Here is a 57,273-nt window from a genome sequence, read left to right on the forward strand (position 1 = left end):
TGGTGACTTCGGCTTGTGGCTGGAAGAGAGGAATCGTTTTATCTAGCCACAATTGGAAATCTTGCTGCGAAGGCAGCCCTTCTTCATTTTCGACTGCCAGTTGCAGATCAAGTTCAATCGCCATGATTATTCCTTAGTGGAAGCAACTTGTGCATTCAGTTCAGCTTTTGCTGCTTCTAGTAACTTCGCATCGCGTTCTTCACGACGACGCTTCTCGAACTCTTTACGCTCTTTCTGGTCTTGTGCTTCCCACTTCTCATACGCGTTAACGATACGAGCAACCACTGGGTGACGTACAACGTCGTCTGCTAAAAAGAAGTTAAAGCTGATGTCGTCGACTTCGCTTAGTACTTCAATAGCATGACGAAGACCTGATTTTGCACCACGAGGTAAGTCGATTTGCGTGACGTCACCAGTGATAACTGCGCGAGAGTTAAAACCAATACGTGTTAGGAACATCTTCATCTGCTCAACCGTGGTGTTCTGACTCTCATCAAGAATGATGAAAGCGTCGTTTAGAGTACGACCACGCATGTAAGCAAGAGGGGCTACCTCAATCACGTTACGTTCAATCAGCTTCTCTACGCGCTCAAAGCCCAACATTTCAAATAGGGCATCGTATAGCGGACGTAGGTATGGGTCGACTTTCTGGCTTAAGTCACCAGGTAGGAAGCCCAGTTTCTCACCGGCTTCAACCGCAGGGCGCGTCAATAGAATACGACGGATCTCTTGGCGCTCTAGTGCATCAACTGCTGCTGCAACAGCAAGATAAGTTTTACCTGTACCAGCTGGGCCAATACCAAAAGAAATATCATGCGTGACCATATTAACCAAGTACTGTGCTTGGTTTGGCGTACGTGGTTTGATCACACCTTTCTTGGTTTTGACGAAGACTTCTTTACCATGCTCGATATTAGACTCAGTATTCTGCTCAAGAACACCAGACTCTTTAATTGCTAGATGGATCTGTTCAGGCTCAATGTCTGGGATCTCACCTCGTACAGGCGCGGTATCAACATACAGAGTTTTCAGGATATCCAGCGCAGCTGATGCGGTATGAGGTTTACCGACAATTGTAAAATGGTCACTACGGTGGTTAATTTCAACGCCTAGACGACGTTCTAAATGCTTGATGTTGTCATCGAATGGACCGCACAGGCTAGCAAGTCGGCGGTTGTCGGAAGGTTCTAGGTTAATTTCTAGAGTTACGATTTTATTACTCAATGTTGCCTCTCATTTTTTGCCACTTAGTGAGAGCCTGATAACGACCAGGCTCTCCATGGCTATTTATACGAGCTTATGGCGTAAAAGTAGCTACACCCAGCTCATCTTCGCGACGTGTTTTCGCCATCATCTGCGTTGGGGAAATCACACTACGAAGATCCATGTCTTTTTCAGTACGTACTAGCTCACCACGCAGTGAGTTCGCAAATACGTCTACGATCTTCACATCAACGAACTGACCAATTAGGTCTGCACTACCTTCAAAGTTTACTACACGGTTGTTTTCTGTACGAGCGCGCAGTTCCATTAGGTTTTTCTTCGAAGGACCTTCAACTAGAACACGTTGTTCTGTGCCAAGCATTAAGCGAGAGTAACGCATCGCTTGAGCATTGATAGTTTGCTGTAGTTCGTAAAGGCGCTCTTTCTTCACTTGTTCTGATACATCACAAGGGTAATCCGCTGCTGGCGTACCTGGACGTGGAGAGAAGATGAAGCTGAAGCTCATGTCAAAGTCTACATCTTTGATTAGCTTCATGGTGTCTTGGAAGTCTTTGTCTGTCTCACCAGGGAAACCAACAATAAAGTCTGAACTGATTTGAATATCAGGACGAGCTTTACGCAGTTTACGGATGATCGACTTGTACTCGATAGCGGTGTGAGGGCGTTTCATCATAGTTAGGATACGGTCACTACCACTTTGCACAGGTAAGTGCAGGAAGCTCACAAGCTCTGGCGTATCTTCGTAAACCGCGATGATGTCGTCAGTGAATTCTAGCGGGTGGCTCGTTGTGAAACGAATACGGTCGATACCATCGATAGACGCAACCAAACGAAGCAGTTCTGCAAATGAACAGATTTCACCGTCGTGTGTTGGACCGCGGTACGCGTTTACGTTTTGACCCAGTAGGTTTACTTCACGTACGCCTTGTTCAGCAAGCTGTGCGATTTCGAACAGCACATCATCCATTGGACGGCTTACTTCTTCACCACGAGTGTACGGTACGACACAGTAAGTACAGTACTTCGAGCAGCCTTCCATAATAGAAACGAATGCTGTCGCGCCTTCCGCACGAGGCTCTGGTAGGCGGTCGAACTTTTCGATCTCTGGGAACGAAATGTCCATAACTGGTGCGTCATCCGACTGAGATTGTTTGATCATCTCAGGTAGGCGGTGCAGAGTTTGTGGGCCAAAAATAACGTCGACGTATGGTGCACGTTCACGAATATGGTCACCTTCTTGCGTTGCTACACAACCACCTACACCGATAACTACGCCAGGCTTTTTATCTTTTAGTGTTTTCCAGCGACCAAGCTGGTGGAAAACTTTCTCTTGCGCTTTTTCACGGATCGAACAGGTGTTAAGTAGAAGTACGTCTGCTTCCTCTGGCTCTTCCGTCAGCTCGTAGCCGTTTGCAGCATTAAGCAGGTCGGCCATTTTTGATGAATCGTATTCGTTCATCTGGCAGCCCCAGGTTTTAATTAGCAGTTTCTTACTCATCTCACTTTCGCTCGTTCAGTTGTACTTAAATTGGAGAGCTATTGCTCAAATTATAGCCGCCATCACGGCGGTAAGCGGCGTATTGTACTGCTTTAAAAAGCACCTGACTAGTGATCTGGCTAATTCTCTGCAAAGCCTGATGAAATCTAGTTTTTCGCCCTATGCAGAACAAGGTTTTTTGTTAAACAATTTTGTAAAAATAGCCATGGAAAGTACAATAAAAAACGCCAATTAATCAGCACGATGAAGAGTAAAAAATGAACAAGTATGACATCGCCGTGATCGGTGGCGGTATGGTTGGGGCAGCCGTCGCTGTTGGATTTGCCAAGCAGGGCAGAAGCGTTGTCTTGGTTGAAGGTGCAAAACCCAAAGCTTTTGATGCCGCTCAGGTGATGGATATTCGCGTATCTGCGATTTCGCACCAGTCGGTGGAGTTACTTGATTCACTCGGCGCATGGTCAGAAATTAAAAGTATGCGAGTTTGCCCTTATCGGCGTTTAGAAACTTGGGAGCACCCGGAGTGCCGTACTCGTTTTCACTCTGATGAACTGTCATTGGAGCAGCTAGGTTATATCGTTGAAAACCGCCTAATCCAATTAGGTCTTTGGCAAGTCTTCTCTCAGTATGACAATCTAACCGTGATGTGTCCCGAGCGATTAAAAGACATTGAGTTTGCAGATGTAAACCTTGTGACACTAGAAAGTGGGGTGCAGTTTGAAGCTAACTGGGTAATTGGTGCTGATGGTGCAAACTCTAAAGTTCGTCAATTGGCTGGAATTGGTGTGACTGCGTGGGATTACCGACAACACTGCATGTTGATTAACGTGAAAACAGAATTGCCACAGCAAGATATCACTTGGCAACAATTTACTCCTTCAGGCCCGCGTTCATTTTTACCTTTGTGCTCTTTGACTAATGAAGACGGTCAAGAAGTAGGCCAAGGTTCGTTGGTTTGGTATGACTCGCCAAAACGCATTAAACAACTGTGTGCGATGGGTAAGCCTCAACTAAGGGAAGAAATCTTACGTCATTTCCCGGCTGAATTGGGCGATATTGAAGTTTTACAGTTTGGCTCATTTCCACTCACTCGTCGTCATGCGCAAAGCTACTCAAGCAAAAATTGCGTATTAGTGGGTGACTCTGCTCATACGATCAATCCGCTTGCAGGGCAAGGGGTAAACTTAGGCTTCAAAGATGTAGACGTTCTCCTTTCGGTAACAGAACACAAAGAACAGCTGGAAGATGCCTTACTCGCGAAATACGAACGTGCACGTCGACCTGACAACTTACTCATGCAGACTGGCATGGACTTTTTCTATAAAAGTTTTAGCAACGATCTTGGGCCATTGAAGTTTGTACGTAATGCTGCATTGAAGTTTGCTGAAAACTCAGGACCGATCAAGGCTCAAGTACTGAAATACGCTTTAGGTATGTAGTAAGTTACTCAATCCACAGATAGAAAAAAAGCGAGCCATGAGCTCGCTTTTTTAATTCGGCAAATCTAATGATTTCCCGAGTCCAGAACCAAAAAAAGAAAAAACCCAGCAAAATCATGCTGGGTTTTCCTATAATGGTGCGGAAGGAGAGACTTGAACTCTCACACCTTGCGGCGCCAGAACCTAAATCTGGTGCGTCTACCAATTCCGCCACTTCCGCAACTTATTCAGTAGTTATCAAGGTAATTGGTAAAACCTCAACAACGTTGTGTAATGGCAGGGCTACCTGGATTCGAACCAGGGAATGGCGGCATCAAAAGCCGCTGCCTTACCGCTTGGCGATAGCCCTACAGTGTAAATAGCCAAAGACTACTTAACCTCTCTTATCGAGAGGAAGAGTGGTGCGGAAGGAGAGACTTGAACTCTCACACCTTACGGCGCCAGAACCTAAATCTGGTGCGTCTACCAATTCCGCCACTTCCGCGTACTCTGATAGTGTAGATTAATTTAAGATGGTGCGGAAGGAGAGACTTGAACTCTCACACCTTGCGGCGCCAGAACCTAAATCTGGTGCGTCTACCAATTCCGCCACTTCCGCATCTTAAATCTACGTGACTGATAGCTTATGCTAGCAATCCAATCAATGGTGGCTACGACGGGATTCGAACCTGTGACCCCATCATTATGAGTGATGTGCTCTAACCAGCTGAGCTACGTAGCCATTTTAAAACTTCGACCAAGAATGGTGCGGAAGGAGAGACTTGAACTCTCACACCTTGCGGCGCCAGAACCTAAATCTGGTGCGTCTACCAATTCCGCCACTTCCGCAACTTGATCTGTAGATATCAAGATAATTGGTAAAATCTCAATATCGTTGTATATGGCAGGGCTACCTGGATTCGAACCAGGGAATGGCGGCATCAAAAGCCGCTGCCTTACCGCTTGGCGATAGCCCTACATTGCTCTAATAAAAGAGACTTAAATAATGGTGCGGAAGGAGAGACTTGAACTCTCACACCTTGCGGCGCCAGAACCTAAATCTGGTGCGTCTACCAATTCCGCCACTTCCGCAACTTATTCTGTAGTTATCAAGGTAATTGGTAAAAACCTAAATAACGTTGTTTATGGTGGCTACGACGGGATTCGAACCTGTGACCCCATCATTATGAGTGATGTGCTCTAACCAGCTGAGCTACGTAGCCATTTTAAACTTTTGATCAAGAATGGTGCGGAAGGAGAGACTTGAACTCTCACACCTTGCGGCGCCAGAACCTAAATCTGGTGCGTCTACCAATTCCGCCACTTCCGCAACTTGATCTGTAGATATCAAGATAATTGGTAAAATCTCAATATCATTGTATATGGCAGGGCTACCTGGATTCGAACCAGGGAATGGCGGCATCAAAAGCCGCTGCCTTACCGCTTGGCGATAGCCCTACATTGCTCTAATAAAAGAGACTTAAATAATGGTGCGGAAGGAGAGACTTGAACTCTCACACCTTGCGGCGCCAGAACCTAAATCTGGTGCGTCTACCAATTCCGCCACTTCCGCAACTTATTCTGTAGATATTAAGATAATTGGTAAAATCTCAATATCATTGTATGTGGCAGGGCTACCTGGATTCGAACCAGGGAATGGCGGCATCAAAAGCCGCTGCCTTACCGCTTGGCGATAGCCCTACATTGCTCTAATAAAAGAGACTTAAATAATGGTGCGGAAGGAGAGACTTGAACTCTCACACCTTGCGGCGCCAGAACCTAAATCTGGTGCGTCTACCAATTCCGCCACTTCCGCAACTTATTCTGTAGATATTAAGATAATTGGTAAAATCTCAATATCATTGTATGTGGCAGGGCTACCTGGATTCGAACCAGGGAATGGCGGCATCAAAAGCCGCTGCCTTACCGCTTGGCGATAGCCCTACATTGCTCTAATAAAAGAGACTTAAATAATGGTGCGGAAGGAGAGACTTGAACTCTCACACCTTGCGGCGCCAGAACCTAAATCTGGTGCGTCTACCAATTCCGCCACTTCCGCAACTTATTCTGTAGTTATCAAGGTAATTGGTAAAAACCTAAATAACGTTATTCATGGTGGCTACGACGGGATTCGAACCTGTGACCCCATCATTATGAGTGATGTGCTCTAACCAGCTGAGCTACGTAGCCATCTTTTGGAGCGAGACAATATAAACCTTCAAGCTCTCAGTGACAACCCCTTTTATAAAGGAATCTCACTTGAATAATGGCAGGTCTACCTGGATTCGAACCAGGGAATGGCGGCATCAAAAGCCGCTGCCTTACCGCTTGGCGATAGACCTGCAGGCAATAGTCACAATGACTATTTAAAATATGGTGCGGAAGGAGAGACTTGAACTCTCACACCTTGCGGCGCCAGAACCTAAATCTGGTGCGTCTACCAATTCCGCCACTTCCGCATCTATTCCTAATTGCTCTGATAAAAAGAACACTTAGGAATGGTGGCTACGACGGGATTCGAACCTGTGACCCCATCATTATGAGTGATGTGCTCTAACCAGCTGAGCTACGTAGCCAAAACCATATTTTTTGCTCTCAACGCTTTGTTGCCTTGTCGTTGGGAACGGCGCGCATTATGCGAAGTTGAGTGAGATCCGTCAACAGTTTTTTTTAATAAATTTCGGAAAAAACCTCGTTCGCTTCCTTTTTAAACAAAGAGGCGTGTTTATGATCTAAAACTGGAAATAAATTAGCTCGCAGTTAGGTAATTTATTTTTGCTCATTTACTTAAGGTATTAAAAAAGCCAGCTGAGCAGCTGGCTTTTAGTGTAAATGAAGTGTTTAAAATTCATTCATTTAATTAAACATTGAAGCGGAAGTGTACAACATCACCATCTTTTACGATGTAGTCTTTACCTTCTAGACGCCATTTACCTGCGTCTTTTGCGCCATTTTCACCATTGAATTGGATGAAATCGTCGTAACCGACTACTTCTGCACGAATAAAGCCTTTTTCGAAGTCAGTGTGGATCTTACCTGCCGCCTGAGGCGCAGTTGCACCAACAGGGATTGTCCACGCACGTACTTCTTTAACACCTGCCGTGAAGTAGGTGTGTAGAGTTAGTAGCTCGTAACCAGAGCGAATTACACGGTTCAGTCCCGGTTCTTCGATCCCCATATCCGCTAGGAATTCTTCGCGATCTTCATCTTCTAGTTCAGATAGTTCAGATTCGATAGCTGCACATACAGGTACAACGACGTTGTTTTCTTTTTCTGCGAACTCGCGAACCGCATCTAGATATGGGTTATTTTCGAAACCATCTTCGTTTACGTTTGCAATGTACATAGTTGGCTTCAGTGTAAGGAAGTTTAGGTAGCCGATTGCTGCTAACTCTTCTTTAGATAGCTCAACTGTGCGTGCCATGCCGCCTTCAGTTAGTACTGGTAACAGTTTTTCTAGTACTGTTAGTTCAAATTTTGCGTCTTTATCGCCGCCTTTTGCCTTCTTCGCGTTACGTTGAATCGCGCGCTCACAAGAATCAAGGTCAGCCATTGCAAGTTCAAGGTTGATCACTTCGATATCTTCGATAGGTGAAACTTTACCTGAAACATGAACAATGTTTTCGTTTTCAAAACAACGTACAACGTGGCCAATCGCGTCTGTTTCACGGATGTTAGCTAGGAATTTGTTACCTAAACCTTCACCACGTGATGCACCAGCAACAAGACCAGCGATGTCCACGAACTCCATCGTCGTTGGAAGAACTCTCTGTGGGTTAACGATCTTAGCTAGTGCGTCTAGACGTAGATCTGGCACAGGAACCACACCAGTGTTTGGTTCAATGGTACAGAACGGGAAGTTTGCTGCTTCGATACCCGCTTTAGTTAGTGCGTTGAACAGAGTTGATTTACCTACGTTAGGTAGACCAACGATGCCACATTTAAAACCCATGATAGTAACCTTATTCAGCTTTGAACGTGTGGAGGCGATTTTGTGCTTTAGATAGGCCATCCTTAATCAGGATATCTAGACAACGAACAGCCTCATCAGCTGCTGCATCTAAAAGCTCTTGCTCTTTAGCTGGCGCTTTACCTAATACAAAACCCGCCACTTTATCTTTGTGTCCCGGATGACCAATGCCAATGCGAAGACGATAAAAATCTTTGTTATTGCCCAGTTTGCTAATGGTGTCACGCAGACCGTTGTGTCCACCGTGACCCCCACCTTTTTTAAACTTAGCGACACCTGGCGGTAAGTCTAGCTCGTCATGAGCAACCATGATCTCTTCAGGTTTAATTTGATAAAATTTCGCAAGCGCTGCGATCGATTTACCTGATAGATTCATGAAGGTGGTTGGGATAAGCAAACGGAGATCCTGGCCATTGACCATAATGCGTCCTGTTAGACCAAAAAACTTTGGTTCGTTCTTCAGTGTAACGTTGTGAACGCGTGCTAATTCTTCTACAACCCAAGCGCCCGCATTGTGACGAGTTCTGGCGTATTCTGGTCCTGGATTAGCAAGACCAACAAGAAGTTTGATTTGTTGACTCAAGGTTAGGATCTCTCTGGAATCTCAAAAAGCGCAGTATGATAGCACAGAATTCTCACAGTGGGCGACCAAGGGATTTTCTGGTTATCAGTACAAATAAAAAAACACCCCAAAGAGGGGTGCTTTTGAAATCAGTGTAACTGAAATGTTCGTATTAGTTGAACATTGCAGAGATTGACTCTTCGTTGCTGATACGACGAATCGCTTCAGCCAACATGCGAGATAGGCTTAGTGTTGTCACTTTGCCTGTTGCAGCCATCTCTTTAGATAGAGAGATAGAGTCAGTTACGATAACTTGGTCAAGAACTGAGTTCTTGATGTTGTCCGCAGCGTTGCCTGAGAATACAGCGTGAGTAGCGTAAGCGAATACACGCTTAGCACCGCGCTCTTTTAGTGCTTCAGCTGCTTTACATAGTGTGCCACCTGTGTCGATCATGTCATCAACGATCACACAGTCACGACCTTCAACATCACCGATTAGGTTCATTACTTCAGAAACGTTTGCACGTGGACGACGCTTATCTACGATTGCGATGTCGATGTCGCCTAGTGCTTTTGCTGTTGCGCGAGCACGAACAACGCCACCTAGGTCAGGAGATACCACAACAGGGTTATCTAGACCGCGAGCCTGCATATCTTCAAGTAGCACTGGCGTGCCGAAGATGTTGTCTACAGGTACATCGAAGAAGCCTTGAATTTGCTCTGCGTGTAGGTCGATAGTTAGAACGCGGTCAACACCAACGTTAGATAGGAAATCAGCAACAACTTTTGCAGTAATTGGCACACGCGCAGAACGTACACGACGGTCTTGGCGAGCGTAGCCGAAGTAAGGGATAACTGCAGTGATACGGCCTGCTGAAGCACGGCGCATTGCATCAATCATAACAACCAATTCCATTAGGTTGTCGTTAGTCGGTGCACAAGTGGATTGAATGATGAAAACATCGCTACCACGAACATTCTCATTGATTTGAACTGCAACTTCGCCATCAGAAAAGCGAGAAACAGATGCATCACCAAGAGAGATGTAAAGACGATCAGCAATACGTTGGGCTAGTTCAGGTGTTGCGTTACCAGCAAATAGCTTCATATCAGGCACGGTGGAAACCTCGGGTTTGCGTCCAGTTTAAATAGGTCGGTGTGAGGCTGATTGGTATTCAGCCAAAGTCTCTTTTAATGGCGAAATATTGCGCCCTTGAGCGACAAATGCCGAGACTTTATCAGAGAGTTGTGCAAGGATAGTTTCTGCTTCAGATTTGCTCGAAAATTCAGCAAAAACGCAAGATCCTGTCCCCGTCAATCTTGACGGCGCGTATTGTAGCAGCCAAGAAAGTTGCTTATCAACCTCTGGGTAGAGCATTCGTACAATTTTTTCGCAATCGTTTACGCTTGGTGTATTTAAAAGTGTTTCTAGATCTCGTTTTGGGGTGTTTCGCGTTAGATCTGGATGACAAAAAACGTCGACGGTTGCGATAGAAACATTCGGTCTGACGACTAAATACCACTTTTCTTCGGGATAAGCGGGGGAGAGTTTCTCGCCAACACCTTCAGCAAAAGCTGCAAATCCGCGCACAAACACGGGCACGTCTGCGCCCAGTTTTAAACCAATTTCAGCCAGTTCATCGTCAGTTAGATTCAGTTGCCATAAGTAGTTCAGTGCCACTAATGCTGTAGCCGCGTTCGATGAGCCCCCACCAATGCCCCCACCCATAGGTAGCACTTTCTGTAGCTCAATATGTGCGCCAAAAGGGCACTCTGAGTATGCTTGAAGTGCGGTTGCTGCTTTCCAAATTAAATTGTCTTGAAGAGGCACACCTTCTATATCTGGAGAAATCGTAATATCACCAGAATGGTTTGCTTGAATGGTGAGCTCATCGCCGTGATCGACGAATTGGAATAAGGTTTGTAACTCGTGGTAGCCATTTTCTGTGCGACCGTTGATGTATAGAAAGAGATTCAATTTCGCTGGTGATGGCCAGCGGGTTGAAAGTTCGATCATTGGGTGATGTTCCATTTTGTGATCACTAGATTTATTTTGACGTCAGCAGTGGTGAGTTTCAGCTTATTTGGCAGTGGTAGAGACTGCTCATGCCATTGAACATCGCCATACCGTTGATAAGCAATACGCCAATCATTTAAACCAATTTGTTTGTTTAACGCTTGCAGTGTATTGGTTGGGGACAATTGGAATTTGTCGGCATCGGTCGGTAGGCCTAATAGCCAGTCAGGCATGTGTTCAACGGGCATCATTAACCCCGTAAGACGGTAAATTAGCTGATTTGCACTGCGAGAGGAAAGGACCTGATCGTCGTAAGTTTCTACTGTGGCACCTTGTGGGGTGATGGTGAGCTTTAATGCCGTTTGTCCGAGAATCGTAGTTAAACGCAACTGGCTTAGTGCTGAAGAATGTTTCCAGTAGAAATTTAAATTTTGTCTTTGGTCTGGGCCAATATAACCAAGTTTTCCCGTTGCTTGAAAATCTTGGATGGTCTCGAGTCGTTGCTCATGAGCTTGCCATTCAACGCTGGTAACACTTTCAGGAACGGAGGAACAACCAGCGAGCAGTAAGCTCGACAAGAAAAAAAGAATAAAGGAGCGTAACGTCATGTTTGATGGCTTATTAATCAGTTTCGTCGGGAATCGCTCACAACTATAGCATTGAAAAGTCGCAGTTAGGAAAACAAATCCGGCTTACCCTTTCAATAAATGCGTGCTTACAGTAAAATTCTGGACCTATTTTATAACCTATCCCAGAGATACCACGTTAGATGTCCTTGCTTGCTATTGGAATCAATCACAATACAGCGTCTGTCGACTTGCGAGAGAAGGTGGCGTTTGGTCCGGATAAACTCGGCCCTGCACTCGAGCAACTTAGAGAGCACGAAGCGGTTAACGGCAGTGTGATTGTTTCAACCTGTAACCGAACTGAGTTGTACTGCGATGTTAAGCAAGGAGCGCGAAACAAGTTGATCGATTGGCTTGCTCAATTTCATCAAGTGAGCCGCGAAGATTTAATGCCGAGTTTGTATGTGCATGAAGAACAAGCTGCAATAAAGCATTTGATGCGCGTATCGTGCGGCCTTGACTCTCTGGTGTTGGGTGAGCCTCAAATTTTGGGGCAGGTAAAGCAAGCATTTTCTGACTCGCGAGATCATCAAGCCGTCGATGCTTCAATTGATAAACTGTTTCAAAAGACGTTCTCAGTCGCCAAGCGTGTGAGAACAGAAACAGATATCGGCGGTAATGCTGTGTCCGTGGCTTATGCCGCATGTACATTGGCAAAACATATTTTTGAGTCGTTATCTGATTCAACCGTGCTTTTGGTTGGTGCGGGAGAGACGATTGAATTGGTCGCGAAGCATTTAGCGTCCAACGGTTGCACAAAAATGATTGTCGCGAACCGCACTAAAGAGCGTGCGCAAGGCTTAGCGGATCAATTTGGCGCAGAAGTGATCAGTTTGAACGAAATTCCTGAACATTTGGCGAAAGCGGATATCGTGATTAGCTCAACGGCGAGCCCATTGCCTATTATTGGCAAAGGTATGGTCGAAACGGCTCTGAAGCAGCGCCGACATCAACCTATCTTGTTAGTCGATATTGCGGTGCCGCGAGATGTAGAGTCGGAAGTCGGTGAACTGAACGACGCATATTTGTATTCGGTTGATGACTTGCAATCTATCATCGACAGCAACATTGAGCAGCGTAAAGTCGAAGCGATTCAAGCCGAAGCGATTGTTAGTGAAGAAAGCGCTGCGTTTATGACATGGTTGCGTTCACTGCAAGCCGTCGATAGTATTCGCGACTATCGTAAATCAGCCAACGAAATTCGTGAAGAGTTACTGAGCAAAAGTTTGCAATCTTTAGCGGCGGGCGTAGATCCAGAGAAAGTGCTGCGCGAGCTGAGTAATAAACTCACCAACAAACTGATTCACGCTCCAACTCGCGCATTGCAAAGTGCGGCAGAGCAAGGCGAACCAGCAAAATTAACGATTATCCGCCAAACACTTGGCTTGGATGATCTATAACTCACGCTTTTTATTAAGAAAACGACACTATGAAAGCCTCTATTCTGACTAAGCTAGAAACGCTAGTAGAACGTTACGAAGAAGTTCAACATCTTCTTGGTGATCCTGATGTAATTGGAGATCAGGACAAATTCCGTGCTCTATCAAGAGAGTACTCTCAGCTAGAAGAAGTAACCAAGTGCTTCCAAGCTTATCAACAAGCGCAAGAAGATCTTGTCGCCGCTGAAGAGATGGCAAACGAAGACGACGAAGAAATGCGTGAAATGGCGCAAGAAGAAATCAAAGAAGCGAAAGCGACTATTGAGCGTCTTACTGATGAGCTACAGATTCTTCTTCTGCCAAAAGATCCGAACGATGATCGTAACTGTTTCCTAGAAATTCGTGCAGGTGCGGGTGGCGACGAAGCGGGTATCTTCGCGGGTGATCTATTCCGTATGTACAGCAAGTACGCAGAAAAGCGTGGCTGGCGCATCGAAGTGATGTCTTCAAACGAAGCTGAACACGGTGGTTACAAAGAGATGATCGCAAAAGTGAGCGGCGACGGTGCGTACGGCGTACTGAAGTTTGAGTCTGGCGGTCACCGTGTACAGCGTGTTCCTGCAACTGAATCCCAAGGCCGTGTACATACTTCTGCATGTACCGTAGCGGTGATGGCGGAAATCCCAGAAGCGGATCTGCCAGAAATCAAAGCGGCAGACCTGAAAATCGATACGTTCCGTGCATCTGGCGCGGGTGGTCAGCACGTTAACACCACGGATTCTGCAATCCGTATTACTCACTTACCAACGGGTACGGTGGTAGAGTGTCAGGACGAGCGTTCACAGCACAAGAACAAAGCGAAAGCGATGGCGGTTCTTGCTGCTCGTATCGTTCAAGCGGAAGAAGAGCGTCGTGCCGCAGAAGTGTCTGATACACGTCGTAACCTTCTAGGTTCTGGTGACCGTAGTGACCGTATTCGTACATACAACTACCCACAAGGTCGTGTGTCTGATCACCGCATCAACCTGACCATCTACCGTTTGAACGAAGTGATGGAAGGTGACCTGCAGAGCTTGATTGATCCTGTGATTCAAGAGCACCAAGCAGACCAACTTGCGGCGCTCGCAGAGAACGGCTAATCGATGAGCCAAGTTCAATCGATTGAGCAAGCACTGAAAAGTGCGACGGCGAAACTGGCAGAAGGCGGCAAAGAGTCGCCTTCTCTCGATGCAGCTGTACTCCTCTGCCATGTCCTTGGCAAACCACGAACTTATCTACTGACCTGGCCAGAAAAAGCATTAGAAGTGGAGCAAAAATCTCAGTTTGGCGCTCTACTTGAACGACGTTTAGCTGGCGAACCCGTCGCTTATATTATTGGTGAGCGAGAGTTTTGGTCTCTACCGTTCAAAGTTTCTCCCTCTACCTTGATCCCAAGACCGGATACAGAACGTTTGGTCGAAATTGCACTCGATAAGACCTATGAGCAAACAGGACCTATTTTAGATCTTGGAACGGGGACGGGGGCAATTGCTATCGCACTCGCATCTGAAATGCCAAAACGTCAAGTGATGGGCGTAGATCTCAAGCAAGAAGCGAAAGCACTTGCAGAGTACAATGCTGAGCAGCTAAACATCAAAAATGTGACCTTTGCTCAAGGCAGTTGGTTCGAGCCTATTGCAGAGGGTACGAAGTTTGCTTTAATTGTCTCCAATCCGCCGTATATTGATGAAAAAGATCCACATTTATCCCAAGGTGATGTGCGCTTTGAGCCAAAATCTGCATTAGTTGCTAAAGAGAATGGCTTAGCTGATATTCGTCATATCTCGGATCTTGCTCGTCAGTATCTTGAAGTAGGCGGTTGGCTGGCATTCGAACATGGTTATGATCAGGGTGATGCCGTACGTGAGATAATGCGTGGTTTTGGTTACCAACAAGTTGCCACGGAAAAAGATTATGGCGGTAACGACCGAGTAACACTTGGTTGCCTGGCCAGTTAATCATGGAAGTCAGCAAACACTAACTAAAAAGAGAAGAAAAATGTACGTAGCTCTAAAACACATACACTTAGTGACGATTGCGCTCAGCGCGACACTATTATCGATCCGATTCGTGTTAATGATGATGAACTCACCGAAGCGAAATAATCGCTTTTTGAAAGTGTTTCCCCACATCGTTGATACTGCATTGCTAGTGTCAGGTATCGCGCTTATTTTCATTACTGGTTTCATCCCGTTTACTGATGCCGCACCGTGGTTAACAAACAAAATCACCTGCGTACTGGCGTACATTGCACTCGGTTTCTTCTCGTTGAAGCTTGCGAAAAACAACCTACTGAAGATATTTGGCTTTTTCGGCGCATTAGGTTGGTTGGTCATGGCTGCAAACATTGCTGTGTCTAAGAGCCCTACGTTATTTGGATAAGACGTCATGTTAGAGTTTTTTGACGAAGATTTTGACAATATACCGTTGGTGGAAGGGGCGCTTGAGCTAAACAAAGCGATTAACCCAGAAACCAAAGTACATTGGGCGAAACAAGAGTTAGAGCGTCTTTACAAAGATGCAGAAGCCACGCTTGTTCATGAAACAGATGAAGAGCAGAGATTTGATGCATTCCTACGACTGTTTTTCCATGAGTGGGGATTCAAAGGCGACGAGCAGGAATACTTTATTTCGGACAACAGCTTTATCGATAAAGTGTTGGAGCGCCGAAAAGGTATCCCGGTTAGTTTAGGTTCGATTTTATTATATCTAGGTAAAAAGCTGGGTTTCCCGTTGAAGGGAGTCACTTTCCCTACTCAGTTCCTGTTAAAAGTAGACTGGATGCATAAAAAGCCAGACTACATCAACCCATTTAATGGTGAGTATGTAGGTGAAAGGATTCTTCAAGCTTGGCTTATTGGCCAAGAAGGACCGCTAGCTCAGCTAAAGCCAGAACACTTTGAAGAAGCTGACAATCCAACCATTATTGGTCGCTGGTTAGCGTTGATCAAAAGCGCGATGTTACGTGAAGAGCACTACACGCTGGCGTTGCGTTGTACGAACCTTGCGTTAACCTTTGTGCCAGATGACCCATACGAGATTCGTGACCGTGGTTTTATTTTCCAACAGCTAGAGTGCCCTCAAGTGGCGGTGTCAGATTTTCAGTACTTTATTGACCAATGCCCTGACGATCCGGCTTCTGAGCTACTAAAATCACAAGTTAATGTGATGAGTGAAACGCACGTCACACTTCACTAATTTTATCGATGTGCCGAACTGTGGCGTATCGTGGACAGAAAAAGAGAATCAAAATGGAACAGAAAATCGTTAATATCGGCGACATTCAGGTTGCTAACGACAAGCCATTCACCCTATTTGCAGGTATGAACGTTCTTGAGTCTCGTGATCTTGCGATGCAGATCTGTGAGCACTACGTAAAAGTAACGGAAAAACTTGGCATTCCTTACGTATTTAAGGCGTCGTTTGACAAAGCAAACCGCAGTTCTGTTCATTCATACCGTGGCCCAGGCCTTGAAGAAGGTATGAAAATCTTCCAAGAGCTAAAAGACACATTTGGTGTAAAGATCATCACTGACGTTCACACTGAAGCGCAAGCTCAACCTGTCGCTGACGTGGTAGACGTTATTCAGCTTCCTGCATTCCTAGCTCGTCAAACTGACCTTGTTGAAGCTATGGCCAAAACAGGTGCGGTTATCAACGTGAAGAAACCTCAATTTATGAGCCCAGGTCAAGTGGGTAACATCGTTGAGAAGTTCGCGGAATGCGGTAACGACAAGATCATCCTATGTGAGCGCGGCTCTTGCCACGGTTACGATAACCTAGTCGTAGACATGCTTGGCTTTGGTGTGATGAAAAATGCGTCGAAAGGCAGCCCAATCATCTTTGACGTAACGCACTCACTACAGATGCGTGATCCGTCAGGTGCGGCATCTGGCGGTCGTCGTGAGCAGACAGTTGAACTTGCAAAAGCGGGTCTAGCAACAGGCATCGCAGGTCTATTTATCGAGGCGCATCCAAACCCAGACCAAGCACGCTGTGATGGCCCATCTGCACTGCCGCTAGACAAGTTAGAACCGTTCCTAGCGCAAATGAAATCTCTTGATGATCTGATCAAGAGCTTTGCAGATATCGATATCAAGTAAACGCCAGATGACTGGTGATCAAATGCAATAGCCAACCTCGTGTTGGCTATTTTTTTATCAGATGGCGCATCATTCTCAGCTTCTTGCTGTAAAGGCTCTAGGCCGCTGGGAATGTGCATCAGTGACTCCCAATAAGAAAAAAGGTAAATAAATGAAGCAGCGTCTGATTATTAAAACTGCGTTGAGTGCCGCTATTTTGGCCTCGTTAGCTGGGTGTGCTACGCAACCTGCACCAGAATGGAATGCCGATACAACCTATAAATTGACCGTGCTACACACTAACGATCATCACGGTCGTTTTTGGCAAAATCGATACGGCGAGTACGGTATGGCGGCACGTAAAACGTTAATAGATGATTTGCGTGAAGAAATACAAGCAGAGGGGGGCAGTGTGTTACTGCTTTCTGGTGGTGACATCAACACTGGAGTACCTGAGTCTGATTTACAAGATGCCGAGCCAGATTTTAAAGGCATGAGCAAAATTGGTTACGATGCGATGGCGCTAGGTAATCATGAGTTTGATAATCCATTGGATGTGCTTTTCAAGCAGCAAGAGTGGGCAAGTTTTCCGATGTTGTCTGCCAATATTTACGATAAAAATACTGGCAAGCGCCTATTCCAACCGTACGCGATGTTTAACAAACAGGGTATTAAGATTGCAGTAATTGGTCTTACAACCGAAGATACAGCGAAACTTGGCAACCCTGAATTCATTGAACAAATTGACTTCCGTGACCCAAAAGAAGAAGCCAAGAATCTAATTGCTGAGCTGAAAGAAACGGAGTACCCAGACCTTATTTTTGCTGTCACACATATGGGACACTATGAGAATGGCAATAGAGGCATCAATGCACCTGGTGATGTAGCGTTAGCTCGTTATTTGAATGAAGGCGATCTCGACATGATCGTTGGAGGACACTCACAAGAACCTGTGTGCATGGAAGGGCCAAACGTTATCAAAAAGAACTTTAAACCAGGTGATGAATGTCAGCCCGATAAACAAAATGGTACCTTTATTGTTCAGGCACATGAGTGGGGGAAATATGTGGGACGCGCCGATTACGAGTTTCGTAATGGCGAACTCTCGATGGTGAGCTACGATCTGATCCCTGTAAACTTGAAAAAGAAAGTTAAAGTTGATGGTCAGTCGCAACGAGTCTCTATCCAAGAAGAGATTAAACAAGACGAAATGATGCTTGAGTTTCTTCGTCCTTATCAAGAAAAAGGTCAGGGCAAGCTAAACGTGAAGATTGCAGAATCTAACGGTAAGCTTGAGGGTGACCGCAGTGTGGTTCGTTACCAGCAAACAAACTTAGGTCGATTAATTGCAACGGCTCATATGGAACGGGCAAAAGCAGATTTTGCCGTAATGAATTCTGGCGGCGTTCGCGATTCGATTGCAGCAGGTGACATTACCTACAAAGATGTGCTGACTGTTCAGCCATTCGGCAATATGGTCTCTTACGTTGATATGACGGGCAAAGAAGTATTGGATTACCTAAATGTTGTTGCAACTAAGCCTGTCGACTCTGGAGCTTACGCGCAGTTTGCGGGTATTGCGATGAGTATCAATAATGGTGAGGTAACCAATGTGTTCATTGGTAATAAGCAACTTCGCTTAGATGATAATTACCGCTTTACCGTACCAAGCTATAATGCTGCTGGTGGTGATGGTTACCCTAAAATCGACGATCATCCAGGGTATGTAAATACAGGTTTTACCGATGCTGAGGTTTTGAAGGATTATTTAGAAACACACAGCCCTATTGATGTTAATGAGTATGCCCCTTCAGGTGAAATCACGTATTTAGTTGATACGGCGATTGATCAGTAACCCAACAGAGAAAAAGCGATTGACTCAAACTCGCTGATATCATTAACTAAAAGCGCAGATCCAATTCAATCTGCGCTTTTTGTTTTTATGAGGAGAATCTTGATGACTCCGGCCATTAATCTTGCGAAAAAGAAAAAAATTCCACACACGATTCATCAGTATGAGCACGACCCTAGAGCCGATAGCTATGGCTTGGAGGCTGCTGAAGTACTGGGGCAGGATCCGAAAACAGTATTTAAAACCTTGCTGTTCTGCTTGAACGGCGAGCCAAAGAACCTTGCGGTTGCGATTATCCCTGTTGATCAAAAGCTGAACCTAAAACTCGCAGCGAAAGCAGCGAAGGGCAAAAAGGCCGATATGGCTGATCCGGAAATCGCGCAAAAGACCACAGGTTATGTTGTTGGTGGGATTAGCCCACTGGGGCAGAAAAAAGCCTTACCTACTTTTTTGCACGAAAGCGCAGCAGAGCAAGACACCATCTGTGTGAGTGCAGGTAAACGTGGTTTAGAAATCGAGTTAGCCCCGAAAGATTTGCTTGGATTAACTCGTGGTCAGTTTGCACCTCTTTGTTTGTAAACTCATGACAAATAAAAAGGACGCTCATGAGCGTCCTTTTTTGATCTTGCCTGTTAGTGAAGCGTTACTTCTTCAGACTCAATGTACCACCGGTGCGTTTAGCTGGTTTGCTTGGCTTCGCGGCATTTGGGTTCATGTAATGCTGCTTAGGCTTACTCGGTGATTGAGGCTTGTTTGCTGAGTGCTTATTGCTCGATGCATCTGGTTTACGGTGCGATTTTCCATGCTCGCCTTGCGGTCTGCTACGTTCACCTTGTGGTTTCACTTTGTAATGTTCTTTAGCTGGACGTCCGCCTTCATCGTCACGCTGACGACGCTTTTGTTGACCTTTTTTCGAGTTTGGAGCATGACGAAAATCGTCTGCGTTATTTCCGCGGTAGGTACGTGGCTTTTGATTTCGTCGAGATACCGAGTCTTGGTTTTCTTCACGGCTGTCATATAACTTCGCGTCGGTCGCTTTACGAATATTGCGGCCTTTTGAGTCAACACGAGATGCCTCTTCTGTACCCACCGAACCATCGCACATAGCAAGAATCTCAGCGACTTCATCGTCAGTTAAGTAACGCCATTTTCCGTTCGGAATACCGTCAAGAGAGATATTCATGATTCGAACACGACGAAGCTTAAAGACTTCGTAACCTAGTGCTTCACACATACGACGGATTTGGCGGTTAAGTCCTTGAGTGAGAACAATACGGAAAGAGAACTTAGTCTCTTTCGTTACCTTACAAGGTAGAGTGACGGTATCGAGAATCTTAACGCCGCTCGACATCTGTTTGAGAAACTCACCTGTAATCGGTTTGTCCACGCGCACAACGTACTCTTTTTCGTGGCTGTTGCCAGCACGGAGGATTTTGTTGACGATGTCGCCATCGTTGGTCAAAAAAATCAGACCATCAGAGGGTTTATCCAAGCGGCCGATCGGAAAGATACGTTTTTTGTGACCGATAAAATCAACGATGTTTCCAGGTACATCTCGTTCTGTTGTACAGGTGATGCCTGTTGGTTTATTGAGAGCGATATAAATCGGCTTCTCTTTTGCTGCAACTGGCTTACCATCCACACAAACATCATCACCAGGTAGCACTTTTGTTCCCATTTCAGGCTTGTTTCCATTAATGGTGACACGACCTTGTTCAATCAGTCTGTCTGCCTCACGGCGTGAACAAAACCCCGTTTCACTGATGAATTTATTTAATCGTTTAGCGTTGTCTTGTGACATTTTTGTCTCCTAACGTTTCACAACGGCGAATGAAGTTTCCTTCCCGTGAAAGGGAAGGAAGAATAAGGGCGGGCATTCTAGCATTAGGGTGAAATTTAGCCCAACCGTTTTTGGTGACGTTCGCGAGTTTCTAATTTCTTTTCCGCACTTTTTCTAAGTAGAACGTAAACGGCTCCGGTCCCACCGTGAAAGCGTTGCGCACTATGCACGCACTGAACTTCTCTGATTTGTTGTAGCCAGCTGCTAACAAAGCTTTTCATTAGTGCTGGTGGATTTGAGCGTTCTCCTCGGCCGTGGACAATAACGACCGTTCGTATGTCCATTGATAGGCACTGTTTTAAAAACTTTACGACTTCATCACGAGCTTCTTTCAATGTTTTACGATGCAGATCTAGGCGTGCTTGGATTGGATATTTGCCAAGACGAAGCTTGCGATAAACCCCATCTTGTACGCCATCACGTTTAAACTCAACAAAGTCCTCTGGTTTCAGCATTTCTGCGTGATCAAGTGACAGGTATTCTGGGTCATCTTCTGTTAGCCAGATTGCCGCTTCTCTCTTGGCGAGCTGCGCTTCGGTTACTTGGTGTACTTTTTTGTGTTCGGCGGTGTCTTGAGTGATCGGCTTTACATCGCCCATCATCTGTTGGAACAGATCAAAATCGTCATCGTGAGACATAGTAGTAATCTCATTAAGAACAGGGAGGAATAATAGGATTATATCAATGAGTGGTGCATTGAGATCAAATAAAAAACCGGAGTAGGCAAGTAACCGACTCCGGTGCAAAGCGTTTCTAGAGCTAAGCGAGATCTAGTGAGGAGATTTGTCGTTCATGATCTTGTATATGAAGAAACCGCCGTAAAATAACATCAGACCAATTGCCCCAAAGATTACTATCATTGACGATAGACCCACTGCATTACCAAATAGGAGATCAAGCCAAAAGTCCATACGTTTCCTCCAAGATGTTCCCGACAGGCATAAAACTAAATGGCAGTGCCTTGTTGCACACTGATCTGGATCAATTATGTTGCTAAGGTTAATAAACTGTATTTTGTTGTGAGTTATCAGTCACATTTTACGTGCTAGTGTTTAGTTATTCATCAAACGAATTAAGACCTAAGGTTTTTTTGTAAAAAGCACTTGCGTCACAGTTCAGAATCCGTAATATACGCATTCGTTGACGGGGACAAGTCCTCAGTTAAACATCTCGGTGAATAGCGCAGTTTGGTAGCGCATCTGGTTTGGGACCAGAGGGTCGGGGGTTCGAATCCCTCTTCACCGACCATATTGAGAAAAAGGCTCTACAGAAATGTAGAGCCTTTTTCGTATTTGGTGATATTTATTTGGAGCCAGAGGGTCGGGGTCTGGAATGCCAGTCCAATCGAATCCCTACTTCACCGACCACTTTTAGAAAGCCTGCTCAATGAGCAGGCTTTCGTCGTTTTTAGCGCTAGTAATTTTAGACTTCAATAGTATCGAGCCAAATGGGTTCACCTGACGTTAGAATATGGCACTTCACCGACACGTTATTGAGAGGAAGGCTCTACAGAGATGTAGGGCCTTTTCATTTTTTAGAGCGAGTAAATTTATTACTTGATGTCACACGAGATAGTGCTGATAGGGGTTTCAGAAGTTGTGAAGCAAACATAAGCGGTCTTTGGATGGTTTGGACCAACTTTGATGTAACCTGCTTTTAGTTCGTCTTCATCAAACGTGACAGAGTGAGATTTGCTCGAGCTTCCATCAAAGTAAACAGCTTCAAAGCCTTGATTCATCATATGTGCGACGCGATTTCGGGTATGGTTAGTGGAAAAAGTGATGTTCGCACAACGCATCATTGGTTTTTCGGTAATAAGAAACTGGCCACTCTCTTTATCTAGTACCCCGCCTTTTGCTTCCGGGGTTATATCAATAGCTTGAAAATTTTCTACGTTACATGACGGTTTAGCATAAGCAAGCGATGAAGTGAGCATCATACTGCTCACGCATAGGAATAAAGCTTTAAATTTCATATGAGTTATTATGTATCCGCATAGGTTAGAGTCGTTTTAGCAGAGGAGTAAACCATTGTCAGTGATCGTGTTAGCGTGATGCCTTGCTATTCATCATTGATGAGGCCGGCTGCCTTCAAATAAATTTCTAAATATGGCACCTAGCTTGGCGGGTTTTACCGAGTGGTTTTATGTCAAAGCCCCTTTTTTTAAGCAGCTCAATCAGATTATCTTTACCAACTAAATGCAAACTGCCGACAACAACGGTATAGCGACCCGAACGTTGAGGTAGGACACTGCCAGTATCAAGCTTTTTTGCCCAATCTCGATTGCGCTCATATAAGAAAGCCTGATTAAAATCTTCTGTTGCTTGATCGGTTAATGATGCCTCGACCAACATACTACCATCACCGCTCTTCCAGCTTTCTATCAAACACTGAACCAATTCTTCCCCACCGTCATATTCTTCAATTGACGAGAGGAGCATCTCTTTACCACCTTCTGATTGACCTGCTATTAAATCAATTTGGAATTGCACGGACTCCAGTGGAATGACCGGGATTTGTTTTTTATCAGCGAGTCCTATTAAGTGCATGTCGACCCCTTTATCAGAGACATACCCCAGTTTGTTGACTAAAGCGAGTTGGATGGTTAATGCAGCCGTCCATGGTGGAGAATTCAAAAGTTGAGTTTCTGGCAACCCTAAATCTTGTGCTATCTCGACTAAGTGGCGACGTTGAGCCTTGTCTAAAACATCTTTAGAAAGAATGGTTGTTTGTGGGTAAACCAAGCCTTCAGAGTTTCTGACATCTGCTTCGATAATCAACCCAGCGCTTTGGCTTAAGTGCTGAGTAATAGTTTTAGGGAGTGGGTACATCGTTTTATCGCCCACATGGACAGAGCCAATGATCATCAGCTCGGTTTCCCCTTTTTTTGCTAACCAATGTTGCGGCTCTGCATAAGAGGAAAAGGGAGCAAAGGCAACAAGTAGGGATGATATGAGTGTCAAGAGACGAAACATAGAATGGTCCTCAGGTAAGTACCTTTAAACTTTATACGCAAAAATGCTTGAGGTTAAGTGCAATTTCTCTAGTGGGGATATTCGACAAAATCGTCATTTCTAAAAATATTGACGAGTTTTGACGACGAATAAATGAGAGTCACTTCACGAAAGATAAATAGGTCATTCGCTTACTAATGGTTCACAAAATAATTAGGCGTGATCCAAATCTTACAAAATCAGTCGTAACTCATGAATATGAGTGACCTAGATCGCAGCAAACTCGTCAAAACAAGTTGTTCGATTTTGACGTGGCTTGTAACTTCATGAAAGTTAAGTTTTTATGGTTTTTGCTGAGTATCATTTTTTGAACTAGATCACTTCCTATTTCTATTTATTTTACGCTTAGAAATAACTGGTTGTATGTTGAATGCAACTGTTAGGCCCCTCGCATTTGAGGAGCCGCGATTTTTATCATTGTCGTTTTGAACCACTGACTTTTTTGGGGAAGTAAGATGTTTAAACCTAGTCTGATTGCTGTTTCTGTTATCACCACATTAGCAGGTTGCTCTGCTCTGCAAAGCTCTGAGCAACAAGCTGTAAATTCACTGGCTAATAACCTTGATATCCAATATGAAGTGTTGACTAACCACGGTGCAAACGAAGGTCTTGCTTGTCAGGATTTAGGGGCTGAGTGGGCTTCTTGTAACAAGGTGAACATGACGCTAGTTAACCAAGGTGAAGCGGTTAACTCAAAAGATTGGGCTATCTACTTCCACAGCATTCGTCTGATTTTGGATGTAGATAATGATCAGTTCAAAATTTCTCGTGTAACGGGTGACCTACATAAGCTAGAACCAACAGATAAGTTTGATGGCTTCGCTGCGGGTGAGGAGGTTGTTCTTCCATTGGTTGGTGAATACTGGCAACTATTTGAAACTGACTTCATGCCAGGTGCATTCGTTTCTGCTCCAAACGCAGAACCTAAGATGATTGCTTCTCTAAATACTGAAGATGTTGCGTCTTTTGTGACGGGTCTTGAAGGTAACAACCTAAAACGTACACCAGACGACAACAATGTATTTGCAAACGCTGTGTCTCGTTTTGAGAAAAACGAAGGCTTAGCAACACAAGACGTATCAACCACGTTACTACCAACACCGATGCACGTTGAAGCAGGCAAAGGCAAAGTAGATATCGCGGATGGTATTGCGCTGCCTAAAGACGCATTCGATGCGACTCAGTTCGCAGCAATTCAAGATCGTGCAGAAGTGGTAGGTGTGGACGTTCGTGGTGATCTTCCTGTAAGCATCACTGTTGTTCCTGCAGACTTCACTGGTGAATTGGCAAAATCTGGTGCTTACGAGATGAGCATCAAAGGCGATGGTATTGCGATTAAAGCGTTTGACCAAGCAGGTGCTTTCTACGCAGTACAATCTATCTTTGGCCTGGTAGATAGCCAAAATGCTGATTCTCTACCACAACTGTCTATTCAAGATGCACCTCGCTTTGATTACCGTGGTGTGATGGTAGATGTAGCTCGTAACTTCCACTCTAAAGACGCCATTCTTGCAACGCTAGACCAAATGGCAGCGTACAAGATGAACAAACTTCACCTTCACCTAACCGATGATGAAGGCTGGCGTTTGGAAATCCCAGGCCTACCTGAGTTGACAGAGGTTGGCGCTAATCGTTGTTTCGATACACAAGAGAAAAGCTGCGTACTGCCTCAGCTTGGTTCCGGTCCAACGACAGGCAACTTTGGCTCTGGCTACTTCAGTAAAACAGACTACGTGGAAATCTTGAAATACGCGAAAGCGCGTAACATTGAAGTCATTCCCGAAATCGATATGCCAGCACACGCGCGTGCAGCGGTAGTATCAATGGAAGCACGTTACGACCGCCTGATGGAAGAAGGTAAGGAAGCTGAAGCGAACGAATACCGCCTGATGGATCCTCAAGATGCTTCTAATGTCACTACGGTTCAGTTCTACGATAAGCAAAGCTTTATCAACCCGTGTATGGAATCTTCCACTCGCTTCGTAGATAAAGTGATTTCAGAAGTGGCAGCAATGCACGCTGAAGCTGGGGCACCGCTAACGACATGGCACTTTGGTGGTGACGAGGCGAAGAACATCAAGCTAGGTGCTGGTTTCCAAGACGTTAACGCAGAAGACAAAGTAAGCTGGAAAGGCACGATTGACCTTTCGAAACAAGACAAGCCATTCGCGCAATCTCCACAGTGTCAGGCGTTAATCGCAGAAGGCACAGTGAGTGATTTTGCTCACCTACCGAGTCATTTTGCGCAAGAAGTATCAAAATTAGTTGCTGAGAAAGGCATTCCAAACTTCCAAGCATGGCAAGATGGTTTGAAATACAGCGAAGGTGAGAAAGCATTCGCAACAGAAAATACGCGTGTTAACTTCTGGGACGTTCTTTACTGGGGTGGTACATCATCAGTGTACGAGTGGTCTGAGAAAGGTTACGACGTGATCGTTTCTAACCCTGACTATGTGTACATGGACATGCCATACGAAGTTGATCCGAAAGAGCGTGGTTACTACTGGGCAACACGTGCAACCGATACGCGTAAGATGTTTGGCTTTGCACCAGAGAACATGCCTCAGAACGCAGAAACCTCTGTAGACCGCGATGGCAACGGCTTTACTGGTAAAGGTGAAATCGAAGCGAAACCTTTCTACGGTCTATCAGCACAGCTTTGGTCTGAGACAGTACGTAACGATGAGCAATACGAGTACATGGTATTCCCTCGCGTACTCGCAGCCGCTGAGCGTGCATGGCACCGCGCAGTTTGGGAGAACGACTACAAAGTCGGTGTTGAGTACTCGCAAAATTCTAACCTAGTTGATAAAGCATCGCTAAACCAAGACTACAACCGCTTTGCGAACGTGCTTGGCCAACGTGAACTGGCTAAGCTAGAAAAATCTGGTATCGACTACCGCCTTCCAATTCCTGGTGCGAAAGTAGAAAACGGCAAGCTAGCTATGAACGTTCAGTTCCCTGGCGTTGAACTGCAATACTCATTAGACGGTCAAAACTGGCTGACTTACGCAGACAATGCTCGTCCAAGTGTGAAAGGAGAAGTGTTTATCCGCTCTGTATCGGCGACAGGGGAAAGAGCAAGCCGCGTAACTAGCGTGAAATAACCTTAATCTTCTCAGCTAAATTTAAGCAAACCCTCAATGTCATGTTGAGGGTTTCTTTATTTTTATGGGAAATTAAGTGTGACCAATGTCTGATTATTTTTCATTGATAAATAAGTTTTAGCTTGTAATGGTCAGGGTTATTGTGAACTGGATCGACTTAATTTGCTAAATGTCAATAAATTACCTGTTTATGATCACACTTCTATTTTTTGAATCATTATAGAAAAATACGGTAAGTGCCTGTATTTGCCATACTTTTATCAGGGTTGTTGAGCGTCGGTTTGAACAAGATCACTTTTTAAAATGTTTTATTTTCCATCGCGAATTAATTGAAACAATATTGCGATCGCCAAGGAGGCACATTCCAAAGTTTGCGATAAAAGGGAAGAGAAGCCCTTTAAAACCGTCGCATAACGTGAATAAATAAAGGCAGTAATTATGAAAAACATTTTTGCACTGAGTGCTCTTTCTCTCGCTTTCGCTTCTAGCGCTTTTGCTGGTTCTTCTTACGTAACAGGTAACGTTCAATTCCACGATGATGGTCGAATCCATGGTTCGGACGTTACGTCTACACTGGAAGCTGGTCATACTTTTGATAACCAATTCGGTGGCTTTACGGTTTACACCGAGTTTGATGGTATTCAGCTGGGTAAACTGGAAACAGAAAACGGTGGCGCGGGTAACACAACACCAGCAATCACTGTGGGTGGTGAGCAGTCATTTAACATTACCGATCATTTATGGGTTGCAGCGGGTTACCAACACTTGTTCTCTGCTGGCGAGAACGTACAGTACCGTCCATTGGTTAAGATCGGTTACAACTTCGATAACGGTATCTCGCTAAGTAACCGTACTCGTGCGCATATTGATGCGACAGACGCAGATGCGGATACAGATTACCGTATGGATAACCGTATTGGTTACGTGATGAATGAAGATGTGACGCTAAGCTACAACAACGTCTACATGATTGAAGCGGAAACGATGGACCACGAGCTTCGCGCAACGTGGACACGTAAAGGTGTTCAGCCTTACTTTGAGTTCCGTAGCCAAGCACACGGTGCAGAAAACGCAAGTGGTGATAGCCTAGTTAACAATGCGTTTGTATTTGGTGCCTCTTACGGCTTCTAATCTTATATTTGTCCGTTAAGAAAAAGCCCAGCAATTGATTTGCTGGGCTTTCTTATTATTTGTCGTTGCCTTCGTGGTGGCTATATTCGAACACTTGGCCTTTTTCGTTAAAGGCGTAAACAGTGTAGCTGTCTTTTTTATCGCCATACTCCATACCAGGGGAACCCATTGGCATGCCCGGTACCGAGAGCCCTTTTGCGTTACGTGGTGGATTTTCTAAGAATGCTTTAATGTCTTCGGCTGGAATGTGACCTTCGAACACATAGCCGTTGATTTCTGCTGTGTGGCAAGAGTAAAGCTGTTCGTTCTTGATGCCTAGATCGCGTTTTATGGCGTTCATGTCATCGTGCAATTTCTCTTCGACCGTAAATCCGTTCTCTTCCATGTGTTTTGTCCATTCACCACAGCAGCCGCAGTATGGCGATTTGTGGTTAATGACATCAGCTGCCAATACGTTGGCGGATGCGGTCGCAAGCATTGCAAAGGTCAATAATTTCAACTTCATAATAGCCTCAAATATAAGTGGTTATTTTACTGAAAAAAGTCGTAGTCGATTTGCATTACTAACGACAGTAATAGATGACAGCGCCATTGCCGCACCTGCGACAACTGGGCTGAGCAAAAATCCAAATGCAGGATAAAGTACGCCTGCGGCAACAGGGATCCCCAGTGAGTTATAAACGAAGGCTCCAAATAGGTTTTGCTTCATGTTTTTAAGTGTAGCGCGCGACAGTTCAATCGCATGTACCACCGCCATTGGTGACGTGTTAAGGATGGTCATTTGCGAACTTTCAATGGCGACATCGCTGCCGCTACCCATTGCAATACCAAGGTTGGCTAACGCGAGAGCAGGGGCGTCGTTAATGCCATCCCCCACCATTGCCACGACATGGCCTTGGGATTGAAGTTGCTCAATGTGCTGAGCTTTCTCATCTGGCATTACTTGAGCGATTACTTCATCAATACCAAGTTCTTGACCGATAGCGTTGGCTACGTGTTGGTTGTCACCCGTTAGCATTACCGTTTTGATGCCTTGCGATTTTAATGCAGAGAGCGCTTGTTTTGCATCTGATTTGATTGGGTCAGCAATGGCGATCAGGCCGACTAACTCACCATCGAGCGCAACGGCAACCGGAGTCCATGCGTTCTGAGCGCATTCGTCAATTGCATCCTGAAGAGCCTCTGTTGCAACGTTTTCCGCTTGCATAAATTGAAGCGAGCCAATAAGCAGCGGTTTACCTTGATACGTTGCCAAAATGCCGCGTCCACGAACGTTTTCAAATTTATCGAGAGTCACTTCTTGTGTGTCGTGCTGATTAGCAAAATCGCATACCGCTTTTGCTAGTGGGTGCTCTGACTGACGCTCGGCGGCGTACGCTAACCCCAACAGCTCTTCTTGGCTGGTGGTGTGAGTAAACACTTGCTGCACACTCGGTTTACCTTGGGTAAGCGTGCCTGTTTTATCGAACACAACCGTATCTATTTTACTCGCTAGCTGCAGGGCATCAGCATCTTTGATCAAAATGCCGAGTTCTGCGGCTTTACCCACTCCCACCGTGACAGAAAGTGGGGTTGCTAAGCCTAGAGCACAAGGGCAGGCGATGATAAGTACGGTTGTGGTGACCACCAGCATATAGCTCGCTTTTGGCTCTGGGCCAACGGCAAACCAAACAAGCGCTGCCAGTATTGCTATGCCTACAACGACAGGGACAAACACCGATGAAATCTGGTCTGCCAGTTTCGCGATGGCAGGCTTACTGCTTTGCGCTGTGCGCACCATGCGGATGATACGAGCCAGCATGGTATTTGCGCCAATGCCCGTTGCCTCAATGACTAATCCACCATCGGTATTTAATGTCCCGGCAGACACTTGAGCCTCTTGCGCTTTTAACACTGGTACTGGTTCACCAGTGAGCATGGACTCATCAATGTATGATTCACCTTGAATCACAACACCATCAACAGGCACTTTCTCGCCTGGTTTGATACGCAGTTTCATGCCTAGAGTGATTTCTTCTACCGCGATTTGTTGATCGCCTTTCTCAGTGATGACGGTCGCTTGTTGAGGCTGTAAGTTCACCAAAGCCTGAAGCGAGCGAGTTGTGTTTGCTTTCGCTTTGGCTTCTATATAGTGACCAAGTGAAATCAAACCAATGATCATCGCGCTGGCTTCGAAGTAAACATGACGAGATGCCATTGGGAACCAATCTGGGAAAATCACCACAAGCATAGAATAGAACCACGCTGCGCCAGTACCGAGCGCAACTAAGGTATCCATCGTGGCGCGCTTGTGAGTGGCTGCTAACCAAGCGTTACTAAAGAGCTGTTTTCCGGCAGTGGCAAGCAGCAGTAAACACACAATACCGATCGCGCCCCAAACCAATTGGTCATTGGTGTTGCGAATCATCATGTTGCCACCAGCAACACCCCAAATCATCAAAGGGGCACCCACAACAAGGCCAGCAATTGCATCCAACTTAAAACGTTTTTGCTGTTGACGTTGTTGCTGCGCTTGCTTTTCTTGCTGTGTCGCGGCGTCTTGTAAAACCTCGCCTTGGTAACCCGCTTGTTTGACAGATTGCAAAATAGATTGATGTAACGAATCTGAGTCTTCAGTCACAAACACCAGTGCGCTTTGTTCTGCGAGGTTTACCTGAGCTTCTTCAACCCCTTGTACATTAGTCAGGGCTTTTTCTACTGATGCGACACAGCTTGCACAGGTCATACCTTGAATCAACATCTGTAGTTGAGCCGTGCCTGCTGGTTGCTCGTCAGGCGCTGCTTGGTCGCCTTTTTCGCTTTGATATGTCTGGTTTTGGCGTTGATCGGGAGTGATTGCCTTGTGCTCTTCAGCAACTGAGTTATCAGTAACAGCGCTATTGTTGGCCGTATAGCCCAAGCTGGCAACTAGCTCAATGACTTGTTGCTCGGAGAGTAGGGTACGAATCTCTAAGTGCGTTGTTGAAGCCTCGAAAGAAATAACGTCTTGATGAGAGTCTAATAAAGACGAGAGTTTTTTCACGCAGCCGCCACAGCTTAAGCCTGAAAGGTTTAACTCGTACTGATTTCCTGCGTGGTAACCAAGAGATTCAATTGATGAGACAAGCTCTTTGAGAGAGGACTCGGTTTTGACCTCGACTTGCGTTGGGGACAATGTGAGGATCTCTACATCGTGATTCGCATGTAAAGCCTTCTCAACTTTTCTCGCACAGCCCATGCAGTTGAGCCCTGATAAAGGTATAACAAACTGATACATAATCTGCACCTCAATAATAGTGATACATTGAGCTTAAACCTTCCTGCAAGGGTAAGGTCAATACCCATTTTTTGCTCTCAACAATTTCGTCAAAATCGCTTGAATCACACAAGTTCACTGCCATTTTACTTGCGAGTGATCTCAAGGTTTTTTCTCTCTGAATATAAAGTTCCGTTAAAACACCTAAAAGATGAATGAAGTCGCGCACGCTTTTGAGATGCTCTCAATGTCAGTTCAGTGTCAAAAAGTGCTTTTAACGTTTTTGATTTTTTATATTTAAATTTAAGTTTTTGATTTTTAATTGATTATATTGTTTTTGATCTTCTCATTTTGAACTTGCTCAGATTGCTGCTGGGAAAGTTTTTTACTGCGAAAAAAGTTTGTCATATTTGCCCCGTCCAAACATTGTTTCAAGTTCCTGCAATGTCCTAGTTAGCGAATTTGAAAATGGAAAAAACTAAAAATATAGGGGTTAAAAATGTCTTACCTAAAGAAAAGCCTACTTGCTACGGCAATCACAGGCATGATGTTCAGTGGTGCAGCTCTTGCTGATGGCGCAAACAGCGATGCTGCGAAAGAGTACCTAACAAAAGATTCTTTCTCTTATGAAGTTTACGGGATCATCGCGATGCAGGCCGCGTACCGCGATTACGATTCTGGCAGCAAAGCAACGGATGACGACCTAGGCGGCATGCAGCTAAACAACGAATCTCGTATCGGTTTCCGTGGTAAAAAACAATTTGCTAACTTCGGTCCTACCTTTATTTGGCAAATCGAAGGTGGTTACGTAGACCCTAGCTTTGGTGGCGAGGGTGCTGGTCTTGGTGAGCGTGACACATTCGTCGGTTTTGAAAGTGCTTCTTGGGGTCAAGTTCGTCTAGGTCGTGTTTTGACACCTATGTACGAGTTGGTTGACTGGCCAGCATCTAACCCAGGTCTAGGCGATGTTTACGACTGGGGTGGTGCAATCGGTGGTGCTAAGTACCAAGATCGTCAATCAAACACCATTCGTTGGGACTCTCCAATGTACGCAGACAAGTTCTCTCTAGACATCGCAGCGGGTGCTGGTGATAAAGCGGGTCTGGGTGCTGGTGATGATTACTGGGGTGGCATCGCGGCTCACTACAAGTTAGGTCCACTACAATTGGATGCTGCTTACGAAGGTAACCGTAACATTGAATCTGAAGGTCAAACTTGGGAAAACAACACGTACCTAGTTGGTGTTCAAGGTTGGTTTGATAACGGTATTTCGTTCTTCGCTCAATACAAATACATGGAAGCGGACGCAAGCAACGGCGTGAACGAGAAGCAAGATGCAATGTCTGCAGGTCTGATGTACACAACAGGTGACTGGCAGTACAAGCTAGGTTACGCAGCGAACTTCGACCTAGAACGTGACGGTAAGACAATTAACGATACAGCAGACGATGTACTATCTGCACAAGTTATGTACTTCGTAGACCCATCTGCAGTGCTTTACGTACGTGCTCGTACTCTAGACTTCGGTGACGGTGCGTCTCAACTAGATAAACCAGCAGAAGCGCGTTGGAAGTCAGCTGACTACGATGAGTTCTCTGTAGGTGTTGAATATTACTTCTAATAAAGAAGCAGCTTAAAGGGCGGAAACGCCCTTTTTGTCTTGATACTTATTCATATAAGCCATTGAAATGACTGGCCTGTAAGTTTCAGTGGCTTATCTAAATTGGTATAAAGTGAGAAACCATGATGAAAAAAACAACGACACTTCTTGGAATTTGCGCAATCCTTTCTGCGCCTGCCTTCGCTGCTCAGTTGACTCTGCAAAAGGAATTAGTGCCTCGCGTTATTAATGGTGAGTTCGTTTACCCTGAGTGGATCTCTGACAACAACAGTATCGAGCTAAAAGACGGTGAAAACCAGTTAGCGGTGACTGTTGGTCAAATTGTGTTTGAAGATGGAAAGCGCCGTAAGTTTGATTCGCAGCCTCTTTTATTAGAGTTTGATGCAGAAAAAGATGCTGAACTTTCTCTGACTTACAAAACCTTCCGCACCATTGAAGAAGCGAAAGCCTTCGAACTCGATCCGAAAGTGGTACTAAAGGATAAAAACGGAAAAGAAGTGGATTTCTCTATGGTTCAGCTCCGTAAAGGTGGTTTGCAAGGTTTTCGTGATTACGAGCGAGAAGTGGCCGACTACAACAACGCAATGAACAAACAAGCGACTAAGAGCAGCATCGCGCAATCTCCGGCGGTGACGAAAACATTGAAAGAGTCGTTCAATGAACTCAGCCGTGAAGAGCAACAAGAGTTCATGCAATGGGCGATGCGTAACCTGAAGTAATTTCGTCTCGCGCTTAAACAATAAATAAGAGGGCAGTACCTATATTGGTGCTGCCCTGTTTGTATTTCTGGTGTCAAACCGATTGTAGAATTGACTTACGGTGGTAAAATGTCGCCACTTTTATCCTTGACATCACAACGAGAGCCCTCTCGTTGCTCATTACCCCTAAGGAACTCAAATGACGGTTAAAACTCGTTTTGCTCCTAGCCCAACTGGCTATCTACACGTTGGTGGTGCGCGTACTGCACTTTACTCTTGGCTATACGCTAAAAACCAAGGTGGCGAATTCGTTCTACGTATCGAAGATACAGACCTTGAACGTAACTCTCAGGAAGCCGTTGATGCGATTCTAGAAGGCATGGAATGGCTAGGCTTGGAGTGGGATGAAGGTCCTTACTACCAAACTCAACGTTTTGATCGTTACAACGAAATGGTTGATAAGCTGCTGGCAGAAGGCAAAGCTTACAAGTGTTACGCGTCTAAAGAGCTGCTAGATGAAATCCGTGCAGAGCAAGAAGCAAACAAAGAAATGCCTCGTTACGATGCAAACCATCCAAAAATCAAAGCGGCAAACGAAGCGGCAAAAGACGGTGACCCATGTGTTATCCGTTTCCGTAACCCAAAAGAGGGTAGCGTAGTATTCGAAGACCAAATTCGTGGCCGTATCGAAATCCGCAACGATCAAATGGATGACCTAATCATTCGTCGTACTGACGGTTCACCTACTTACAACTTCTGTGTAGTAGTGGATGACTGGGACATGGGTATCACTCACGTTGTTCGTGGTGAAGACCACATCAACAATACGCCTCGTCAAATCAACATCTACGAAGCACTAGGTGCGCCAGTACCAACGTTTGCGCACTGTGCAATGATCTTGGGTGATGACGGTGCGAAACTGTCTAAGCGTCATGGTGCTGTATCGGTCATGCAATATCGCGATATGGGTTACCTGCCTGCGGCACTAAATAACTACTTAGTGCGTCTAGGTTGGTCTCATGGCGACCAAGAAATCTTCTCTCAAGAAGAGATGATCAACCTATTCAGCCTAAATGCAGTATCTAAGTCAGCGTCTGCCTTCAACACGGACAAACTGCAATGGTTGAACAACCATTACATCAAAAACTCAGATCCTGCGTACGTTGCAGAGCACCTACAATGGCACCTAGATCAACAAAAACTAGACGTAACGAATGGTCCTGCTATCACTGACGTGATCAAGCTAGTGGGTGAGCGTTGCAACACGCTGGTTGAGCTAGCTGAGCAAATCCGTTACTTCTACGAAGATTTCTCTGAGTTTGAAGCGGGCGCAGCGAAGAAACACTTACGCGGTGTGGCTAAAGAGCCTTTAGAGCTTGCTCTAGCGAAAGCTGAAGCACTGACCGAGTGGACAACAGCAAACATCAAAGATGGCGTTATCGCTGCAGTCTGTGAAGAGCTAGAAATCGGCATGGGCAAAATCGGTATGCCATTACGTGTTGCTGTAACAGGCGGCGGTCAATCTCCTTCTGTCGATGCAGTAATGGAACTGGTTGGCAAAGAGCGTTGTGTTGCTCGTATTAAGATGGCGCTTGAGTTCATTGCTGAGCGTGAAGCAAACGCATAATTGCTTTGAACTAAAGGTTCTTTTGAATAAATAGTCACAAAGCCGCGGTAAACACCCGCGGCTTTTTTGTATCTGAATCCTAGATAATGAGAAACCTTCTCATATGTCGGTGAAGGATGTGGTATTTAGGACCGTAATTCACCTAGGTATGGATAAGATTTTTTAATCCAAATATCGTTGGCATGAATAAAAAACGAGCGATTATATATCAAATGTCTGATTGATTTTTATCCACCTTCCTTAAAGTTCCATTTTTGTTGTCTCATTTTTAAGAAAAAACTTTGCTTAAGTTGTAGTGTTCCAGAAAATAAAGCAAACGTTTGCGTCGTGATTGTGTGGGGATTTTTTTGCTTAAGATCACATGTTGTTGAGATTTTTGATGACAATAAATTGACAGAATTGGGATTTTTCTCGCGATTTCTTAGCGTTATAGTTCACCCCGTCAGTGATACCGAGATGGCGATATGTATCACTGAACAGGAAATGTACGTAAGTAGCTTCCATAAAAAAAATGCATGTGCATAAAAAGAAGCTGACTAAGTATCTCACTCAAGGAATGAATAAAAAGAATTGAAATACAACGTCAGTCAGACGGCGCATTTCGGCATCTAACAAAAGAACTTCTTTAGAGGAATCAATAATGAAAAAATTAGCAGCGGTAATTTCAGCGTCTCTACTTATGGCTTCAGCAGCACAAGCAGAAGTATACGTTGGTGGTAAGATGGGTAAGTCATGGATGGAAGACGCGTGTGTAGTGGGCCAGGCTTGTGACAAAGACGACTCTACTCTTGGCGCTTTTGTTGGTTACGAAATGAATAAATACTTCGCAGTAGAAGCAGGTTTCGACAACATCGGTGATTTTAACCAAACTTCTTTCGGTGGCCATGTAGAAGCAATCACTCTTGCACCTAAATTCAGCCTACCAATCACTGAAGACATCGCACTTTACGGTAAAGTGGGTGGCGCTTACGTAATGTTTGATGGCAAAGATGATTACTCTTACCTAGGCGCAGCTGGCCTTGAGTTCAACCTAAGCCAAAACGTAACTGCTCGTGCGGAATACCAAACTCTGACTGATATCAGCAACGATGTAACTCGTGCGACAGGTAACACAGCAACACTGGGTGTTTCTTTCAAATTCGGTGGCAACGATGAGCCAGTAATCGTAGAAGAGCCAGTTGTTGTTGAAGAAGTGGTTGTAGAAGAAGTCGTAGAAGAGCCAGTAGTTGTAACGAAAACATTCGAAACTCAAACAATCGGCACTGGTAGCTTCGATCTAAACAGCACAACTCTAAAACCAGAGAGCGCTGCAAAACTTGATAACCTGGTTGCTTTCCTAAACGAGCACCCACAAGCGAACGTTGAAGTTGTAGGTTACACAGATACTTCTGGCCCAGCAGCTTACAACCTAAAAGTTTCTGAGAAACGCGCTGAATCTGTAGCTAACGCACTTGTTGAAAAAGGCATTGATTCATCACGTATTCAAGCGCGTGGCGAAGGTGAAAACAACCCAATCGCTTCAAACGACACTCGTGAAGGTCGTCAGCAAAACCGTCGCGTAGAAATCGTTGTTCCAGAATTTGAATACCAAGTTCAGCAATAAGCTCCTATCCGACCGCAGTATAGAAGACTGAAGCTGAAAGCCCCAAAGAGTTCGCTCTTTGGGGCTTTTTTATTTCTATTTGAAACGGACTGAAAAGTTAAAAACGGTAAACATCACTTGAGGTCAATGCTGTTTAAGCGCCCCATGAACGTTAGGATTTCCAAGTTGTCTTTATGTGCTTCTAGCAACGCTTTTTTGGTTTGCATGTAGGCGGCAAGCTTGCCGTATTTACTAATAGAGCGAACCACCGTTTTGTATTTGTAGTCACCGTCGTCATTGAACTCTCGCCACTTAGCGATGTAACACGTATCTCGGTTATCTGGGTTTTCAAGAGTGGGGTTAGGCTTGTGAACAATTTTTGGCTCAACGCTGTGTGGGAGTCTGGTCATGAGGTAAGGATCCTTCAAAAGACGTCGCCAAAATTTGCCCCACATTTGCCGGCCTAATTCGTTTCTCAGCTTAATGGCTTTTTGTAAGCCTTTCTTTTCTCCAATACGAACAAACCCAACCGAGCGGTGCAGTACCGTGTCCTCGGGGGTATGGATATGAATCTTAAAGGCAGTCTTGCCTTTAGAAATAAAGCGGTGTCCAGTGTTAGTTATTAAATTGCTCTTAGACATAGTGCTAACTAATGATTTTATTAATAGCTAAAAGGGTAAGCAAAACTCATAGATAATTAAAGTAATAAAATACAAAACTGTAAATAGGGCTTGTTGAAATGATTTCAAGGGGAAGAGATCGGATCAGTAAAAGGTTTTATCTCGTTGAGTAAAGGAGCGAGGCGATCATATTGATTACTGAAGAAATTGTTTCACTCGTTACTTGGAAACGCTCTGTGAAGCTCGAAATAGTGGATACAAAAAAGCCTTAGCTCAAGTGGGAGCTAAGGCTATGATATGGCGCCCCCAGTAGGATTCGAACCTACGACCTGTCCCTTAGGAGGGGACTGCGCTATCCAGCTGTGCCATGGGAGCGTAATACCAATAGTTGCAGTTCATTGAACCGTTTTACTGAATGCAAACCTAGCAACTTTGTTTAGGTCTTTATCAGTATCACTTTGAACGACTCACTACGGTCATTGGTATAATCAAATAAGATGCGCTGCCTATGATATTCAAAAGTGAGCATATCTCAAGACTTAATGTTTGCTTTTATAGGATCTTGTTCATTACGTCGCCAATTTGAACACTAGAGGCTAAATTTGGCTGATCAATCGTCAGCTCGGCTTCGTGTTCGTATATACGAGATACCGTCAATGTAATTTCACTTTGCGATACTTTATTTCTTGGTAATCCGTTTTGGTCGATAAATGATGCGGTGTGCCAAAGCTGCAATTTGTCTCCCTCTTTTACGCCATGCATACGGCCGAGATCCATCGTTACTGTATTGCCGAAGACAGCAACGACCTCTGGCAGCGTAATTTTGCAAGACAGCTCTGACTCTAGATCCAGCATTATATTGCGACTAACGCGTAGCATCATCTCGCCATAGGTCGACGCCCAAAAGCGCGCACTGCGAGTATCCACTTGGCTCGTTTTGGCAAATGGCCAACGCGCCACTTCACGGTAGGCTTTGTTGAAGACTTCATGGCCAGTTTTACCATCAAATACTTTCATCTCTAACGCAAACTGACGATTGATGATGTCATCTTGCAGTAGTTGAGATTCGACCGTTGCAGTGAGATCGGTAATGACTCCCCCAATGATGTATTGTGCGCCGTTGTCTTGCGCGATCATTTGAGTACGAGCGGGATAGTTACTGCTAATTGAATAGTCCGTTGTACCCACAGACACAAAGCTGCGAGAGGTTTGATCCAGCTGGCGATTCACCACGCGGCTAAAATCGTCACCCACTTGGTAAATCTGTCCCATCACCGCTTGTTGTGGTGAGGCAACCTCAATATTGCCGACAAGGATCGTCTTTTTGTATTGATCGGTGTGGCAACCCGTTGCCGATGGATAAATATCGACGCGAATTTTCACCTCGACTTTACCTCGACGTTTACGTTCAGACTCGACCAAAATGTAACGGACTTCATGGTTGGTAAACTGGTACTCGTTACGGCTTTCTTCTAGTAACGGCATCAAATTGCTAATACTGCCAATATCTGCGCCCGAAAAATTGACGGCTTTGAACAGCGCGTCTTCCAACGCATGGAGCCTTGCCGTCTCTTCTGAAGAAACGATAGTGGCAACGCCTGTTACTTCATACCAAGATGCCATTACTTTAAAAGGCACAAGCATCACTAAAGTGATTGAAAACAGACTGTTTAATATTTTTTTCATTGATTACAACCGTTCGGGTATAAATATTGCTTTAACAATTTCAGTGAAGTTTGGTGGATTTTTCTTCGTTAGGCAAACAAAGAAAAGCAAAGACTGTTCCAATATTCACTTTCTTAGAAAGGAATTAATCAAGAACGGTATCACCTAAGATTATCTGGAGAATCAAACCATGAAAAAGTGGCTTGTCGCCGCATCGATGATGACGCTTCTGACATCGTGCGCGTACTCACCGATTTACAATGGTAAAGAACCGTACTCGGGAAGCCAGTTCATGCTTATGGATAGTCCACGTCATACGATGGACTTTTTCATTGAAAGTATGACCGAAGACCTGATGGTTTCTAATGTGGCGGTATCTGCGCGGACACCGATTGCGATTACCTCGTTTGTTGATCTACAAAATATGGATGCAACAAACTGGTTAGGCAACTCGGTCTCGGAAGGTTTTATCCATCAGTTCCAGCGCCGAGGGTTTAAAGTGGTTGATTTCAAAACTACGGGCTCTATCCAAGTGACGCAACAGGGCGATTTTGCTTTAAGCCGTGATTGGCAAGATCTGGCGCAAGAGCAACAAATTCAGTATGTACTGACCGGCACGATGCTTCGCCAAGAGGGCGGGGTGCTGGTCAATGCACGTGTGGTCGGTATGCAGAGCCGTGTGGTTGTAGCAACGGCGCAGGGTTTCCTTCCGGCTGACCGTATTGGTCGTGACTTAGATACGTTAAACAGTATCCGTACGCAAGATGGCGTGTTGATTCGCTCAGACCCAACCATTCGTCAGCCGTACACTGTGATTCTGCGTCCATAGGATAGAAGCATGAAGAAGTTATTATTTATTGTTGCCACACTGATATTGGTGGGGTGTCAGCCATTACAACAGATGCGTCAAGATGAAATTTTAGTGGCAGTGGGTTACGCCAGTGTCAGTGAGCAAACAGGCCGCACAGTAGAAGAAAAGCGTGTACGAGCGATGCGTGCATCAAAAATTGATGCGTACCGTGAACTGGCAGAACAAGTGTATGGTATGCGTGTTAGTGGACGTGCAGAACTGCAAGACCAGCGTTTAGGTATTGAGAGCACTACAGGCGCGGTTGATGGTGTGATTCGTGGTGCAGAAGTTGTGCGTAGTTATCTTGTTGAAGACAGTTATGTGACTGAGCTGCGTCTTGATATTCGTAAAATGGATAAGCTACGTGATTACGGAGAAGTTCAACAGGTGCCTGAGAAGCGTCAACAAACCTTGTTCTAATGCACTAAGCGCATTACTTCAGAAGACCAGATAATCTTTCCCGCGGCTGATTGGCGACAATGAGTCGCTTTTTTATCTCTACATTCTAGAGATGGTGTGGGGTAGGAGTGACGTTTAGGCTTTTATATTGGTGCCAAGTGTCGAAATTGTGTGGGTTTTACCACCGGCATTGTAGGTCATGCCCACTTTGCCATGAGTTCGCTGAAGCATGTTATTGAGTTTATTGAAACTCAGCTGTGCGCGACTAAGCGATTCACCATTTACTTTGTTGACTTGTTGACAGTCGAGGACGATCGATTGGATTTGAGCAACAACCTGACTTAGGTGCTCATCTTCAGTAAGTTGATTGACGTGCGGGTGAGAGGCGATTCGCTGATCAGTTGTTCTAAGCTGATCAATGAGTGTCATCTTCTGTTTGGCAATACTCTCAATCTCGGTAGAGACACGCGCAGTTATCGCTTGTGTTTCTTGACGCAAAACAGCAGAAAGTGCCTTAGCATTTTCTAGTTGGAAATTGACGAGATCGACTAATGCTGCCATAAAATACTTACCTTCGGCCTAAGTCAGTTAGCTTTTGCCTTGCAATTCGTTTTCAAACTTAATCATGTTGTCGGCCAATTTTTCAGGATCGACTTTGTATGAACCGTTTGTGATTGCTTCTTTGATTGCCGCCACTTTGGCACTGTCATAGGCCGGAGAAGCTGCCATATCTTTTTGGAGTTTGCTAACGGCTTTGCTTTGCTGGCTGAGTGATACAGCGTCTTGTTGTGCGGGTGCTTTTTTCGATTCAGTCGTGCTGGTAGCATTGGAATCGTTACGCGCAGGTGCACGACTTGTCGTCGTCATCATTTGCCCTGAACGTATATTATCTATACCTGCCATGTTTAACCTTTGCCTTGTATCGTAATACTGGTATCCAGACTATCGACCAGTGCAAAAATAACTTTAGTCATTTTTTGCATTTTTATTGATCAGTTTAAACACGCTACCAGTGGGTGTTAAAAATTAACAGTGATTTCCGCAATGCCAGTCACTATGCCCTCTATTATACGCTGTGACTTATCATTTTTCACTCTTACTTGATCGCCAGCCGCACCATCTTGCAATGCTGTGCCTTGCGTGGTGATTGTCATGCCAGAATTCACCGCTTTAATTGTGACCTTTTCATTCCGGCAAACGACACAGACATCATTACGTTCAACAACATCACCTAGGCGAACGTTGCGTTTTAGCTTTGCGCCAACCACTTGATCGTAGCTAGAAAAGCCATCTTTGCGAAAGCGCTGCAGCTCGATCATGGAAGTGGTGACATCCGACGCGCTGACGATTTCTCCTCTCCCTAGTGTTCGTGTTGCGACGATCATTGGCACTGATACCGAGATCCGTACAGGCACATAGACTTTCCAGTCATCCGGGGGGCATTCCACTAGAACATTGATGTTGCTTCGAGTACTGCTGGTGGAAGAAGCTGACGTATCCAGGGGCACTGGGCAATCCGTTGCTTTTATTCTCGAGTCGATATCTGCCGCATTAACAGATAGCTCGCCACCATCAGGCTGATCAACTGTAGCAAGAATATGTTGTTCTGCTGCCGTTTTTATTTGCTCGATCTGATTATCTGAAGCTGAATGAACAAAAAAGCTAAACATACTGAGCAAAATGCCGATAGACTTAGCGTACTTTGTAATTAGCGCTCTACATATTGTCATAGTCAATGGTGTCGAAGTGAAAGTGAAATACGCCATACTGTCTCCCTGGTATCGTGCTTGCCAGTGGTAGAGTATCATTTAAAAACAAAAAGTTTGAGATGGAGATGAGCATATGACGGGGATTCTTGACTCGGTGAATCAGCGTACGCAACTCGTCGGTCAGAACCGATTGGAATTATTGACCTTTCGACTGATGGGCCGACAGCGCTACGGCATTAACGTATTCAAAGTGAAAGAAGTACTGCAGTGCCCTAAGCTGACTTCAATGCCAAATCTACACCCGCTGGTAAAAGGTATCGCTCATATCCGCGGCCATACCGTGTCCGTTATTGATTTGAGCCTGGCAATTGGTGGCCGCCCAACCACTGATCTGGATAAATGTTTTGTTGTTATCGCAGAATTTAACCGTACGATCCAAGCATTTTTGGTATCATCGGTTGAGCGTATTATCAATATGCATTGGGAAGCGATTTTGCCACCGCCAGACGGTGCGGGTAAAGCGCACTACTTGACCGCAGTGACAAACATCGACAACGAGCTGGTTGAAATCCTTGACGTTGAAAAAATCCTGGCGGAGATTGCGCCGGTTGATGAAACGATGGATTCCGCTATCGGTGAAGAAATCGCGCAAGCAGAACAAGAAAAGCCTATTGTACGCCGTATATTGATTGCTGATGACTCGACTGTCGCGCGTAAACAGGTAGAGCGTGCGATTACATCAATCGGTTTCGAGGTCGTATCTGTCAAAGATGGCAAAGAAGCGTACAATAAGTTGATTGAAATGGCTCAAGAAGGCAATATCTACGATCAAATTTCGTTGGTTATTTCCGATATTGAAATGCCAGAAATGGACGGCTATACCTTAACGGCTGAAATTCGCAGACATGCCGATTTGAAAGACCTTTATGTTATCCTCCATTCTTCATTAAGTGGTGTATTCAACCAGGCTATGGTTGAGCGTGTAGGTGCCAATACCTTCATTGCGAAATTTAACCCAGATGAATTGGGTAACGCGGTTAAATCTGCATTAACACAATAAAAGAGACATTAATGACTGCTATTACAATCAGTGATCAAGAGTATCGTGACTTTAGCCGTTTTCTAGAATCGCAATGTGGCATCGTGTTAGGTGATAGCAAGCAATACCTTGTGCGTAGCCGACTGAGTCCTTTAGTGACGAAGTTTAAGCTCGCATCGTTATCAGATTTGCTACGTGATGTTGTTACAGGGCGCAATCGTGAATTACGAGTGGCCGCTGTGGACGCGATGACGACTAACGAAACCTTGTGGTTTCGAGATACTTATCCGTTCACAGTTTTAGCTGACAAATTATTGCCAGAAGTAGCGGCAAGCAAGCGCCCAATCAAGATCTGGTCTGCAGCCAGTTCATCGGGCCAAGAGCCGTATTCTATTGCAATGACGATTCTGGAAACGCAACAGCGCAAGCCGGGTTTGTTACCAAACGTGTCTATTACAGCAACAGACATTTCAGCAAGTATGCTCGAGATGTGTCGTGCAGGTGTGTATGACAATTTGGCTCTAGGGCGCGGACTTTCACCAGAACGTCGCCGCACCTTCTTTGAGAATGCGGACGGTGGCCGTATGAAAGTCAAAGACAACGTCAAACGTTTGGTGAACTTTCGTCCACAAAACTTGATGGACAGTTATGCACTGATGGGTAAGTTCGACATTATTTTTTGTCGCAACGTGCTGATTTACTTCTCACCGGAAATGAAATCAAAAGTGCTTAACCAAATGGCGAGCAGCTTAAACCCAGGTGGTTATCTGCTGTTAGGGGCATCAGAGTCGCTAACTGGTCTGACTGATAAATTTGAAATGGTGCGCTGTAATCCGGGTATCATTTACAAGCTTAAATAGCGGTATCTCTTCATTGATAAAAAGCCTGACCTCGTGTCAGGCTTTTTTTGTTTGCTGGTTTCCTGCCTTCGAGTGTTTCCACGTTTTCACTTGCTAAATTGAAGCGCGATTTTGCTTTGTTCCCTCATCACGGTGTATCTTTATTAAGTGAACAAAGTGAAACGACATGACATTCCAGTCACTTTGGCTCACTTATTGCTATTCCAATGGGTGATAACTATTAAGTAGATAGAGCGCTTTATGTTTTTGGCATGCTAATTGCTTTTTGGTTATCAATCACGGTCAGTTCTTAATTGTAGAGGCAAACATGGCTATATCTTTTGACAATGCACTAGGCATCCACCAGCACACGGTGGGCGTACGTGAGCGCAATGCTGAGGTGATTTCCACCAACATTGCACAAGCCAACACGCCTGGTTACAAAGCAAGAGGTTTAGACTTTGCGAAGGAATTGCAAGCGGCAACATCTGGGGCAAGCATTGGTCTTAGTCGTACGGATGGTCGGCATATTCCTGCCACTACAACGTTGGTCGGGGACAAGCTATATCGTCTTCCTACGCAACCTGATACGGGTGATGGCAACACGGTTGATTTGGATTTAGAGCGTAACTTGTTTATGCAAAACCAAATCAGACACCAAGCATCACTCGACTTTCTAGGCAGCAAATTCAAGAACTTAACCAAAGCAATCAAAGGGGAATAATTTAGATGAGCTTATTTAACGTTTTCAATGTGACAGGTTCCGCAATGAGCGCTGAATCCGTTCGTCTGAACACTACCTCAAGCAACTTGGCGAACGCCGACAGTGTCAGCAGCTCTGCGAAAGACACTTATAAAGCGCGCCATGCTGTGTTTGGTGCTGAGTTAAGTAACGCCATGCGTGGCGGTGATACGGTGCCAGTGAAAGTGATGGGTATTGTAGAAAGCGATAAACCGCTGAGTGCGGAGTACAACCCAGACCATCCCCTTGCAAACGAAGAAGGCTACATCTACAAGCCGAACGTGAATGTAATGGAAGAAATGGCGAACATGATTTCAGCTTCTCGCGCATACCAAACCAATGTGCAAGTAGCGGATTCTAGTAAACAAATGCTGCTGCGTACGCTGCAGATGGGTCAATAAGGATAAGGAGGTAGCGTATGGCCGGAATTAACAACGTTGGTCAAAGCGGCTTGTCCTATATCGACCAGCTTAAAAGTCTACAAGAGAGTAACAAGAAGACGGAAGAGAGTACGGGTAAGCAGGACCTAAAGCAGGAAGACTTCTTATCATTGCTCACGAAGCAATTGTCTCAACAGGACCCTTTTAAGCCGGTAAGTAATGACCAGATGATTGCGCAAATGGCTTCATTTGCGACCGTTGATGGCATCGGCAAGATGAATACTCAGTTTGAGAGTTTGAACTCGTCAATGACATCAAACCAAGCGTTACAAGCTTCCTCTTTGGTAGGGCGTGACGTATTGGTCCCAGGAGCGGCAGGTGTGAAGCAGGACGACGCGCCAATGGCGGCAATGGTTAAGCTTTCACAATCTATCGATAATCTGTTTGTTCGTGTAGAGGATGAAGCTGGCCAACTGGTTCGTACTTTTGAGGTAGGAGCGAAACCAGCCGGCGACACGCGTGTGCTTTGGGACGGTAAAGATGAAAGCGGAAATCCACTGCCTGCTGGCAAATACAAAGTGAAAGCGTCTGGCTTAGTTGAAGGGGAGTCGCAAGAGTTCCCAGTATCGACATACGCCAACGTAAACAGCGTATTGCTCGGCAAAGGTGACGGAAACGTATTACTCAATCTGGCTGGTTTTGAATCGCCAGTTCGACTTGCAGAAGTTTTGGAAGTCGGCAAAGCGTAGTCATAGCTCGCTAGATTAGGAGATTTTGGAATGTCATATGTATCTTTAAGCGGTTTGTCCGCCGCCCAACTGGATTTGAACACCACCAGTAACAACATTGCGAACGCCAACACATACGGCTTTAAAGAGTCCCGTGCTGAGTTTGCTGATGTTTACTCTAACTCTTTATTTACTAATGCAAAAACCACTCCGGGTGGTGGTGCGCAAGCAAGCCAAGTGGCGCAGCAGTTCCATGAAGGCTCAAGCATTTACACCAACAACCCAATGGATTTGCGTGTTTCGGGTACAGGTTTCTTCGCCGTGGCGAAGGAGCGTCTGACTCCACAACAGAATGAACTGACACGTAATGGTGCATTCCATTTAAATAAAGAAAACTACATGGTGACCGCGAACGATGAGTTCTTATTAGGTTACCAAGTTGATCCAAGCTCTGGTGAGGTTTCTTCATACGAGCCACAACCTATCAATATTCCTGCTGAATTTGGTAAGCCAAAGCAAACAGCAAACATTGAAGTGGGCGTGAACTTGCCAGCTAACGGCGATTTGAAAGATCCGACTCAGTTTGATTTTTCAGACCCAGATACATACAACCGTTCAACCTCTTCGACTATTTATGACTCGATGGGTCAGTCTTACAAGCTAACGACGTACTACTTGAAAGATCAGACTCAGCCAAACACGTGGAACACTTACTACACCGTGACAGATAAAGAAGGTGAAAAGCCTTTAAATGTTGCGGCAGGTGATGCACAAACGCCAACAGGCCATGTGGGTCATACCATGAAGTTCAACAACGATGGTACGTTGGCGAGCTTGAACAATGGTCAGCCAATTACGTCTGTGGCATTAGGCGATCCGGCGACGAACACGACACCAGTCGATATGAATGGTGCCGATCCTGCGCAGACGCTTAACTTCGGTTTAGGCTCGGCAACACAGTTTGCTGCTCCGTTCGAACTGACTAAGTTCGATGAAGACGGTGCAACAACGGGTTTCCTAACCAAAGTTGACTTCGATGAAAACGGCAGCGTAATGGGGACTTACTCAAACGGTGAAAACGTCACATTGGGTCGTGTAGCGCTAGTACGTGTTCCAAACGAGCAAGGTCTGGATAAGAAGGGCGGTACGCAATGGGATTCAACTCAGTTCTCTGGTGACAAGATTTGGGGTGAATCTAACAAAGGCTCTTTTGGCACCATCAACAACGGTATGCTGGAACAGTCAAACATTGATATGACGCAGGAGCTGGTGGACCTGATTTCTGCTCAGCGTAACTTCCAAGCAAACTCACGTTCGCTAGAAGTGCACAACCAGCTACAACAAAATATCCTGCAGATCCGATAATCTGCATCATCAAGTTAAGCGAGCTTTCGCCGCTTGGCTTGATAACATCATGACATTCATCTGATGCTTAGCCTGAAAATACCTCAGTTCAGGTTAAGCATGCTTTGATCTCTGATTTGCCGCCGTTGCCGCCATGTGGATCAAAACCTTGCCCCTTGTTGCAGTTTTCTGCCACTGAAACCCCTCTTAATCTTTTGTTTCTTATTTAAATATTTGATAAATAAGCTCATTTTATGTTGGCATAACTATTGCTTTTACTCCGTGTACAGAGAAGTTTTTGGAGTAATTTATGGATCGCGCACTGTTTCTTGCAATGAGTGGGGCCAAGCAAAATATGCAGGCACTACAATTGCGTGCTAATAACTTGGCTAACGTAAGCACGACAGGGTTTCGTGCGGATTTAGCGCAGGCTCGCTCAATGCAGGCTTATGGTGAAGGCCATCCTTCACGTGTGTTCAGCATGACAGAGCGTCCAGGGCATAACTTTGCTCAAGGTAGCGTGATTACAACAGGGCGAGATCTGGATGTGACGATTGAAGGCAGCGGCTGGATATCGGTACTCGATCATACAGGTAAAGAAGGGTTGACCCGTAACGGTAACCTAAAAGTCGATCAAAATGGCATGCTTACTAACGCAAGTGGCCATTTGGTGCTGGGTGAAAACGATGCGCCGATTACTTTGCCTATCCCTCTCTCTAAAATTGAAATCGGTCGGGATGGCACCATCTCTGTGCTTCCTCAAGGTGCCCCGGCAGAAGAATTCCAAGCAGTTGATCGCATTAAGCTTGTTAAGCCTAATGATCAAAGCTTGTTTAAAGACACCAATGGCTTATTTCGCCATAAAACTCCAAACCAACCTTACGAAGCAGACGCTACTGTTAGCCTCCAGACAGGAGCGATTGAAGGCAGTAACGTGAATGCCGTAGGTGAAATGACCGCATTGATTGACTTACAGCGTCAGTTTGAAATGCAAGTCAAGATGATGAGCACTGCTGAAGAGATGGATAAATCTTCAGATTCACTGCTTCGTATGAGTTAACAGAGTTAGAGGTTCACTATGCATCCAGCACTATGGGTAAGTAAAACAGGTCTAGACGCCCAACAAACCAACATTGCCACGATTTCGAACAACTTGGCGAACGCCTCTACTGTGGGCTACAAAAAGAGCCGTGCGGTATTCGAAGATTTGTTCTATCAGAACATCAACCAGCCTGGCGGCCAATCATCTCAGAACACTGAGCTTCCGAGTGGCTTGATGCTAGGTGCGGGTTCTAAAGTGGTTGCGACGCAAAAAGTGCACACGCATGGTAATGCGCAGACAACGACCAACGCACTGGACATGATGGTTGAAGGCGACGGCTTCTTCCAAGTGACGTTGCCGGATGGCAACATCGGTTACACCCGTAACGGTCAGTTCACGTTAAATGGTGAAGGCACGTTAGTCACGTCGGGTTCTGGCTACCCTGTAGAACCTGAAATTGTGATTCCAGAAGATGCGATTTCTATCACTGTCGGTACGGATGGTGAAGTATCGGTTCGCGTCCGTGGTCAGCAAGACAACCAAGTCGTTGGTCAGCTAACCATTACAGACTTTGTTAACCCAGGAGGCCTAGAGCCAATTGGCCAGAACCTTTACTTACCAACGGGTGCCAGTGGCGATCCACAAGAAGGTGTTCCTGGTTTGGACGGTTTGGGTGAAATCCGTCAATCCATGCTGGAAGCGTCTAACGTGAATGTAACGGAGGAGTTGGTCAACATGATCGAAGCCCAGCGCGTTTACGAAATGAACTCAAAAGTGATCTCGTCAGTCGATAAGATGATGAGCTTCGTTAACCAGCAGTTATAACGGTTAAGAGCAAGAATTGAGGAGCTCACGATGAAACGTATTTGTCTACTTGCTTTGATTGCCACGATGTCGGGTTGTGCCATGTTAGAGCCGATTGAAACGAATGAAGTGACACAAGCAACGACGGTGGTTGACGCGGTAGAAGGCGATAAATCGAAAGAAGAGAGCAGCGGTATCGTGGATACACTGCGTGGCAGAAGCGATCCGGTTGCGGGTGATCCTGCATGGGCTCCTATTCATCCGAAAAAGAAACCTGAGCATTATGCTGCTGCAACAGGTTCACTGTTTAGCGCCGAGCACATTACCGATCTTTACGACGATTCCAAGCCACGTGGTATTGGCGACATTATTACCGTGACACTGGATGAGACTACCAGCGCCACGAAAAGCGCCAATGCCGATTTATCGAAAACCAATGAAGCGCAAATGGACCCGCTTCAAGTGGGCGGAGAAGAGCTGCAAATTGGTGGCAAATACAATTTCTCTTATGACTTAAATAACTCAAACTCATTTGCGGGTGACTCTTCTGCTAAGCAGAGTAACAGCATCAGTGGTTACATTACTGTTGAGGTGATTGAAGTTTTGGCAAATGGCAACCTCGTTATCCGTGGAGAAAAATGGATGACGCTTAATACGGGTGATGAGTACATACGTTTAAGCGGCACTATTCGTCCGGATGACATTAGTTTCGACAATACTATTGCATCAAACCGCGTTTCTAACGCAAGAATTCAGTATTCTGGCACCGGTGTACAACAAGATATGCAAGAGCCGGGTTTCTTGGCACGATTCTTTAATGTAGCGCTATAACACGCCGTGCTGACGGCAATTTGACTGCAAGAGATAAGTAAGCATGAAAAAACTCCTTTTAATACTGATGAGCGTTGCTCTGTTTTCTACCGCTGCCCAAGCTGCACGTATCAAAGACGTCGCGCAAGTGGCTGGTGTACGAAGCAACCAACTCGTGGGTTATGGTTTGGTTTCAGGCTTACCTGGCACAGGCGAAGCGAACCCGTTTACGGAGCAAAGTTTCGCCGCCATGTTGCAAAACTTCGGCATTCAGATGCCGCCGGGCACAAAGCCGAAAATAAAAAACGTTGCCGCAGTCATGGTAACGGCAGAGTTGCCGCCATTCTCTAAACCAGGTCAGCAAGTAGACGTGACAGTCTCTTCTATCGGTAGTGCCAAAAGTTTGCGTGGTGGTACGCTACTGCAAACGTTCCTCAAAGGTCTCGATGGTCAAGTTTACGCGGTTGCTCAAGGTAACTTAGTGGTGAGCGGCTTCAGTGCTGAAGGTGCTGACGGTTCAAAAATCGTAGGTAACAATCCAACCGTTGGTCTTATCTCTAGTGGTGCGACAGTAGAGCGCGAAATTCCAAACCCATTTGGTCGTGGCGATTACATCACGTTCAACTTGCTTGAGTCAGACTTCACAACGGCTCAACGTATGGCGGATGCGGTAAACAACTTCCTTGGCCCACAAATGGCGAGCGCGGTAGACGCGACGTCGGTACGTGTACGTGCCCCTCGTGATGTCAGCCAGCGTGTGGCGTTCTTATCGGCAATTGAAAACCTAGAGTTTGACCCAGCAGATGGCGCAGCCAAAATCATCGTTAACTCTCGTACCGGTACCATCGTAGTTGGTAAACATGTTCGCCTTAAACCTGCGGCGGTAACCCATGGCGGAATGACGGTCGCAATCAAAGAAAACCTGAATGTTAGCCAACCTAACGGCTTTTCTGGTGGGCAAACCGTTGTCGTGCCAGACTCGGATATCGAAGTTAGCGAAGAGCAGGGCAAGATGTTTAAGTTCGAGCCAGGCTTAACGTTGGATGATTTGGTCCGTGCAGTGAATCAAGTCGGCGCAGCGCCGTCGGATTTGATGGCTATCTTGCAAGCATTGAAACAAGCTGGTGCCATTGAAGGCCAGTTGATCATCATTTAATGGTTAGGAGGTAGGTATAATGAACAATCCTAACGACATTGGTTTTATTCATGACATCAGTTCGCTGGATACCCTGCGTCAAAAAGCAGTGAAGGAAGGTAAAGATGGCGAGCAAGAAGCACTGCGTGCAGCGGCTCGTCAGTTCGAATCTATTTTCACCTCCATGATGTTGAAATCCATGCGAGAAGCCAATGAGGGCTTTGAGTCCAACATGATGAACAGCCAGAACGAGAAGTTCTATCGACAAATGCTGGATGAGCAGATGGCGAGCGAGCTCAGTTCGTCTGGTTCAATGGGCTTGGCCGATATGATTGTCAAGCAATTAACGGCTGGGCAAGGTAACGACAAGAGTGAAACTGCAATGCGTGATGCGGCAAATAATGCCGTGGAATATCGTCGTGTTGACCCGAAAAAAGCGCGTGAGATTGAACAGCGCTTGATTGAATCTGGTCAGCTATCTCGACCAAGCAATGAACCAACTCGATTCGATTCGCCAGAATCTTTTGTTAACTCGATGAAGCCATACGCGGAGAAAGCCGCGAAAGCCCTAGGTGTCGAGCCATCTCTGCTACTTGCGCAAGCGGCTTTGGAAACCGGGTGGGGACAAAAGGTAGTGAAGAACGCGCGTGGCAGCAGCAACAACTTATTTAACATCAAAGCAGATCGAAGTTGGCAGGGTGACAAAGTGACGACTCAAACGCTAGAGTTCCACGATAATACGCCAGTGAAAGAGACGGCAGCGTTTCGCGCCTACTCAAATTACGAAGACAGCTTTAATGACTTTGTGCGCTTTTTAAATGACAACCCACGTTACGAGACGGCATTGCAACAGCGAGGGAATTCAGAGTCCTTCATTCGCGGCATCCACAGCGCGGGTTACGCGACTGATCCGAATTACGCAGACAAAGTCCTGCAGGTGAAGCAGAAAATCGAAAGTATGTAATTTACTCTTCGCCAGTTCATGTTGTTTTCGAAGGCTTGCCACTGTGCAAGCCTTTACTTTTTCTGAACATTCACACCTCTATTTTATTTGGCACACCTTTTGCTTTGATGTGTCTAGGTGATCGGTTTTGCCGATTTTATTTCGTTTTTGGGGGCATGTATGGCGTCAGATCTTCTGAATGTAGGTACTCAAAGTGTGCTTACTGCTCAGAGACAATTAAACACCACTGGTCATAACATTTCTAATGTTAATACAGAGGGTTATAGCCGCCAGTCTGTTATCCAAGGTACGAATGATCCGCGCATGTTTGGTGGTTCTACCTACGGCATGGGGGTGCATGTGGAAAATGTTCGCCGCTCGTGGGATCAGTTTGCCGTGAATGAACTGAACTTGTCGTCAACCAACAATGCCAACAAAACGGATACCCAAGACAATCTTGATATGCTCTCTAGCATGTTGAGCTCAGTTGCATCGAAGAAAATTCCAGAGAACTTGAACGAGTGGTTCGATGCGGTCAAAACCATGGCAGATACCCCGAACGATTTGGGGGCACGGAAAGTGGTATTGGAAAAGGCGAAAATCTTCTCTGATACATTAAATGACTTCCATGAAACCGTGCGATTGCAATCTGATGTGACCAATAAAAAATTGGATATGGGCATTGAACGCGTGAACCAACTTGCCTTGGAAATCCGCGATGTGCATCGGTTAATGATGCGCACACCCGGTCCACATAATGATTTGATGGACCAGCATGAAAAGCTGGTTACTGAGTTATCTGAGTACACCAAAGTTACCGTAACCCCACGCAAAAATGCGGAAGGGTTTAATGTTCACATTGGCAATGGACACACGCTAGTTTCTGGCACGGAAGCAAGCCAGCTCAAAATGATTGACGGCTATCCTGATGTTCACCAAAGACGATTAGCGATGGTGGAAGGAGATGGCATTAAAGCGATCAAGTCTGACGACATGGATGGCAAAATCGGTGCCTTGCTTGAAATGCGCGACAAACACATTCCACAACTTCAGGATGAAATGGGCCGTTTAGCGACGGGCTTTTCCTACAAAATTAATCAGCTGCAATCTCAAGGTCTGGATCTTAACGGTAAGATAGGTAAAGACGTATTTACCGACGTGAACTCTGAGCTGGTGGCAAAATCTCGAGTTTTTGCTGCGCCTGACTCTCAGGCTGATGTTGCGGTTTACATTGATGATATCTCAGCGATCAAAGGTGGTGAATATTCGCTACGTTATGATGGCGACCAGTATAGCGTGACAACACCGAAAGGTGAGCAAATGTCGTTGAACATTGATCAATCAGATTCTTCGTTTGTTCTGGATGGTATGAAAGTGCAAATCGGTGAAGGTCTTGCCGCTGGTGAGCGCGTATTATTGCGCCCAACACGAAGTGGCGCAGCCATCATCAAGATGGAAACCAATGATGCAAAAGCCATTGCAGCGCAAAGTTATGAAGCTTCAACCACTTTTGCTCAAGGTAATGCCAAGTTCAAAATTCGTGAGGCGGGGGATGTCAAAGAGTTTGAGGTTACCGTACAACCAGCCGACGAGAAACATGATAAGCCATGGTTAAAGATCACGGACAACAAAGGCAATTTGCTATCGGACAAATACTCATACCCGCTAGACAAAGATAACCCGATGATTGAAATCTCAGTGCCGAAAAGTCATCCGCTGTATAAAAACGGCGATGCGACTGTATTTGAGCTGAGCGAAGGTGCGCTGATGAATGACAAGTTCACCGCTAACTTGGTGCCTTCGGAAGGTGGTAATGGCAACTTGAGAAAAATGCAGAAGATCCAAACAGATAAGATGATGGACGGAAAATCCAGTACCTTGATTGATGTTTATCATAACCTCAATACCGAAGTCGGATTGAAATCTTCTACAGCAAACCGATTAGCCTCTGTCGCTCGCTTAGAGCATGAGGCGGCACAAGAGCGCGTTGCTTCTATCTCTGGCGTTAACCTCGATGAAGAAGCGGCCAACATGATGAAGTTTCAACAAGCGTACATGGCTTCATCACGTGTGATGCAAGCGGCGAATGATACCTTCAATACCATTTTACAACTGAGGTAAGGAGAAGAGATAAGTGCTAACCCGAATTTCTAGTTTCCATAACTATCAGTCCGTACAAAATGATTTGCGTCGTCAAGAGAATAAGGTTCACCATAACCAAGAGCAACTTGCTTCAGGGAAAAAGTTACTGAAACCTAGCGACGATCCCCTTGCGTCGCATTACATTCAAAATATTAGTCAGCAACAAGAACAGCTACAACAATATCTTAGCTCGATAGTGTTGGTGCGTAATCGTCTAGAAAACCACGAAGTTAATATCGCCAATGCAGAGAACTTTGCCGACGAGTCGAAGCGCTTAACGATGGAGATGATTAACGGTGCGTTTTCTGCGGAAGACCGACAAGCAAAGAAGCGTGAGCTAGAAGAGATTGCGAACAACTTCCTTAACTTAGTGAACTCGCAAGATGAATCTGGTAACTACGTGTTTGCGGGTACTAAGCCAAAAAGCCAACCATTCTATCGCGATAAAGACGGTAGCGTGCAGTACGCTGGAGACGATTACCAGCGCAAAATGAAAGTCTCCAGCATGCTTGAGATGCCAATGAACGATCCTGGCAGCAAGCTGTTTATGGAGATACCAAACCCATTTGGCGACTATCAGCCGAATTACGATCTACAAAACGGTTCTGAGTTGCTATTAAACAGAGCCACTAACGTTGATACGAAGGATGATGCGGCGTATCGCGTGACATTTGTCGATATGAACAACGGCAAATTTGGTTACCAACTAGAGCGTAACGGTAAAGTCGTGGATGCCGATGAGTTTTCTCCAGAAAAAGGCATTGAGTACAAAGGCCTGAAAGTGCACGTAAAAGGTCAAATTACGCCTGGCGATAGCATCGAGATCGAAAAGCGGGCAGAGTTCAGCATTTTCGATACCTTCAAGGATGCAATGGCGTGGTCAGATAAATCGGTGTCGGATACGTCGGCGACCGCCAAATTGCACCAAATGACAGAAGAATTTCACGCTGCTTTTATCCATTTGAATAAAGCGCGTACTGATGCTGGCGCTCGATTGAGCACGCTCGATATCCAAGAGCAAAACCACGAAGACTTTAATTTGTCTCTGGCGAAAGCGAAGAGCAACTTTGAGGATTTGGATTACTCTAAAGCCGTTATCGAGTTCAGTGAAAACTCGCGAGCGTTACAGGCATCGCAACAAGCATTCGGTAAGACCAAAGATCTAACTCTGTTTAACTATATTTAGTCTGACTTAAGACACACTGTCTGATTTTTGATGCCTTATGTGCAAAGCCTTAAGTGCGATAAATCGACGTAAATTAAGAGTCATGCTATGCGGCACGATTTTACCCAAAGCGGCAATGACGCGAGAGGCAAGTCGGGCGGCAACAAAGTAGCGGTCAATATCTATGAAGCAAGATGAGCCTCATTATCCGGAAATGGTTTAGTGATAACGCTAACTTATTGTTTATGTGCTTCTTTTAAAAGCGGTGAAATAAATTTTATAAGTTGGCACACAAATTGTATTGAAAATATCAGAACAGATTTAGAGATTCTAAACCCTGCGTTTAAGGCAGATTTAGCAAGTAATTTTTACGGTCAGTGCTTATCCAAATGAGAGTAAAGCTGGCCGCTTCGCAAAAGCTTGCGAACTCAAAAGGAGAGCAAAATGGCTGTAACAGTTAGTACTAACGTCTCCGCGATGACCGCGCAGCGTTACCTAAACAAAGCGACTGACGAATTAAATACGTCGATGGAGCGCTTATCTTCAGGACATAAGATTAACAGTGCAAAAGATGATGCGGCAGGTCTACAGATCTCCAACCGCTTAACTGCACAGTCTCGTGGTCTAGATGTCGCAATGCGTAACGCGAACGATGGTATCTCGATTGCACAAACCGCTGAAGGTGCGATGAATGAGGCAACATCTGTCATGCAACGTATGCGTGACCTTGCTATTCAATCATCGAACGGTACTAACTCTCCGGCTGAGCGTCAGGCGATCAACGAAGAGTCAATGGCATTGATTGACGAGCTAAACCGTATCGCAGAAACCACGTCATTCGGTGGCCGTCGTCTATTGAACGGCTCATTCGGTGAAGCGGCATTCCAGATTGGTGCGAGCTCAGGTGAAGCAATGATTATGGGGCTAACCAGCATTCGTGCGGACGATACTCGCATGGGCGGTGTGACCTTCTTATCGGAAAACGGTAAAGATAAAGATTGGGGCGTTGACCCAGCTAAATCGGATCTAAAAATCACTTTGCCAGGTATGGGTGAAGACGAAGACGGCAATGTCGATGATCTAGAAATCAACATTAATGCAAAAGCAGGTGACGACATCGAAGAGCTTGCAACGTACATTAATGGTCAGTCTGATATGATCAACGCGTCTGTAAGTGAAGATGGCAAGTTACAAGTTTTTGTTGCACATCCAAACGTTCAGGGTGAAATTTCAATTTCGGGTGGATTGGCGTCTGAGCTTGGTTTGAGCGATGAACCTCTTAGAACATCAGTACAAGATATTGATATGACAACCGTACAAGGTTCTCAAAACGCTATCTCTGTACTGGATTCGGCACTGAAATACGTGGATTCACAACGTGCGGACTTGGGTGCGAAGCAAAACCGTCTGAGTCACAGCATCAACAACTTGGCAAACATCCAAGAAAACGTTGACGCGTCGAACAGCCGAATTAAAGACACGGACTTTGCGAAAGAAACCACGCAAATGACCAAAGCACAAATTTTGCAACAAGCAGGTACATCAATTCTTGCTCAAGCGAAACAGTTGCCAAACTCTGCAATGTCACTATTGCAGTAGTTTACTTAGCCTGTACTCAATACATTCAGACGTGGATGGGAATGCAGGCTTTTGGCAAGCAACTTTACAATAGAATGAGCGGCTCTCTCATCTCTCACCTGCCAATCATTTTCAATGTAAAGTTGCACTCGGTATGCCGGAAATGTGTTCATTTCTCTTGATCTCCACATAGGCTCTGGCGACCAACCTAGCCCCAGTTCTCTCAAAGGAAAAGGGGCTTTTTCTTTTCTAATTCTCACGTCTATCGTCTGCGAACTTACCTTTAATTGTTTCCTTTTGCTGGTTTTCTATACAATTTGGCCCTCTCGGCTCGATTTGTGGAAACTTGAGCACTTTTTCTTACTTTTCTTCAATTTTTTTAGCCAAATCTCGCAATGTTATTTTTTTAAATTTTTTTCTAAAGCTTCTGAATTTGGTGTCGTTAATAGGGGTAACTTTGAGAGAACTACTTGGTTTTCCGAGACGTCGGAAACCGCTATACCGGAAAATCAATTGGAGAAATCACCATGGCAGTGAATGTAAACACTAACGTATCAGCGATGACCGCCCAGCGTTACCTAAACAACGCAAACTCAGCTCAACAAACTTCTATGGAGCGTTTGTCTTCGGGGTTCAAAATCAACAGCGCAAAAGATGACGCTGCGGGTCTACAAATTTCGAACCGTTTGAACGTACAAAGCCGTGGTTTGGATGTGGCGGTTCGCAACGCGAACGACGGTATCTCAATTGCACAAACCGCTGAAGGTGCAATGAACGAGACCACTAACATTCTTCAACGTATGCGTGATTTGTCTCTACA

52 protein-coding genes and 22 tRNA genes (2 of these 74 running past the window's edge) are annotated in these 57,273 nt (G+C 45.4%); 33 read left to right on the forward strand and 41 right to left on the reverse strand.

Going from position 1 to position 57,273, the window contains the following annotated elements; genetic code table 11:
* The 3 genes from ybeY to miaB form a co-directional block, all read right to left on the reverse strand.
* Positions 1-124, reverse strand: the beginning of a protein-coding gene (gene ybeY / locus J8Z23_RS03690) for an rRNA maturation RNase YbeY (protein WP_005391311.1). 341 nt of this gene lie to the left of the window's left edge; 124 of the gene's 465 nt are visible here — the first part of the coding sequence; it begins with the start codon at positions 122-124; its stop codon lies off the left edge, out of view.
* A 2-nt stretch (positions 125-126) separates the two neighbouring features.
* Entirely contained in the window at positions 127-1,224 is a 1,098-nt protein-coding gene (locus tag J8Z23_RS03695; protein ID WP_005373033.1) for a PhoH family protein, read from the reverse strand.
* 73 nt (positions 1,225-1,297) lie between these two features.
* Complete coding sequence (gene miaB, locus J8Z23_RS03700) at positions 1,298-2,722, reverse strand: tRNA (N6-isopentenyl adenosine(37)-C2)-methylthiotransferase MiaB (protein WP_005391310.1); 1,425 nt, start codon at positions 2,720-2,722, stop codon at positions 1,298-1,300.
* 257 nt (positions 2,723-2,979) lie between these two features.
* On the opposite strand from miaB, the gene J8Z23_RS03705 reads away from it, so the two are divergent.
* Positions 2,980-4,158, forward strand: a complete 1,179-nt coding sequence (locus J8Z23_RS03705) for a 2-octaprenyl-3-methyl-6-methoxy-1,4-benzoquinol hydroxylase (RefSeq protein ID WP_258676527.1) — start codon at positions 2,980-2,982, stop codon at positions 4,156-4,158.
* A 135-nt stretch (positions 4,159-4,293) separates the two neighbouring features.
* Here the strand turns inward: J8Z23_RS03705 and J8Z23_RS03710 are convergent.
* The 25 genes from J8Z23_RS03710 to lolB all read right to left on the reverse strand — a co-directional run bounded on the left by J8Z23_RS03710 (position 4,294) and on the right by lolB (position 11,294).
* A tRNA-Leu gene (locus tag J8Z23_RS03710) sits at positions 4,294-4,378 on the reverse strand.
* 54 nt (positions 4,379-4,432) lie between these two features.
* Positions 4,433-4,507 (reverse strand) — tRNA-Gln (locus J8Z23_RS03715).
* Between the two features lie 50 nt (positions 4,508-4,557).
* Positions 4,558-4,642 (reverse strand) — tRNA-Leu (locus tag J8Z23_RS03720).
* Positions 4,643-4,671: 29 nt separating this feature from the next.
* A tRNA-Leu gene (locus J8Z23_RS03725) sits at positions 4,672-4,756 on the reverse strand.
* Positions 4,757-4,802: 46 nt separating this feature from the next.
* Positions 4,803-4,879 (reverse strand) — tRNA-Met (locus tag J8Z23_RS03730).
* A gap of 22 nt (positions 4,880-4,901) precedes the next feature.
* A tRNA-Leu gene (locus J8Z23_RS03735) sits at positions 4,902-4,986 on the reverse strand.
* Between the two features lie 53 nt (positions 4,987-5,039).
* Positions 5,040-5,114 (reverse strand) — tRNA-Gln (locus J8Z23_RS03740).
* 30 nt (positions 5,115-5,144) lie between these two features.
* Positions 5,145-5,229: transfer RNA gene (locus tag J8Z23_RS03745), tRNA-Leu, on the reverse strand.
* 54 nt (positions 5,230-5,283) lie between these two features.
* A tRNA-Met gene (locus tag J8Z23_RS03750) sits at positions 5,284-5,360 on the reverse strand.
* Between the two features lie 22 nt (positions 5,361-5,382).
* A tRNA-Leu gene (locus J8Z23_RS03755) sits at positions 5,383-5,467 on the reverse strand.
* A gap of 53 nt (positions 5,468-5,520) precedes the next feature.
* Positions 5,521-5,595 (reverse strand) — tRNA-Gln (locus tag J8Z23_RS03760).
* 30 nt (positions 5,596-5,625) lie between these two features.
* Positions 5,626-5,710, reverse strand: a tRNA-Leu gene (locus tag J8Z23_RS03765).
* Between the two features lie 53 nt (positions 5,711-5,763).
* Positions 5,764-5,838: transfer RNA gene (locus J8Z23_RS03770), tRNA-Gln, on the reverse strand.
* 30 nt (positions 5,839-5,868) lie between these two features.
* Positions 5,869-5,953: transfer RNA gene (locus J8Z23_RS03775), tRNA-Leu, on the reverse strand.
* A gap of 53 nt (positions 5,954-6,006) precedes the next feature.
* A tRNA-Gln gene (locus J8Z23_RS03780) sits at positions 6,007-6,081 on the reverse strand.
* A gap of 30 nt (positions 6,082-6,111) precedes the next feature.
* Positions 6,112-6,196 (reverse strand) — tRNA-Leu (locus J8Z23_RS03785).
* 54 nt (positions 6,197-6,250) lie between these two features.
* A tRNA-Met gene (locus J8Z23_RS03790) sits at positions 6,251-6,327 on the reverse strand.
* Between the two features lie 77 nt (positions 6,328-6,404).
* Positions 6,405-6,479 (reverse strand) — tRNA-Gln (locus J8Z23_RS03795).
* Between the two features lie 32 nt (positions 6,480-6,511).
* Positions 6,512-6,596 (reverse strand) — tRNA-Leu (locus tag J8Z23_RS03800).
* 40 nt (positions 6,597-6,636) lie between these two features.
* A tRNA-Met gene (locus J8Z23_RS03805) sits at positions 6,637-6,713 on the reverse strand.
* Positions 6,714-6,997: 284 nt separating this feature from the next.
* Positions 6,998-8,089: a redox-regulated ATPase YchF gene (ychF, locus tag J8Z23_RS03810; RefSeq protein WP_005393178.1), complete on the reverse strand. Its 1,092-nt coding sequence runs from the start codon at positions 8,087-8,089 to the stop codon at positions 6,998-7,000.
* A gap of 10 nt (positions 8,090-8,099) precedes the next feature.
* Positions 8,100-8,690 carry an aminoacyl-tRNA hydrolase gene (gene pth, locus J8Z23_RS03815; protein ID WP_005384112.1) on the reverse strand — a complete coding sequence of 197 codons (591 nt, stop codon included), beginning with the start codon at positions 8,688-8,690 and terminating at the stop codon, positions 8,100-8,102.
* Positions 8,691-8,841: 151 nt separating this feature from the next.
* Positions 8,842-9,786, reverse strand: a complete 945-nt coding sequence (locus J8Z23_RS03820; RefSeq protein WP_005393176.1) for a ribose-phosphate pyrophosphokinase — start codon at positions 9,784-9,786, stop codon at positions 8,842-8,844.
* Positions 9,787-9,813: 27 nt separating this feature from the next.
* Entirely contained in the window at positions 9,814-10,686 is an 873-nt protein-coding gene (ispE, locus tag J8Z23_RS03825) for a 4-(cytidine 5'-diphospho)-2-C-methyl-D-erythritol kinase (protein WP_046874292.1), read from the reverse strand.
* Positions 10,683-11,294, reverse strand: a complete 612-nt coding sequence (gene lolB, locus J8Z23_RS03830) for a lipoprotein insertase outer membrane protein LolB (RefSeq protein ID WP_005393172.1) — start codon at positions 11,292-11,294, stop codon at positions 10,683-10,685. The genes ispE and lolB overlap by 4 nt, the downstream gene beginning before the upstream one ends.
* Positions 11,295-11,455: 161 nt before the next feature.
* Here lolB and hemA point away from each other — a divergent pair, with 161 nt between their 5' ends.
* The 8 genes from hemA to ybaK all read left to right on the forward strand — a co-directional run bounded on the left by hemA (position 11,456) and on the right by ybaK (position 19,243).
* A complete protein-coding gene (hemA, locus tag J8Z23_RS03835; protein WP_301659124.1) occupies positions 11,456-12,712 on the forward strand; it encodes a glutamyl-tRNA reductase in 1,257 nt (418 codons plus the stop codon).
* 29 nt (positions 12,713-12,741) lie between these two features.
* Positions 12,742-13,830 (forward strand): peptide chain release factor 1, encoded by a 1,089-nt coding sequence (gene prfA / locus J8Z23_RS03840; RefSeq protein ID WP_006743330.1) that lies wholly within the window; start codon positions 12,742-12,744, stop codon positions 13,828-13,830.
* A 3-nt stretch (positions 13,831-13,833) separates the two neighbouring features.
* Positions 13,834-14,688, forward strand: coding sequence for a peptide chain release factor N(5)-glutamine methyltransferase (prmC, locus tag J8Z23_RS03845; protein ID WP_301659125.1), 855 nt, complete (start codon positions 13,834-13,836; stop codon positions 14,686-14,688).
* A gap of 40 nt (positions 14,689-14,728) precedes the next feature.
* Positions 14,729-15,112 (forward strand): SirB2 family protein, encoded by a 384-nt coding sequence (locus tag J8Z23_RS03850; RefSeq protein ID WP_005382225.1) that lies wholly within the window; start codon positions 14,729-14,731, stop codon positions 15,110-15,112.
* 6 nt (positions 15,113-15,118) lie between these two features.
* Positions 15,119-15,928 (forward strand): SirB1 family protein, encoded by an 810-nt coding sequence (locus tag J8Z23_RS03855; RefSeq protein WP_005384098.1) that lies wholly within the window; start codon positions 15,119-15,121, stop codon positions 15,926-15,928.
* Between the two features lie 53 nt (positions 15,929-15,981).
* Positions 15,982-16,833 carry a 3-deoxy-8-phosphooctulonate synthase gene (gene kdsA / locus J8Z23_RS03860; RefSeq protein WP_005384095.1) on the forward strand — a complete coding sequence of 284 codons (852 nt, stop codon included), beginning with the start codon at positions 15,982-15,984 and terminating at the stop codon, positions 16,831-16,833.
* Positions 16,834-16,984: 151 nt separating this feature from the next.
* Positions 16,985-18,667 carry a bifunctional UDP-sugar hydrolase/5'-nucleotidase UshA gene (gene ushA, locus J8Z23_RS03865; RefSeq protein WP_301659126.1) on the forward strand — a complete coding sequence of 561 codons (1,683 nt, stop codon included), beginning with the start codon at positions 16,985-16,987 and terminating at the stop codon, positions 18,665-18,667.
* A gap of 102 nt (positions 18,668-18,769) precedes the next feature.
* Positions 18,770-19,243, forward strand: coding sequence for a Cys-tRNA(Pro) deacylase (gene ybaK / locus J8Z23_RS03870; protein WP_085342950.1), 474 nt, complete (start codon positions 18,770-18,772; stop codon positions 19,241-19,243).
* A 64-nt stretch (positions 19,244-19,307) separates the two neighbouring features.
* Here the strand turns inward: ybaK and rluF are convergent, their stop codons facing one another.
* The 3 genes from rluF to J8Z23_RS03885 all read right to left on the reverse strand — a co-directional run bounded on the left by rluF (position 19,308) and on the right by J8Z23_RS03885 (position 21,415).
* The gene (gene rluF / locus J8Z23_RS03875) at positions 19,308-20,465 is read right to left on the reverse strand and encodes a 23S rRNA pseudouridine(2604) synthase RluF (protein ID WP_256895005.1); all 1,158 of its coding nucleotides are present in this window, start codon (positions 20,463-20,465) and stop codon (positions 19,308-19,310) included.
* 95 nt (positions 20,466-20,560) lie between these two features.
* Positions 20,561-21,142 carry a DNA endonuclease SmrA gene (smrA, locus tag J8Z23_RS03880; RefSeq protein ID WP_005393162.1) on the reverse strand — a complete coding sequence of 194 codons (582 nt, stop codon included), beginning with the start codon at positions 21,140-21,142 and terminating at the stop codon, positions 20,561-20,563.
* 132 nt (positions 21,143-21,274) lie between these two features.
* Entirely contained in the window at positions 21,275-21,415 is a 141-nt protein-coding gene (locus J8Z23_RS03885; protein WP_005382236.1) for a DUF3149 domain-containing protein, read from the reverse strand.
* Positions 21,416-21,675: 260 nt separating this feature from the next.
* Between J8Z23_RS03885 and J8Z23_RS03890 the strand changes: the two genes are divergently transcribed.
* A tRNA-Pro gene (locus J8Z23_RS03890) sits at positions 21,676-21,752 on the forward strand.
* A 304-nt stretch (positions 21,753-22,056) separates the two neighbouring features.
* Here J8Z23_RS03890 and J8Z23_RS03895 read toward each other — a convergent pair.
* Complete coding sequence (locus tag J8Z23_RS03895; RefSeq protein ID WP_048626110.1) at positions 22,057-22,479, reverse strand: hypothetical protein; 423 nt, start codon at positions 22,477-22,479, stop codon at positions 22,057-22,059.
* 127 nt (positions 22,480-22,606) lie between these two features.
* Positions 22,607-23,479, reverse strand: a complete 873-nt coding sequence (locus J8Z23_RS03900) for a TraB/GumN family protein (protein ID WP_006743037.1) — start codon at positions 23,477-23,479, stop codon at positions 22,607-22,609.
* A gap of 494 nt (positions 23,480-23,973) precedes the next feature.
* Between J8Z23_RS03900 and J8Z23_RS03905 the strand changes: the two genes are divergently transcribed.
* Together J8Z23_RS03905 and J8Z23_RS03910 are read left to right on the forward strand one after the other, a co-directional pair.
* A complete protein-coding gene (locus J8Z23_RS03905) occupies positions 23,974-26,625 on the forward strand; it encodes a beta-N-acetylhexosaminidase (protein ID WP_434635046.1) in 2,652 nt (883 codons plus the stop codon).
* Between the two features lie 438 nt (positions 26,626-27,063).
* On the forward strand, positions 27,064-27,756 hold the full coding sequence (locus J8Z23_RS03910; protein ID WP_005382004.1) for an oligogalacturonate-specific porin KdgM family protein: 693 nt from the start codon (positions 27,064-27,066) through the stop codon (positions 27,754-27,756).
* Between the two features lie 55 nt (positions 27,757-27,811).
* On the opposite strand, the gene J8Z23_RS03915 is transcribed toward J8Z23_RS03910, so the two are convergent.
* Both J8Z23_RS03915 and J8Z23_RS03920 read right to left on the reverse strand, forming a co-directional pair.
* Complete coding sequence (locus J8Z23_RS03915) at positions 27,812-28,261, reverse strand: DUF411 domain-containing protein (RefSeq protein WP_012842060.1); 450 nt, start codon at positions 28,259-28,261, stop codon at positions 27,812-27,814.
* A 21-nt stretch (positions 28,262-28,282) separates the two neighbouring features.
* Positions 28,283-31,012, reverse strand: coding sequence for a heavy metal translocating P-type ATPase (locus J8Z23_RS03920; RefSeq protein ID WP_434635049.1), 2,730 nt, complete (start codon positions 31,010-31,012; stop codon positions 28,283-28,285).
* Between the two features lie 478 nt (positions 31,013-31,490).
* Here J8Z23_RS03920 and chiP point away from each other — a divergent pair, with 478 nt between their 5' ends.
* From chiP to J8Z23_RS03940, 4 genes are all read left to right on the forward strand, one after another.
* Positions 31,491-32,612: a chitoporin gene (gene chiP, locus J8Z23_RS03925; protein WP_005454008.1), complete on the forward strand. Its 1,122-nt coding sequence runs from the start codon at positions 31,491-31,493 to the stop codon at positions 32,610-32,612.
* A gap of 122 nt (positions 32,613-32,734) precedes the next feature.
* On the forward strand, positions 32,735-33,331 hold the full coding sequence (locus tag J8Z23_RS03930; protein ID WP_005453993.1) for a YccT family protein: 597 nt from the start codon (positions 32,735-32,737) through the stop codon (positions 33,329-33,331).
* Positions 33,332-33,509: 178 nt separating this feature from the next.
* Positions 33,510-34,937: a glutamate--tRNA ligase gene (gene gltX / locus J8Z23_RS03935; protein ID WP_053807682.1), complete on the forward strand. Its 1,428-nt coding sequence runs from the start codon at positions 33,510-33,512 to the stop codon at positions 34,935-34,937.
* 640 nt (positions 34,938-35,577) lie between these two features.
* Positions 35,578-36,540, forward strand: coding sequence for an OmpA family protein (locus J8Z23_RS03940; protein ID WP_434635054.1), 963 nt, complete (start codon positions 35,578-35,580; stop codon positions 36,538-36,540).
* 113 nt (positions 36,541-36,653) lie between these two features.
* On the opposite strand, the gene J8Z23_RS03945 is transcribed toward J8Z23_RS03940, so the two are convergent.
* The 3 genes from J8Z23_RS03945 to J8Z23_RS03955 all read right to left on the reverse strand — a co-directional run bounded on the left by J8Z23_RS03945 (position 36,654) and on the right by J8Z23_RS03955 (position 38,825).
* Complete coding sequence (locus J8Z23_RS03945) at positions 36,654-37,160, reverse strand: hypothetical protein (protein WP_031780328.1); 507 nt, start codon at positions 37,158-37,160, stop codon at positions 36,654-36,656.
* A gap of 277 nt (positions 37,161-37,437) precedes the next feature.
* A tRNA-Arg gene (locus J8Z23_RS03950) sits at positions 37,438-37,514 on the reverse strand.
* A 177-nt stretch (positions 37,515-37,691) separates the two neighbouring features.
* The gene (locus J8Z23_RS03955) at positions 37,692-38,825 is read right to left on the reverse strand and encodes a flagellar assembly protein FlgT (protein WP_048626114.1); all 1,134 of its coding nucleotides are present in this window, start codon (positions 38,823-38,825) and stop codon (positions 37,692-37,694) included.
* A 169-nt stretch (positions 38,826-38,994) separates the two neighbouring features.
* On the opposite strand from J8Z23_RS03955, the gene J8Z23_RS03960 reads away from it, so the two are divergent.
* The gene (locus J8Z23_RS03960) at positions 38,995-39,633 is read left to right on the forward strand and encodes a FlgO family outer membrane protein (protein ID WP_005382013.1); all 639 of its coding nucleotides are present in this window, start codon (positions 38,995-38,997) and stop codon (positions 39,631-39,633) included.
* A 9-nt stretch (positions 39,634-39,642) separates the two neighbouring features.
* Entirely contained in the window at positions 39,643-40,074 is a 432-nt protein-coding gene (gene flgP / locus J8Z23_RS03965; protein WP_005382014.1) for a flagellar assembly lipoprotein FlgP, read from the forward strand.
* Positions 40,075-40,188: 114 nt separating this feature from the next.
* On the opposite strand, the gene J8Z23_RS03970 is transcribed toward flgP, so the two are convergent.
* The 3 genes from J8Z23_RS03970 to flgA form a co-directional block, all read right to left on the reverse strand.
* Complete coding sequence (locus J8Z23_RS03970; RefSeq protein ID WP_046874280.1) at positions 40,189-40,614, reverse strand: flagella synthesis protein FlgN; 426 nt, start codon at positions 40,612-40,614, stop codon at positions 40,189-40,191.
* Between the two features lie 27 nt (positions 40,615-40,641).
* Positions 40,642-40,956 (reverse strand): flagellar biosynthesis anti-sigma factor FlgM, encoded by a 315-nt coding sequence (gene flgM, locus J8Z23_RS03975; protein ID WP_005382018.1) that lies wholly within the window; start codon positions 40,954-40,956, stop codon positions 40,642-40,644.
* A 116-nt stretch (positions 40,957-41,072) separates the two neighbouring features.
* Positions 41,073-41,819, reverse strand: coding sequence for a flagellar basal body P-ring formation chaperone FlgA (gene flgA, locus J8Z23_RS03980; protein WP_046874279.1), 747 nt, complete (start codon positions 41,817-41,819; stop codon positions 41,073-41,075).
* Between the two features lie 76 nt (positions 41,820-41,895).
* Between flgA and J8Z23_RS03985 the strand changes: the two genes are divergently transcribed.
* From J8Z23_RS03985 to J8Z23_RS04055, 15 genes are all read left to right on the forward strand, one after another.
* Complete coding sequence (locus J8Z23_RS03985) at positions 41,896-42,822, forward strand: chemotaxis protein CheV (RefSeq protein ID WP_005382022.1); 927 nt, start codon at positions 41,896-41,898, stop codon at positions 42,820-42,822.
* 11 nt (positions 42,823-42,833) lie between these two features.
* Positions 42,834-43,661 (forward strand): CheR family methyltransferase, encoded by an 828-nt coding sequence (locus tag J8Z23_RS03990; RefSeq protein ID WP_005382024.1) that lies wholly within the window; start codon positions 42,834-42,836, stop codon positions 43,659-43,661.
* A gap of 307 nt (positions 43,662-43,968) precedes the next feature.
* Entirely contained in the window at positions 43,969-44,364 is a 396-nt protein-coding gene (flgB, locus tag J8Z23_RS03995) for a flagellar basal body rod protein FlgB (RefSeq protein ID WP_005382026.1), read from the forward strand.
* A 5-nt stretch (positions 44,365-44,369) separates the two neighbouring features.
* Entirely contained in the window at positions 44,370-44,783 is a 414-nt protein-coding gene (gene flgC / locus J8Z23_RS04000) for a flagellar basal body rod protein FlgC (RefSeq protein ID WP_005393132.1), read from the forward strand.
* A gap of 17 nt (positions 44,784-44,800) precedes the next feature.
* Complete coding sequence (gene flgD, locus J8Z23_RS04005; RefSeq protein WP_005393125.1) at positions 44,801-45,511, forward strand: flagellar hook assembly protein FlgD; 711 nt, start codon at positions 44,801-44,803, stop codon at positions 45,509-45,511.
* Between the two features lie 30 nt (positions 45,512-45,541).
* Complete coding sequence (gene flgE / locus J8Z23_RS04010; protein WP_005393123.1) at positions 45,542-46,855, forward strand: flagellar hook protein FlgE; 1,314 nt, start codon at positions 45,542-45,544, stop codon at positions 46,853-46,855.
* Positions 46,856-47,144: 289 nt separating this feature from the next.
* Complete coding sequence (flgF, locus tag J8Z23_RS04015) at positions 47,145-47,894, forward strand: flagellar basal-body rod protein FlgF (RefSeq protein WP_005382031.1); 750 nt, start codon at positions 47,145-47,147, stop codon at positions 47,892-47,894.
* An 18-nt stretch (positions 47,895-47,912) separates the two neighbouring features.
* A complete protein-coding gene (flgG, locus tag J8Z23_RS04020) occupies positions 47,913-48,701 on the forward strand; it encodes a flagellar basal-body rod protein FlgG (protein WP_005382032.1) in 789 nt (262 codons plus the stop codon).
* A gap of 30 nt (positions 48,702-48,731) precedes the next feature.
* Positions 48,732-49,511 carry a flagellar basal body L-ring protein FlgH gene (flgH, locus tag J8Z23_RS04025; protein ID WP_434635063.1) on the forward strand — a complete coding sequence of 260 codons (780 nt, stop codon included), beginning with the start codon at positions 48,732-48,734 and terminating at the stop codon, positions 49,509-49,511.
* A 43-nt stretch (positions 49,512-49,554) separates the two neighbouring features.
* A complete protein-coding gene (locus J8Z23_RS04030; protein ID WP_006743028.1) occupies positions 49,555-50,646 on the forward strand; it encodes a flagellar basal body P-ring protein FlgI in 1,092 nt (363 codons plus the stop codon).
* Positions 50,647-50,662: 16 nt separating this feature from the next.
* The gene (gene flgJ / locus J8Z23_RS04035) at positions 50,663-51,589 is read left to right on the forward strand and encodes a flagellar assembly peptidoglycan hydrolase FlgJ (protein ID WP_046874278.1); all 927 of its coding nucleotides are present in this window, start codon (positions 50,663-50,665) and stop codon (positions 51,587-51,589) included.
* 159 nt (positions 51,590-51,748) lie between these two features.
* A complete protein-coding gene (flgK, locus tag J8Z23_RS04040) occupies positions 51,749-53,689 on the forward strand; it encodes a flagellar hook-associated protein FlgK (RefSeq protein ID WP_012842055.1) in 1,941 nt (646 codons plus the stop codon).
* Between the two features lie 13 nt (positions 53,690-53,702).
* Positions 53,703-54,896 carry a flagellar hook-associated protein FlgL gene (flgL, locus tag J8Z23_RS04045; RefSeq protein WP_005393113.1) on the forward strand — a complete coding sequence of 398 codons (1,194 nt, stop codon included), beginning with the start codon at positions 53,703-53,705 and terminating at the stop codon, positions 54,894-54,896.
* Between the two features lie 423 nt (positions 54,897-55,319).
* Positions 55,320-56,474: a flagellin gene (locus tag J8Z23_RS04050; protein WP_006743025.1), complete on the forward strand. Its 1,155-nt coding sequence runs from the start codon at positions 55,320-55,322 to the stop codon at positions 56,472-56,474.
* Between the two features lie 506 nt (positions 56,475-56,980).
* Positions 56,981-57,273, forward strand: the 5' portion of a protein-coding gene (locus tag J8Z23_RS04055; protein ID WP_005393103.1) for a flagellin. The gene runs 841 nt beyond the window's last position; only the first 293 of its 1,134 coding nucleotides appear in the window; its start codon is at positions 56,981-56,983; its stop codon lies off the right edge, out of view.

Source organism: Vibrio sp. SCSIO 43086, assembly GCF_051132235.1.
GTDB lineage: Bacteria > Pseudomonadota > Gammaproteobacteria > Enterobacterales > Vibrionaceae > Vibrio > Vibrio diabolicus.

Excerpts from the sequence above, each read along its gene's own strand:
- miaB (WP_005391310.1), bottom strand. The coding sequence starts at position 2,722 with ATGAGTAAGAAACTGCTAATTAAAACCTGGGGCTGCCAGATGAACGAA.
- J8Z23_RS03705 (WP_258676527.1), top strand. The coding sequence starts at position 2,980 with ATGAACAAGTATGACATCGCCGTGATCGGTGGCGGTATGGTTGGGGCA.
- ychF (WP_005393178.1), bottom strand. The coding sequence starts at position 8,089 with ATGGGTTTTAAATGTGGCATCGTTGGTCTACCTAACGTAGGTAAATCA.
- ispE (WP_046874292.1), bottom strand. The coding sequence starts at position 10,686 with ATGATCGAACTTTCAACCCGCTGGCCATCACCAGCGAAATTGAATCTC.
- lolB (WP_005393172.1), bottom strand. The coding sequence starts at position 11,294 with ATGACGTTACGCTCCTTTATTCTTTTTTTCTTGTCGAGCTTACTGCTC.
- hemA (WP_301659124.1), top strand. The coding sequence starts at position 11,456 with ATGTCCTTGCTTGCTATTGGAATCAATCACAATACAGCGTCTGTCGAC.
- prfA (WP_006743330.1), top strand. The coding sequence starts at position 12,742 with ATGAAAGCCTCTATTCTGACTAAGCTAGAAACGCTAGTAGAACGTTAC.
- prmC (WP_301659125.1), top strand. The coding sequence starts at position 13,834 with ATGAGCCAAGTTCAATCGATTGAGCAAGCACTGAAAAGTGCGACGGCG.
- J8Z23_RS03850 (WP_005382225.1), top strand. The coding sequence starts at position 14,729 with ATGTACGTAGCTCTAAAACACATACACTTAGTGACGATTGCGCTCAGC.
- J8Z23_RS03855 (WP_005384098.1), top strand. The coding sequence starts at position 15,119 with ATGTTAGAGTTTTTTGACGAAGATTTTGACAATATACCGTTGGTGGAA.
- kdsA (WP_005384095.1), top strand. The coding sequence starts at position 15,982 with ATGGAACAGAAAATCGTTAATATCGGCGACATTCAGGTTGCTAACGAC.
- ushA (WP_301659126.1), top strand. The coding sequence starts at position 16,985 with ATGAAGCAGCGTCTGATTATTAAAACTGCGTTGAGTGCCGCTATTTTG.
- ybaK (WP_085342950.1), top strand. The coding sequence starts at position 18,770 with ATGACTCCGGCCATTAATCTTGCGAAAAAGAAAAAAATTCCACACACG.
- rluF (WP_256895005.1), bottom strand. The coding sequence starts at position 20,465 with ATGTCACAAGACAACGCTAAACGATTAAATAAATTCATCAGTGAAACG.
- smrA (WP_005393162.1), bottom strand. The coding sequence starts at position 21,142 with ATGTCTCACGATGACGATTTTGATCTGTTCCAACAGATGATGGGCGAT.
- J8Z23_RS03885 (WP_005382236.1), bottom strand. The coding sequence starts at position 21,415 with ATGGACTTTTGGCTTGATCTCCTATTTGGTAATGCAGTGGGTCTATCG.
- J8Z23_RS03895 (WP_048626110.1), bottom strand. The coding sequence starts at position 22,479 with ATGAAATTTAAAGCTTTATTCCTATGCGTGAGCAGTATGATGCTCACT.
- J8Z23_RS03900 (WP_006743037.1), bottom strand. The coding sequence starts at position 23,479 with ATGTTTCGTCTCTTGACACTCATATCATCCCTACTTGTTGCCTTTGCT.
- J8Z23_RS03905 (WP_434635046.1), top strand. The coding sequence starts at position 23,974 with ATGTTTAAACCTAGTCTGATTGCTGTTTCTGTTATCACCACATTAGCA.
- J8Z23_RS03910 (WP_005382004.1), top strand. The coding sequence starts at position 27,064 with ATGAAAAACATTTTTGCACTGAGTGCTCTTTCTCTCGCTTTCGCTTCT.
- J8Z23_RS03915 (WP_012842060.1), bottom strand. The coding sequence starts at position 28,261 with ATGAAGTTGAAATTATTGACCTTTGCAATGCTTGCGACCGCATCCGCC.
- J8Z23_RS03920 (WP_434635049.1), bottom strand. The coding sequence starts at position 31,012 with ATGTATCAGTTTGTTATACCTTTATCAGGGCTCAACTGCATGGGCTGT.
- chiP (WP_005454008.1), top strand. The coding sequence starts at position 31,491 with ATGTCTTACCTAAAGAAAAGCCTACTTGCTACGGCAATCACAGGCATG.
- J8Z23_RS03930 (WP_005453993.1), top strand. The coding sequence starts at position 32,735 with ATGATGAAAAAAACAACGACACTTCTTGGAATTTGCGCAATCCTTTCT.
- gltX (WP_053807682.1), top strand. The coding sequence starts at position 33,510 with ATGACGGTTAAAACTCGTTTTGCTCCTAGCCCAACTGGCTATCTACAC.
- J8Z23_RS03940 (WP_434635054.1), top strand. The coding sequence starts at position 35,578 with ATGAAAAAATTAGCAGCGGTAATTTCAGCGTCTCTACTTATGGCTTCA.
- J8Z23_RS03945 (WP_031780328.1), bottom strand. The coding sequence starts at position 37,160 with ATGTCTAAGAGCAATTTAATAACTAACACTGGACACCGCTTTATTTCT.
- J8Z23_RS03955 (WP_048626114.1), bottom strand. The coding sequence starts at position 38,825 with ATGAAAAAAATATTAAACAGTCTGTTTTCAATCACTTTAGTGATGCTT.
- J8Z23_RS03960 (WP_005382013.1), top strand. The coding sequence starts at position 38,995 with ATGAAAAAGTGGCTTGTCGCCGCATCGATGATGACGCTTCTGACATCG.
- flgP (WP_005382014.1), top strand. The coding sequence starts at position 39,643 with ATGAAGAAGTTATTATTTATTGTTGCCACACTGATATTGGTGGGGTGT.
- J8Z23_RS03970 (WP_046874280.1), bottom strand. The coding sequence starts at position 40,614 with ATGGCAGCATTAGTCGATCTCGTCAATTTCCAACTAGAAAATGCTAAG.
- flgM (WP_005382018.1), bottom strand. The coding sequence starts at position 40,956 with ATGGCAGGTATAGATAATATACGTTCAGGGCAAATGATGACGACGACA.
- flgA (WP_046874279.1), bottom strand. The coding sequence starts at position 41,819 with ATGGCGTATTTCACTTTCACTTCGACACCATTGACTATGACAATATGT.
- J8Z23_RS03985 (WP_005382022.1), top strand. The coding sequence starts at position 41,896 with ATGACGGGGATTCTTGACTCGGTGAATCAGCGTACGCAACTCGTCGGT.
- J8Z23_RS03990 (WP_005382024.1), top strand. The coding sequence starts at position 42,834 with ATGACTGCTATTACAATCAGTGATCAAGAGTATCGTGACTTTAGCCGT.
- flgB (WP_005382026.1), top strand. The coding sequence starts at position 43,969 with ATGGCTATATCTTTTGACAATGCACTAGGCATCCACCAGCACACGGTG.
- flgC (WP_005393132.1), top strand. The coding sequence starts at position 44,370 with ATGAGCTTATTTAACGTTTTCAATGTGACAGGTTCCGCAATGAGCGCT.
- flgD (WP_005393125.1), top strand. The coding sequence starts at position 44,801 with ATGGCCGGAATTAACAACGTTGGTCAAAGCGGCTTGTCCTATATCGAC.
- flgE (WP_005393123.1), top strand. The coding sequence starts at position 45,542 with ATGTCATATGTATCTTTAAGCGGTTTGTCCGCCGCCCAACTGGATTTG.
- flgF (WP_005382031.1), top strand. The coding sequence starts at position 47,145 with ATGGATCGCGCACTGTTTCTTGCAATGAGTGGGGCCAAGCAAAATATG.
- flgG (WP_005382032.1), top strand. The coding sequence starts at position 47,913 with ATGCATCCAGCACTATGGGTAAGTAAAACAGGTCTAGACGCCCAACAA.
- flgH (WP_434635063.1), top strand. The coding sequence starts at position 48,732 with ATGAAACGTATTTGTCTACTTGCTTTGATTGCCACGATGTCGGGTTGT.
- J8Z23_RS04030 (WP_006743028.1), top strand. The coding sequence starts at position 49,555 with ATGAAAAAACTCCTTTTAATACTGATGAGCGTTGCTCTGTTTTCTACC.
- flgK (WP_012842055.1), top strand. The coding sequence starts at position 51,749 with ATGGCGTCAGATCTTCTGAATGTAGGTACTCAAAGTGTGCTTACTGCT.
- J8Z23_RS04050 (WP_006743025.1), top strand. The coding sequence starts at position 55,320 with ATGGCTGTAACAGTTAGTACTAACGTCTCCGCGATGACCGCGCAGCGT.